Origin of the sequence: Micromonospora sp. NPDC005194 (genome assembly GCF_040608335.1) — a bacterium.
Classification (GTDB): domain Bacteria; phylum Actinomycetota; class Actinomycetes; order Mycobacteriales; family Micromonosporaceae; genus Micromonospora.
The window spans coordinates 1-56,914 of the sequence record NZ_JBEXIA010000022.1; the positions used below are offsets into that span (position 1 = coordinate 1).

Genomic DNA, 56,914 nt, shown 5'->3' on the forward strand with positions numbered 1-56,914 from the left:
ACCCCCTTCGCCCCCCCCTCCCCGTTTTCCTTTGCCCCCCCTACTATCCCCCCCGGGGCGGGGGTGGGGGGGGGGGGCGGCCCCCCCCCCCCCCCCCCCCCCCCACGACAGTTCAGGCGCGGGAGCAGCTGGTGCCGTTGAGCGAGAAGCTGGTCGGGGACGAGTACGACCCGTTCAGCGTGCCCTGGTAGCCGAAGCTGGCCGTGCCGCCGGGGGCGATCGACCCGTTGTGGCTGACGTTCCGGGCGGTCACCGCGGACCCGCTCTGGCTCACCGTGGCGTTCCAGGCGTTGGTGACCGTCTGCCCGCCGGGCAGGTTGTAGGTAAGCGTCCAGCCGTTGATCGCGCTGGACCCGGTGTTGGTGATCTGCACGTCGGCGGTGAAGCCGTTGTTCCACGAGTTCGCCGTGTACTTCACCGCGCAGCCCGAGCTGCCGCCCGGCGGGGGCGTGGTCGGTGGCCGGGTGGTCGGCGGCGGGTTGGTGGGCGGGGTGCCGCCGCCGTTGACGTTGGCCGAGAACGAGGTCACCGCGAGACCGACGCCGCCCTGCCACGGCTCGAAGCCGGCCTGGATGCTGGTCAGGTACCAGGAGTTGGTGATCGCGCCCCGGTTACGGACATCGTTGATGAAGTCCAGCACGCTGAAGTTCAGGCTGGAGATCGCCGACGGCGCGACGTAGGAGATGACGTTGTTGGAGCCGTTGCTGCCCCGCCACACCTCCCAGGTCCGGCCGGCCAGGTTGGTCGTGCCGACCACCGAGCCGATGGGCTGGATCGGGCCCTGACGGTTGAGCCAGATCATGATCTCCATCTGGTTCACCCCGTCCCGCTTGGGCGACGGGTCCAGCCAGATGTCGTACGCCGCGTCGTAGGTGGCGCCGCTGACGTACCGGTAGGAGATGCTGCTGGTGGCGCTGCTGATCTGGCTCACCTGGATCGGCAGGTTCGTGCCGGGGGAGCAGTTGGTGTAGTGACAACCCAAGAAGATCGACGGGTACGCCGTGGGCGCCCCGTTGGTGGGGCTGCTGCCGTTCTGCGTGGTGATCTCGAAGCCGTTGCTGGTGACGTTGATGCACTGCTGGGCGGAGGTGCCCCAGCGGTTGTTCTGCACGACGTAGCGACCCTGGATCACGGTCGAGCCGTACTGTTCGCAGATCTGCGTGTCGGCGGAGGCGCTGCCGCTGAGGGCCACGGCGACGAGCGAGCTGGCGACCAGCAGCCCGGCGGCGGCCAGGACCCGAAGTTGACGTTTCATGACGCTCCTTGACTCGGCGCGTGCCGGGCGCCGGCTGTGGTGGGGTGGTGCGGGAGCGCTCCCACGCTCAACGACACATTTACATGCTTGAAACCGAGGCGCAACCGCCCGCGTCAAACTGGTGAATTGTGAGGATCGCCATCCTGCCGCCGAACGGGCGTCCAAGGGCGGCCAGCTAAGCGGCGCGGACGGCCGAGGAGCCGCTCGGGCGGGCCGATCGGGCTCTGGTGTGCGCCGATCGCTCCGAGTAGCGTGTTGCCTCCGACGCGTGCCGTTCCCCCTCCGGAGGCGTACACCACCATGCGTAGCTCCCCCCTGCGCATTCTCATCGTCGGCGCGGGCATCGCCGGCCTGGCCGTGGCTCGGGCCCTGCGCCTGGCGGGTTTCCGGCCGGACGTCACCGACAAGCTGCCGCCGGGGGAGTCGACCGAGACCGGCCTGTACCTGCCCGGCAACGCCGCCCGCGCGCTGCACCGGCTGGACCTGCACGACCCGGTCCGACCGCTCGGGCAGGTGATCCACCGGCAGCGCTTCTTCGACGCCGCTGGGCTGCCCCTCTGCGAGGTGGACCTCGACGCCCTCTGGGCCGGCGTCGGCGAGTGCCGGGCGCTGCCCCGGGCGGACCTGCACCGGGTGCTGCTCAGCGGCGCCGGCGGCGCCGTCCGACACGGCGCCGAGGTCCGCACCCTCGATCTGCTTCCGCGCGCCGTCGGGGTCACCTTCACCGACGGCACCAGCACCGAGTACGACCTGGTCATCGGCGCCGACGGGCCGCGTTCCTCGGTCCGGGCCCTGGCCGCGCTCGGCGGGCCGCCCCGCCCGGCCGGGCACGTCGTCTACCGGGCCGTCCTGCGTGACGGCCCGCCCGTCACCGACTGGACCGCCCTGCTCGGGCAGCGCTCCGGCCTGCTGCTGGTGCCGATCGGGGAGGGGCGGCTGCACTGCTACGCCGACGAGGCGGGCACCGAGCCGCCCGCCGACCCGCTGGCCCGGCTGCGCGAACTCTTCGCCGACTACCGGGGCCCGGTGCCCGAGGTGCTGGCGATGCTCGACCGGGTGCACGCCGGGATCACCGACGAGGTCGAGCTGGGCCGCTGGTACCGGGGCCGGGTGCTGCTGGTCGGCGACGCCGCGCACGCCACCGCGCCGACCCTGTCCCAGGGTGCCGCGATGGCCCTGGAGGACGCCGTGGTGCTGGCCGAGTCGCTGCGCGCCGCCGGCAGCGTGGAGGCGGCGCTGGTGGCGTACGAGAGTCGTCGTCGCCCGCGTACCCGCTGGGTGGCCGACCGGACCCGGGACCGCAACCGGACCAGGGACGTGCCGCCGGCGCTGCGCGACCCGCTGTTGCGCGGACGTGGCGGACGGATCTTCGGGGAGCATTACCGGTTGCTGGTCGGCCCGCTGTAGGCCCGTAGTAGATCGTGTCACGCCACCCCACGCGGCGCTGCGACCTGCCGGGGACTATCCTCCTTGCGGATGACGGCCCGCCGATAAACAGCGTGTGCCGAGCGGGACAACCGAGAACCGGAGGCCACTCGTGACCACCGTCGCACCCAAGCCGGTCGTGACCCGGCCCTGGCCGGTCCGGGAGCCGGTCAAGGGGTCGGCCATCGCGCGGCTGCTGCGTACCACGGACGCGAAGCAGATCGGGATCATGTACATGGTCACCGCGTTCGTGTTCTTCATGGTCGGCGGCCTGATGGCCCTGATCATGCGGGCTGAGCTGGCCCGACCCGGGCTGCAGTTCCTGTCGCCCGAGCAGTACAACCAGCTCTTCACGATGCACGGCACGATCATGCTGCTGTTCTTCGCGACGCCGATCGTGTTCGCCTTCGCGAACTACATCGTGCCGATCCAGATCGGCGCGCCCGACGTTTCCTTCCCCCGCCTGAACAGCTTCGCCTACTGGCTGTACCTGTTCGGCGGCACGATGGCGACCGCCGGTTTCATCACCCCGGGCGGCGCCGCCGACTTCGGCTGGTTCGCGTACGCGCCGCTGAGCAGCGTCGAGCACTCGCCCGGCGTCGGCGCCAACATGTGGATCATGGGTCTGGCCATCTCCGGCCTGGGCACCATCCTCGGCGCGGTGAACATGATCACCACGGTGCTCACCCTGCGTGCGCCCGGCATGACCATGTTCCGGATGCCGATCTTCACCTGGAACATCCTGGTCACCAGCCTCCTGGTGATCCTGGTCTTCCCGCTGCTGGCCGCCGCGCTGTTCGCGCTCGCCGCGGACCGCATCCTCGGCGCCCACGTGTACGACCCGGCGACCGGTGGGCCGATGCTCTGGCAGCACCTGTTCTGGTTCTTCGGGCACCCCGAGGTCTACATCGTGGCGCTGCCGTTCTTCGGCATCATCAGCGAGATCATCCCGGTCTTCTCCCGTAAGCCGATCTTCGGCTACAAGGGCCTGGTCGCCGCGACCGTCGCGATCGCGGCGCTCTCGATGAGCGTCTGGGCGCACCACATGTTCGCCACCGGCCAGGTGCTGCTGCCGTTCTTCAGCTTCCTGAGCTACCTGATCGCGGTGCCGACCGGCATGAAGTTCTTCAACTGGATCGGCACCATGTGGCGGGGCCAGATCAGCTTCGAGACGCCGATGCTGTGGGCGGTCGGCTTCCTGGTCACCTTCCTCTTCGGCGGTCTCACCGGTGTGCTGCTGGCCAGCCCGCCGCTCGACTTCCACGTGTCGGACTCGTACTTCGTGGTGGCGCACTTCCACTACGTGCTCTTCGGCACCATCGTGTTCGCCGTCTTCGCCGGCATCTACTTCTGGTTCCCGAAGATGTTCGGCCGGATGCTCGACGAGCGCCTGGGCAAGGTGCACTTCTGGCTCACCATGATCGGCTTCCACACCACCTTCCTGGTGCAGCACTGGCTCGGCGCCGAGGGCATGCCCCGCCGGTACGCCGACTACCTGCCCGGCGACGGTTTCACCACGCTGAACACGATCTCCACGGTCGGCGCGTTCATCACCGGTATCTCCACGCTGCCGTTCATCTACAACTGCTGGAAGTCGTACAAGACCGGTCCAGTGGTCGAGGTGAACGACCCCTGGGGTCACGGCAACTCGCTGGAGTGGGCGACCAGCAGCCCGCCGCCGCTGCGCAACTTCGACCGGATGCCCCGGATCCGCTCCGAGCGGCCGGCGTTCGACGCGAAGTTCCCGGAGCTGGCCGCCGGTCAGAGCCTGGCCGGCCCGCCGGAGGGTGGCTCCAAGCCGCTCACCAGCGAGTCGGATGGCGGCGCTCGCTACAGCGAGGACATCGCCAGCGACATCGACCGGCACTGACGCTCAACCCGCTCGACCGTACGAAGGGCGCCGCCCCCGGGGGACCACCGGGAGCGGCGCCCTTCGCCATGTCCCGCCCTGGCTGGCCCAGCCCCGGTCCGACCCGGCTCCGACGGTCCGCCCTACCGTGCTGCGCGCTCGGCGCTGATGGCCCCGCTCGGCGATGGCCTGCTCTGGCCGGGCTCAACCCCCGCCGTTCTACTCCCCGCCCTCCTTTGCGCGGCCGGCGTCGCACCGCTCGGCCGGCTTCCGGAGGCGACCGTACTGACGAGCGATATACCTGTGAGACATATTTATGCCTCACAGGTATATCCGTGTGTGTATGCATGCCGTCAACCGACGTCCGAGGGGTCCTGCCACCGGCACCATCGCCCGCCGCGACTGGCCGTCGCCCGAGGTAGCCAGCGGCAGTCAGCGGGCGGCGGGGGCGAGATCGGCCTCGACCGGCGGCGGGGTGGCCGCGTCGGCGTGGCGACGGCGGCGCAGCTCGCCGGGGAGCACGATCAGGGTGACCAGCGCGCCGAGCGCTCCGGTCACCACGAAGCCCCAGAGCGGCGCGCTGCCGTCGATCACCGCGCCGGCGAGCGGTGCGCCGACCGCGATGCCGACGGTGACCGCCGAACCGTGCAGGCCCATCGCCTCGCCGCGTACCTCGGCCGGGGCCAGACGGCTGACGGCGTCGGAGGAGGCCGCGATGGTCGGCGCGCACAGCGCGCCGGCCGGGATCAGCGCCAGGCAGAGCAGCCACCAGTGCGCGCCGCCCAACCCGACCGGGATGGTGCAGAGCGCGAGTGCGGCGGTGAGGGCCAGCGGGGAGAGCGAGCGGTGTACCGCCCCGTAGGCGAAGCCGCCGGCCAGGGAGGCGATCGCCCAGCCAGCCAGCACGACGCCGGTCCAGCCGACCTCGCCGCTGGCCCGCAGGACGGCGACCACCGCGACGTCGGTGCCGCCGAGCACCAGGGTGGCGGCGGCGCTGAGCGCCAGCACGGCGAGCAGTCGGGGCGTCAGCCACTCCCGCCGAGGCACCTGGCGCCGTGGGCCGGCGGGTTCGGCGGCGCCGCGGATCGGCGGGTTCACCAGCCACAGAGCGATCCCGGCGGCGACGATGCCGCCGCCGACGAGGTACATGGTGGTCTGCGCCGAGATCGCGGTGACCAGGGCCACCGCCAGCGCCGGGCCGATCATGAAGGACAGCTCGACGGACATGGAGTCCAACGCGTACGCCGGCCGTCGTTGATCTTCCGGGACCAGCGCGGCGATCGACTGGCGGACCACCGAGAAGATGGGCAGGGCCAAGGAGCCGGCCACGAAGGCGGCCGGCAGCAGCACGGGGTACGGCAGCGTGGGCGCGGTGGACCAGAAGATCGCCTCGGCGATGGCGGTGAGCACCAGAACCGGACGCAGTCCACGCCGGTCGACCAGTCGGCCGAGCAGCGGCCCACCGATCGCAGCGCCCACGGTGATGGCGGCGCCCACCAGGCCGGCCGCGCCGTAGCCCCGGTCGAGGTCGAGCACGACGTGGAAGGTCAGCGTGACCCCGGTCGCGGTGAGCGGGATGCGGGCGAGGACGGCGACCAGCAGCAGCGACCGCAGGCCGGGCAGTGCGAGGGCTGCGCGGTAAGGCTTCATGTTCACGTTGGTCCGTACCTCCGGCGACATCCTCGACGGAGGGTGGACCATTGGCCAATAAATTACCGCCTCATGCGGCCCTGATCACAGGCTCGCCGTGCAGGATCACGCCGGCGCCGTCCATCGCCCGCAGCGCCACGTCGGTCGTCTCCGGAGCGACCGCGGCGGTCAACTCCAGCAGGACGGTGGTGGCGAAGCCCTCCCGGGCGGCGTCGAGCGCGGTGGCGCGGACGCAGTGGTCGGTGGCGATGCCGACCACGTCGACCCGGTCCACGTCGTGCCGACGCAGCCAGTCGGCCAGGCACTCGCCGTCGTCGGCGTGCCCCTCGAATCCGGAGTACGCCGCCGCGTGCTCGCCCTTGTGAAAGATCGCCTCGACCCGACCGGTCTCCAGCTCGGGGTGGAACTCGGAGCCGCTGGTGCCGACCACGCAGTGCCGGGGCCACGACTCGACGAAGTCCGGCGGATCGCCGAAGTGCGCGCCCGGGTCGATGTGATAGTCCTTCGTCGCGACCACGTGCCGCCACCGGCCCGGCTCGGCGGCGAGCAGCCGGGAGATCCCGGCGGCCACCCCGGCGCCACCCGGGACGGCCAGCGAGCCGCCCTCACAGAAGTCGTTCTGCACGTCCACGATGATCAGCGCGTCGGCCATCGGGGTCCCTTCGAGGTCGGATCAGCGGGCTCAGGCGGCGGGTACGACGGTGACCGGCACGGCCGGGTCGCCGGCCGAGAGCTTCAGCCCCTCCCACGGGATGGAGATGAGGCACTCGCGCAGGTGCTCCCGGGACTCGTCGAGGGTGGGCAGACCCACGGGTTCGCCGTCGATCACGTACGAGCGCTGGAGCATCCGGTCGTTGGCCTGCCGGTCGGGCACACCCTGGGGGACGATGATCTCCTCCGTGGCGGTGCCGGTCGGCTTGTGCCGGCGGACCGCGACCTTGCGCCCACCGATGGTTGCCTTGTGCTCGGAGCGCTTCACCACCGGGCGGCCCTCGACCTCGACGAGCTTGTAGACCAGCCCCGCCGTGGGCGCCCCGGAGCCGGTGACCACTGCCGTCCCCGCGCCGTACATGTCGACCGGCTCGGCGGCCAGCGCCGCGATCGAGTACTCGTCCAGGTCGCCCGAGACGATGATCTTCGTCTCGGTGGCGCCCAGTGAGTCCAGCAGTTCCCGGGACTGCTGCGCGATCACCGCGAGGTCACCCGAGTCGATCCGGATCGCCCGCAGCTCCGGCCCGGCCACCGCGATCGCGTTGCGGATGCCCTGGCTGATGTCGTACGTGTCGACCAGCAGCGTGGTGTCCTTGCCCAGCGTGGCCACCTGCGAGGCGAACGCGGCCCGCTCGTCGTCGTGCAGCAGGGTGAACGCGTGTGCCGCCGTGCCCGCCGTCGGGATGCCGTAGCGCTCGCCGGCGGCGAGGTTGGAGGTGAACCGGAAACCGGCCAGGTACGCGGCCCGCGCCGCCGCCACCGCCGCCTCCTCGTGTGCCCGGCGCGATCCCATCTCGATCAGCGCCCGGCCCCGGGCGGCGGTGACCATCCGCGCCGCGGCGGCGGCCACCGCGCAGTCGTGGTTGAGCACGGAGAGCGCCAGCGTCTCCAGCACCACGCACTCGGCGAAGCCGCCGGAGACGGTCAGGATCGGCGAACCGGGGAAGAACAGCTCACCCTCGGCGTACCCGTCGATGTCGCCGGTGAAGCGGTAGTCGGTGAGCCAGGCCGCCGCCGCCTCGTCGACTACTCCGGTGCGGCGCAGGAAATCGACCTCCGCCGGGTCGAACCGGAAGTCGCGGATCAGCTCGATCAGCCGCGCGGTGCCGGCGACGACGCCGTAGCGCCGGCCGCTGGGCAGCCGACGGCTGAACACCTCGAAGACACAGCGGCGGTCGGCGGTGCCGTCCTTGAGTGCCGCACTGACCATGGTCAGCTCGTAGTGGTCGGTCAGCAGCGCGGGGCGGAGGGTGCTCACCGCCCCAGCCTAAGGTTCAGCCCGCGCCGCCGCCCTCGTGGCCCGGGATCGACCGCAGCGCGGCCCACAGCTCGGACCGGCCGGTCACTCCGAGCTTGGCGTAGATCCGCTGCAGGTGGTTCTCCACGGTGCGGGCGGAGAGGTAGAGCCGCTCGGCGATGGCCTTGCTGGTCGCACCGTGCGCGGCGAGGCGGGCCACCTGCCACTCGCGTTCGGTCAGCACCGGCGCCCCGGCCCGCAGCGCCGGCGTGCGGATCAGGTCGCAGCGGCTGAGCAGCCCCGCCAGACGCTCGCGGGCCTCGCCGGCCGCCACCGAGTGCTGCTGGCGCAGCCGGTGCAGAGCCTGTGCGGTGGCCTCGGCGGCGTACACCGTCAGCTCCAGCGCGGCGTAGTCGTCGGCGACCGCGAGCAGATCCGCGGCGGAGTCGGTCACCGCGGCCCGGGCGTGCCGGGCCAGCAGCGGTGGGAGCACGCCGTCCACCTGCTCGGACAGCTCGGCGAGGCGCTGCGCCACGGTGCGCCGCCCACCGTCGGAGCAGGTGGGCCCGACGGGCGCGCCGGCCTGCTCCAACCGGACCAGGTCGTGCAGAACGTGCACCTCGTGCCCGGCGAAACCGTCCGCGCGCAGCCGGTCGGCCAGGTCGTTGAGCTGCTTCACGGCGCCCGGCAGGTCACCCGACGCGGCGAGCACCGCACCCCGGGCCTGCTCCAGCCACGGGTAGAGCACCGCCATGCCCGGCGCGTGGGTGCGGTCGGCCTCGGCCATCGCCTCGGCGGCCTGCGCCGCGTCTCCGCGCAGCGCCGCCGCCTGGGCCCGCTCGGCCTGGGCCAGACCGGCGTAGACCCGGCTGGTCGCCAGCACCGCGCAGGCGCCCAACGACGTCCGCATCGCCGAGTCGCTCTGCCCGCGCAGCCGCGCGGCGTACGCCTGGAGAATGGCCAGGTATCCGGTGCCGAGCCGGAAGTCACCGGCACCGGCCAGGTCGGCGAACTCGTCGGCCACGATCGCGTCGATCCCGACGAGGTCGCCGGTGAGCATGAGCCGGGTGCCGCGGGCCAGCTCCAGGGCCAGTTGCAGGTACGGCATGTCGGTGCGCCAACTGGCCGCGGCGGAGTGCACCTGCGCGATGGCCGCGCCGCTGCGCGACAGCTGACCCTGGGCGGCCTGGACGTACGCGATGGTGCTGCGGGCCAGTTCACGGGCGGCGATGCCGGCGGCGGGCCGATCGAGCACGGTCTGGCTGAGCCGTACGGCGGTGACCGTGTCGAGCCGGTGCAGCCGCATGATTGCCTCGAAGGCGTGCACCCGGGCGCGGTCGGCCGAGTCGCCGAGCTCCTCGACCCGGCTCGCGATCTCCTCCACCGTGGACTCTTGACTGAGCCCCCAGTAGCTGACCATGCCGCGGACGGTCAGCCACCGGCAGAGCCGCCGCTCGTCCCCGGCCTCCGGGGTCACCGCGTCGAGAACGGTGATCGCCTCGTCCGGTCGGTCGGCGAACATCAGAATCGTGGCCAGCAGCTCCGCCGCGTCCGAGCCGCCGTCGGCGTTCAGCGCGGCCCGGGCCAGCCGGGTCGCCAGCGGTACGTCGTAGCGGGTGAACGCCTGCATCGCGGCGTCCACGAGCAGGGCGGCGTCCTGTGCGGTGCCCGAGTCGAGCCGCCAGACCGCCACCCGCAGCAGGTCGTCGCGGCGGCGCTTGCCGACCTGTTCCAGCAGCTCGGCGAGGTGCGCCTGGAGGCGTCGGGTGCGGCTGACCGGGCACCGGCGACGCATCACCTCGCCGTAGAGCGGGTGGGCCAGGCGTACGTTGGTCCGCCGGTCGTGCTGGACGACGGTGATCAGGCCGCGTTCCTCGGCGTACTCCACATCGGACTGCTCGGCGGCCTGGTTGAGCAGGTGAAGGCCGAGTGGCTCGCCGAAGGCGACCAGCTCGACGACCGTGCGAACGCCGTCGGTGAGCTGCCCGACGCGGGTGTCGATCAGCTCGGTGAGGCTGGGTGCCAGCTCCAGCCGCCCGGTCCACTTCCAGATCCCGTAGGTGCGCTTCAACTCCTCGCTGCCGCTGGCGGCGTGCACCAGCTCGCGCAGCAGCAGCGGGTTGCCGGCCGACAGCCGGCCGAGCCGGTCGGCGGAGCCGGCGTCGACCGGGCCGCCCAGGATCGCCGCCAGCAGGCCGGCGGTCTCCGACGGTGGCATGGGGGTCAGCTCGACGTGCTCGACCAGGTCGTCGGTCCAGAGTGCGCGGATCGGCAGCGGGATCTGTTCGCCGTCGCGCAGGGTGCCCACGACTGTGGCGTTGTCGGCGCGGGCGACCAGATGCACCAGCGCCGCGGAGGGTGGGTCGAGCAGGTGCGCGTCGTCGATGGCGAGCACGATCCGGCGGCCGGCGGCCTGCTGTTGCAGAACGCCCAGCGCCCAGCGGAGTATGCCGGCGGGGGAGAGGCCCTGGGGCTGCTCCGCCGGGAGGACCTGCACCAGCCCGCCGAAGGGCAGCGCCGCCGTGGTGGCGCTGGCCGCGATGGACCAGATCGCGTACCGGTCGGTGGGCAGGGTGTTGACGCCCTCGCGTAGCAGCCGGCTCTTGCCGATGCCCGCGCTGCCGCTGAAGAAGAGCCCTCGGCCGGCCTCGCCGGTCACCGCCGCCAGCAGGCGGTTGAGCTCATCGGTTCGGCCGACGAACTTCCATCGACTCATCCGCGCAGCATATCCATCGAATTCCGTCCGCGCCCGCACCGTCACGCACCGAAGTTGAGTAGTCGCACAATTACCGGTGAGTATCCGAACTGTTCCGCCTGGTCGGCCGGCCGAACGTACTCTTCCGGCATCCGGGTAGTGTCACCGGAATTCCACGCGACCGGCGCGCCGGTCGCCTGCCCCGGGAGGCCACCCGATGCAGCAGGGCCCTCTCCCTTCGCTCGACTCGCCCGGCGACATGGCCAGCTCAGCCGACCTGCCGAGCTGCAGCCCGCTGCCCACCGACCTCGGCGTGCCCCGTCCCCGGGCGGACGAGCCGCTCGGCGTGGTCGCCGTCGGCCCGGCCGGCGCCGACCGGCGTGCGGTCCTCGCCAGCCTCGTCGGGCTCGACCCGGTGATGCTCACCGTGCCGGCGGGCAGTTGGCTGCTGGTCCGGCACGCCCAGGTGCCCACGCGGGCGGCCTTCGTCCCCGGCTACCGCCAGCCGCACTCGTACGGCGCGGACCGGGACGCCGCCGGCCCGGCGTTGGCCCGCCCACCCCGGCGGGTCGAGCTGAGCGTGCCCGAGCCCCTGCTGCGCCACTTCACCCTGGTCGACACACCGGACACGGGCGCGCTCGGCGTGGCCGGCGTCCGGGTGCTGCGCGAGGCCGTCGGCCGGGCCGGCGCGCTGCTCTTCGTGATCGCGGCCGACCAGGCGTTCACGGCCCATGAGCTGAATCTGCTCGCCGACGTGGCCGCTGCCCCGGTGGAGGTCGTCTTCGTGGTGACCCCGGGTGCGGCCGGTTGGGCGCCGCCGGCCGACGGCGGGGTGCTGACGGAGGACGCGGGGGCGTCCGTCTCGCCGCCCGACGGCCGGCCGGATGAGGTGGACCCGGTGGCGGTGATCGTCGAGGCGCACCGGGCGGCGCTGCTGGCCGCGGTCCCCTCCCTGGCCGGCGCGCGGTGGTTCCCGGTCGACGGCGCCGATTCCGCCGCCGACCTGCGCCGGGCGCTGGTGGGCTGGTCGGCGAACGAGGGGTTGCAGCGGGCCAGCGCCGATCCGCCGGCGCTGCCGGGGCAGCACGACCGGGTGGCGGTGTCCGCCGACCCGGGGGACTGGTCCGAGCGGCTCGACCGACAGGTCCGCTCCTGCTCCCAGCGGATCCGCCAGCACCTGGCACTGGAGTTGGCGAACGTCCATCTCCGGGCCGTCCAGGAGATCGTCTTCGGGGTCGGCTGCGCCGGCCTGCCGGACCTGCTCGACCGGGAGATGGCGGCGCTGTCGCTGCTGGCCACCGCGCAGTGCGACCACGCGGTGCGGGGCATCGTGGCCGACACCGCCGCCCAGGTGCTCGGCGCGACACCGACCGAGGGCGTCAGCCGCCGGATCGCCACCGCCGTCCAGTACGGCCTGGCCGACCACCGCTCCGGGCGCGACCTGGACCGGGTCCTGCTGATCACGAGTACGGCGGGTGTGGCCGGGCTGACCGGCGCGGAGGCGATCGACGCGCTCGCCGGCTATCCGACGGCGACCCGTGACGAGGTGCTTCCGCCGGTCGCGGTGGCGCTCTCCGGCGGGTGCTGGCAGCAGTGGCGTACCCCGGGCAACGATGACCACAGCGCCGCGCGGGCCTGGTCCCAGCGGGCGTTGCGGGAGGTCGAGTTGGAGCTTTCCCGGGAGATCTCCCGACGGTTCGAGGTGATCCGCCTCTCGCTGGGCGTGGTGCTCTCCGATGCAGTCGACCACGGCATCCTGCTCGCCTGACGGCGTGGCCATCTCCCGGCTCGGGCCCGCCCCGCGCCTCGCGTCCGGCGGGGTGCGGGCCGGCTCCGGGGTGGCCACGGCGGGTGATCCTGGTTTGCCCGGCGTTCCGGTTCCTCGGTTCCGGGAAACCGGTGGCACGATGGGGGGCATGGCGGCTCCACAGGTTGCACCGGTCGAGACGCCGGCCACTGACGAGGTGCCGGCGCCCGACCGGCAATGGGTGACGATCGTGTGGGACGACCCGGTCAACCTGATGACGTACGTGACCTGGGTCTTCCAGAAGCTGTTCGGCTACAGCCGGGAGAGGGCGGAGCAGCTCATGCTGGACGTGCACCACAAGGGCCGCGCCGTGGTCTCCACGGGCGCCCGGGAGCGGATGGAGCACGACGCGTCGCAGTTGCACGCGTACGGGCTGTGGGCGACGGTGGACCGCTCGTGAGCGCGCGGAGTACGCCGGGTCTGCGAGCCCCGCGGTCGCGAACGGGGCGGGCAGCGTGAGCATGTTCCGGCGGCAGGCCGGCCGCTATGTCGCCACCTTCGCCGTGGACGAGGTGCGGGTGCTGCGGAAGGTCGCCTCCGAGGTGGTCGGTCTGCTCACCGACGGTTTCGACCACACGGACCCGGTCGTGGGCCGGCTGTTCCCGGCGGTCTACCCGAAGGATGCGAGCGGCACCGCCGAGTTCCGCCGCTACACCGAGGGTGATCTGAAGACTGCCAAGATCGACCAGGCGGGAGCCATCCTGGCCGCGCTGCCCGACGAGGCCGGCGGCGAGGTGCGGTTGGACGCCGAGGCGGCCGAGGCGTGGCTGCGGGCGCTCAACGACGCGCGGCTGGCGATGGGCGTCCGGCTGGAGATCAAGGACGGCACTGACCTGGGTGAGGAGTTGGACGACGCGGTGACCGAGGATCCCGGCTCCAGCCGGGTGTTCCAACTGTCGGTCTACGCGTACCTCGGGTATCTACAGGAGTCGCTGCTCAACGCCTTGATCGACGAGGCGTGACCGGCACCACTTCAGGGCCTGCCCGGTAGGCGTTAGGCTGGTGCACGTGCTGAGCATCGACCGGTCGATCATCGACGCGATCGTCGCCCACGCGCGCCGGGACCACCCCGACGAGGCGTGCGGCGTCGTCGCCGGTGCCGTCGGCAGCGACACCCCGACCCGGCACATCCCGATGGACAATGCCGCCCGGTCGATGACCTTCTACGAGTTCGACTCGATGGAGCATCTGCGGGTGTGGCGGGAGATGGACGACCGGGACGAGGAGCCCGTGGTCATCTACCACTCGCACACCGCCACCGAGGCGTACCCGTCCCGGACGGATGTCTCCTTCGCCGGCGAGCCAGGCGCGCACTACCTGCTCGTCTCGACCCGTGAGCCCGACTCGGAGGAGATCCGGTCGTTCCGGATCGTCGACGGCGTGGTGACCGAGGAGCCGGTCCAGATCGTGGAGGCCGGGGTCGACCCGCACGCCGTGCAGTCCTACATGTTCGGGCAGAGCCCGGCGACGGTCGACTACGAGTGTTCCGGCCGCTGACCCGTCAGCGTTCGCACCCGTTCCGTCCCGTCACCGTTGGCACACCCGTTTGAGGAGCACGACATCATGGCCATCGAGGTTCGCATCCCCACCATCCTGCGCAGTTACACCGGCGGCGCCAAGGTCGTCGAGGGCGCCGGCGACACCCTGGGCGACCTGCTCACCGACCTGGACTCCCGGCACGCCGGGCTGCGTGGCCGCCTGGTCACCGAGGCCGGCGTGCTGCACCGTTTCGTGAACGTCTACGTCAACGACGAGGACGTCCGCTTCCTCGGTGCGCTCGACGCGAAGCTCTCCGACGGCGACAGCGTCACCATCCTGCCGGCCGTGGCCGGCGGCGCGTTCGGCTTCGCCGCGGCAGCGGCGATCAGCTCGCACAGCGCGGCGACCGCCGTCGCCGCGCGCTGAGGGCGGCCGCCATGGCGCGGTACGACAGCCTGCTCGACGCCTGTGGGGGCACGCCGCTCGTTGGTCTGCCCCGGCTCTCGCCGACGGTGCCCGACGGCGCGCCGCCGGTGCGGCTCTGGGCGAAGCTGGAGGACCGGAACCCGACGGGCAGCATCAAGGACCGCGCGGCGCTGTTCATGGTCCGCGCGGCGGAGGAGGCCGGCCGACTCCGGGCGGGTGACACCATCCTGGAGCCGACCAGCGGCAACACCGGCATCTCGCTGGCGATGGTGGCCAAGCTGCGCGGGTACCGGCTGGTCTGCGTGATGCCCGAGAACGTCTCCACCGAGCGGGTCCAGCTGCTCCGCATGTACGGGGCGGAGATCATCTTCTCGGAGGCGGCGGGCGGGTCCAACCAGGCCGTCGCGACGGCCAAGCAGATCGCCGCCGAGCACCCGGACTGGGTGATGCTCTACCAGTACGGCAACGAGGCCAACGCGCGGGCGCACTACGAGACGACCGGTCCGGAGCTGCTGCACGACCTGCCCACCATCACGCACTTCGTGGCCGGGTTGGGCACCACCGGCACCCTGATGGGCACCGGGCGCTACCTGCGCGAGAAGGTCGAGGGCATCCAGGTCGTGGCGGCCGAGCCGCGCTACGGCGAGCTGGTCTATGGCCTGCGCAACATCGACGAGGGGTACGTGCCGGAGCTGTACGACGCCTCGGTGCTGTCCCGGCGCTTCTCGGTCGGCACCCGGGACGCGGTGCTGCGGACCCGTCAGCTCGTCGAGGTGGAGGGCATCTTCGCCGGGTTCTCCACCGGCGCGATCCTGCACGCCGCGCTGGCGGTGGCGCACGAGGCGGTCCGCGACGGCCGACGGGCCGATGTGGCGTTCGTCGTCTGCGACGGCGGCTGGAAGTATCTGTCCACCGGCGCGTACGGCGGCACCCTCGCGGATGCCGAGGACGCGCTGGAGGGCCAGCTCTGGGCCTGACCGCAGGGGTCTTGCGCGAACGGGCCATCGGCGTACGCGTCGGTGGCCCGTTCGTCGCCCGCGCCTCTGTGAGCAGGTGTCACGTTCGTGACAACTTCCAACGGATGATTCTTGTCCTCGGGCACCCCAGCGTAGGCTGCGCAGCGTGGCGTACGCGTCGGTAGAGATCATGGCCGGGACGACCGCCGGCATGGATACTACTGACAGTGACAGTGAGACGACCCGATGCGACTGACTGTCCTGGGGTGTGCCGGTAGCTTTCCCGGCCCCGAGTCGCCGTGCTCCGCCTATCTCGTCGAGGCGGACGGCTTCCGCCTCCTGGTCGACTTCGGCTCGGGGTCGCTGTCCAGCCTCCAGCGCTACGTAGGGCTGCACGCCCCCGACGCGATCCTGCTGACCCACCTGCACTGTGACCACATCCTCGACGCCGTGTCGTACGTGGTGGTCCGCCGGTACGCCCCGGACGGCCCGTACCCGCCGTTGCCGGTGTACGCGCCCTCGGGCGCACCGGACCGGCTCAGCGCCGCGTACGGCGACGACGGCACGGTGGAGGACGTCTACCAGTTCTACGCCTTGCAGCCGGGCACCTTCCCGATCGGGCCGTTCACCGTCACCGTCGACCGGGTCAACCACCCCGTCGAGACGTACGGCGTGCGGTTGGAGCACGGCGGCCGGTCGCTGTGCTACTCGTCGGACACCGCGCCCTGCGACGCGTTGCTGCGCCTGGCGCAGAACGCCGACGTGTTCCTGTGCGAGGCCAGCTACCTCGACGGCGTGGACAATCCTCCGGACCTGCACCTGACCGGCCGGGAGGCGGGCGAGACGGCGACCAAGGCGGTGGTGGGCCGGCTGCTGCTCACCCACCTGGTCGCGGCGTGGGGCAGCGAGGCGCACACGTTGGAGTCGGCTGCCGCCGCGTACACCGGGCCGCTCGAGGTGGTCCGGGCCGGCGCCAGCTACGACATCTGACCGCCGGAGGCGGCGCGGCGGCGGGCCGCCCGCGCTCGGGCCCAGGAGTTCGGCTGGCCGGCGGCGGTCGCCGGATTCCTGCGGGTGCACGACGCGCACGCTGCTCGGGACACCCCGGGGGAGGCGGATCGCCGCACCGCATAGGGTGCAGGGCATGGCGCGACCTGACGGGCGAGGGCCCTCTCAACTCCGACCGGTGACCCTGACCCGGGGCTGGAGCACCCATCCGGAGGGCTCGGTGCTCGTCGAGTTCGGCGGCACCCGGGTGCTCTGCACGGCGAGCGTCACCGAGGGCGTGCCCCGCTGGCGCAAGGGCTCCGGGCTCGGCTGGGTGACCGCCGAGTACGCGATGCTGCCCCGGGCCACCAACACCCGCTCGGACCGGGAGAGCGTCAAGGGCCGCGTCGGTGGCCGTACCCACGAGATCTCCCGCCTGATCGGGCGCAGCCTGCGCGCGAGCATCGACCTCAAGGCGCTCGGCGAGAACTCGATCGTGCTCGACTGCGACGTGCTCCAGGCCGACGGCGGCACGCGCACGGCTGCGATCACCGGCGCGTACGTGGCGCTGCACGACGCGGTGGGCTGGCTGGCCGCCCGCAAGGCGTTGGCCGGCAAGCCGGAGAAGGTGATGCACCGGTCGGTGGCGGCGGTCAGCGTCGGGATCATCGCCGGCGAGGCGCGACTGGACCTCTGCTACGAGGAGGACGTGGCCGCCGAGGTGGACATGAACGTGGTGTGCACCGGCGCGGGCGACTTCGTCGAGGTGCAGGGCACCGGCGAGGCGGGCGTGTTCGCCCGCGACCAGCTCGACAGCCTGCTCGACCTGGCCGTGGCCGGGTGCGCGGATCTGGCCGAAGCCCAGCGCAAGGCACTCTCGTGAGCGCGAGGAGTGAGCTTGCGAGCCCCGCAGTCGCGAACGAAGGTGGTTCCGCATGAACAGGGTCCTGCTGGCCACCCGTAACCGTAAGAAGCTGGTGGAGCTTCAGCGGATCCTGGACGGCGCGCTCGGCGCGCACCGGATCGCCCTGCTCGGCCTCGACGACGTCGACGAGTACCCGGAGCTGCCGGAGACCGGCCTCACCTTCGGCGAGAACGCGCTGATCAAGGCGCGGGAGGGCTGCCGGCGTACGGGGCTGCCGACGATCGCCGACGACTCCGGGCTCGCCGTGGACGCGCTGAACGGGATGCCGGGCGTGTTCAGCGCCCGCTGGTCCGGTCGGCACGGCGACGACGGGGCCAACCTCCGCCTGGTGCTCGACCAGATCGCCGACGTGCCGGACGAGCACCGGGCCGCGTCCTTCGTCTGCACGGTGGCGCTGGTGCTGCCCGGCGGCAAGGAGCACCTGGTCGACGGCCGGCAGTCCGGTCGGGTGCTGCGCGCGCCGCGCGGCGACGGCGGGTTCGGCTACGACCCGATCTTCCTTGGCGACGGGCAGGACCGGACCAACGCCGAGCTGACCCCGCAGGAGAAGGACGCGGTCAGCCACCGGGGCAAGGCGCTGCGGGAGCTGGCCAAGCTCGTCGCGAAGGTGCTGCCGCCCGCCGCCTGACGGTGGCGGAGGTGCTGCCGCCCGCCGCCTGACCCGCGGCGGACGACAGCGACCCGCGGAGGTCAGCCCAGTGGGCCGACCTCCCGTTCGATGGCGGCGCGCAGCTCCGGCCCGGCCAGCACCGCGCGGGCGGCCTCCAGCACCGGGGCGAGGAACACGTCCGGGCCGGGTTCGCCAGCGGCCGTGGCCAGGGCGGCGACGGCGGCCCGGCCGGCCGGTGACGGCACCAGCGGCGCGCGCAGTTGCAGCCCGCGTACGCCGGCCAGCAACTCCACCGCGAGCAGGCTGGTCAGGTTGTCCAGCACGGTCCGCAGCTTCTTGGCCGCCGCCCAGCCCATCGAGACGTGATCCTCCTGCATGCCGCTGGTGGGCAGCGAGTCCACCGAGGCGGGGGCGGCGAGCCGACGGTTCTCCGCGACGATCCCGGCCGCCGTGTACTGGGCGATCATCAGGCCGGAGTTGACGCCGGCGTCGGGGGAGAGGAACGCGGGCAGTTCCCGGGAGCGGGTGACGTCCAGCAGCCGGTCCACCCGCCGCTCGGCGATCGCGCCCACCTCGGCGGCGGCGATGGCGAGGAAGTCGGCGGCGAAGCCCAGCGGCGCACCGTGGAAGTTTCCGGTGGACTCGACCCGGCCGTCGGGCAGCACCACCGGGTTGTCCACGACCGACACCAGTTCCCGGGCCGCAACCGTGCGGACGAAGTCCAGGGTGTCCCGGGCCGCGCCGGCCACCTGCGGCGCGCAGCGCATCGAGTACGCGTCCTGCACGGCGTGCGCCAGGTCGTCGCGGTGCGAGTCCATGACCCGGGAGTCCTGCAACAGCCGGTGGATGTTCGCCGCCGACGCCGCCTGGCCGGGATGCGGACGGATGGCGTGCAGCTCGGGCAGGAACGGCCGCTCCGAGCCGAGCATCGCCTCGATGGCCAGCGCGGCGGTCACGTCCGCCATGGCGAACAGGTGCGCCGCGTCGTGGATGGCCAGCAGCAGCATGCCGAGCATGCCGTCGGTGCCGTTGATCAGCGCCAGCCCCTCCTTGGCGGCCAGCTCGATCGGCTTGAGCCCGGCGGCGGTCAACGCGTCGGCGGCGTCCTGCCGCTCGCCGGCCGGGCCGAGCACCCAGCCCTCACCGAGCAGCACCAACGCGCAGTGCGCCAACGGCGCGAGGTCGCCGGAGGCGCCCAGCGAACCATGCTCCGGCACCCACGGGGTGATGTCGTGGTTGAGCAGGTCGACGAGCGCCTCGGCGACCTGCGGGCGGACCCCGGAGCGGCCCAGGGCGAGCGAGCGGACCCGCAGCAGCATCATGGCCCGCACCACTTCGCGCGGCATCGGGGCGCCCACCCCGGCGGCGTGCGAGCGAATCAGCGCGTGTTGCAGCTCGGCCCGCCGCTCCGGCGCGACGAACGTGTTGGCGAGCGCGCCGAACCCGGTCGACACGCCGTACACGGGCCGCCCGGCGGCCTCGATGCCGTCCACGATCGCGCGGCTGGTCGCCATCGCGTCGCGGGTGGCCGGGTCGAGGGTCACCGTCGCGGTGCCGCGCGCGACCGCGAGGACGTCGTCGGCGGTGATACCGGTGGGTTGAATGATCACGGTCGTCACTGTGGAACTCCGTTGCGTATTACCTGGTGGATCAGGGGGACACCGGGCCGGTAGGCCAGGTGCAGGTACGACGGCGCGTCCAGGACGACCAGGTCGGCCCGTGCGCCGGGGGTGAGCACGCCGACGTCGTCGCGGCGCAGGGCCCGTGCGCCGCCGGCGGTCGCCGCCCACAGCGCCTCCGCCGGGGTCATCCGCATCTCCCGGACGGCGAGGGCGATGCAGAACGGCATCGACGAGGTGTACGACGAGCCGGGGTTGCAGTCCGTCGCCAGGGCCACGGTGACTCCGGCGTCGAGCAGCCGGCGGGCGTCCGGGTACGGCGAGCGGGTGGAGAATTCGGCACCGGGCAGCAGGGTGGCGACCGTGCGGGTGCCCGACCCGTCGCTGTGGGCCGTGCCGGCGAGCGCGTCGATGTCGGCGTCGGACAGGTGGGTGCAGTGGTCCACGCTTGCCGCGTCCAGCTCCACCCCGAGCTGCACACCCGGGCCGGGGCCGAGCTGGTTGGCGTGCAGCCGTACGCCCAGCCCGGCGGCCTGCCCGCAGGCGAGGATGGCGCGGGCGTGGTCCACGTCGAAGGCACCCCGCTCGCAGAAGACGTCGATCCACTTCGCGTGCGGCGCGGCGGCGGCCAGCATCGGCCCGCAGACCAGTCCGACGTAGTCGTCGGGGCGGTCGGCGTACTCGGCGGGCACCACGTGGGCACCCAGGAAGGTGGCGTCCTCGGTGAACTCGGCGGCGATGCGCAGCGAACGGGCCTCGTCGGCGACGGTCAGCCCGTACCCACTCTTGATCTCGATGGTCGTGGTGCCCTGGCGCAGCGCCTCCCCGCGCAGCCGGCGCACGGTGGCCCGCAGCTCGTCGTCGCTGGCGGCCCGGGTCGCGCCGACAGTGGTCCGGATGCCACCGCCGGTGTAGGGCTCGCCGGCCATCCGGGCGGCGAACTCGGCGGCCCGGTCCCCGGCGAAGACCAGGTGCGCGTGGCTGTCCACGAAGCCGGGCAGTACGGCGGCGCCAGCGGCGTCGATCCGCCGGTCGGCGGCCGGCGCGTACGCGGCCGGCCCGACCCAGGCCACCCGGCCCTCCTCGACCAGCACGGCCGCCTCGCGGCGGATGCCCAGCGGGCCCTCGCCGACGCCGTTGGTGACCAGCTCGCCGATGTTGTCGACCAGCAGAGCGCTCATGAGCGGATCACCGCCTCGATCGACGCCGACAGTTCGGCCGGCACGTCGACGCTCAGGTGCCGGCCCTCGGCCACCACCACGCGGCCGTCCACCACGACCTGGTCGACGTCGGCCGCCCCGGCCGCGAAGAACGTCCCCACCGGCGGCACCCCGGCGGTGCGGGCGCTGTCGAGTCGTACCGTGACCAGGTCGGCGCGGGCGCCCACGGCGATCCGCCCGGCGTCGGCCCAGCCCAACGCGGCGTGCCCGGCGGCGGTCGCCATGGTCAGCAGGCCCGCCGGCGTGAAGTGGCCGCGGCGGCGGGTGCGCAGCCGCTCGTCCAGCTCCACCGCCCGGGCCTCCTCGAACAGGTCGATCACGGCGTGGCTGTCGCTGCCCAGGCTCAGCCGGATCCCCGCGTCGGCCATCCGCCGGGCCGGGCCGATGCCGTCGGCGAGGTCGCGTTCGGTGGTGGGGCAGAGGCACACCCCGGTCCGGCTGTCGGCGAGCAGCGTCAGGTCGCCGCTGGTCGGGTGGGTGGCGTGCACGGCGGTGGTCTCCGGCCCGAGCACGCCGTGCTGGGCGAGCAGCGCGGTGGGCGTACGCCCGTGCACGGCCCGGCACTCGTCGTTCTCGGCAGGCTGCTCGGAGAGGTGTACGTGCAGCGGTGCGCGCCGCTCCCGGGCCCAGTCGGCGACCGCGCGCAACTGCTCCGCCGGGACCGCCCGCACCGAGTGCACGGCCGCGCCCACCCGGGCGTGCGAGTCCGCCGGCTGGAACGCCGACACCCGCTGCGCCCAGCGGACCGCGTCGCCGTCGCCGAAGCGCCGCTGCGGCCCCGCGAGCGGCCGGCCGTCCACCCCGGCGCTCAGGTAGCAGGCGTCCAGCAGGGTGAGCCGGATACCGGCGTGCGCGGCGGCCTCGACAAGCGCCGCGCCCATCGCGTTCGGGTCGTCGTACGCGCCGCCGTCGGGTCGATGGTGCAGGTAGTGGAACTCGCCGACGCAGGTGATCCCCGCGAGGGCCATCTCGGCGTAGACGGCGCGGGCCAGCGCCAGGTAGGTGTCCGGGTCCAGCCGGTCCGCCACCGCGTACATCCGGTCCCGCCAGCTGAAGAAGTCGCCCCGGCCGCCGTGGGTACGCCCGCGCAGAGCCCGGTGGAAGGCGTGCGAGTGCACGTTCGCGAGGCCGGGCAGGGTCAGGCCGGGCAGCGGCACCGCGTCGGCGTACACGTCCACACCGGCGCTCGGCCGACCGGGCGCGGCCAACGCGGTCACACCGGTGATCACCCCTGCGTCCGTCTCGATGAGCACGTCGGGCGTGGGCTGGGCGAGATTGGGCAGCCAGGCGTACTCGGCGAGCCAGCGGGTCGGGGTCAGCGGCATGTCAGCTCCTCCAGCACGCGGGCCAGCGCGCGTACCCCGGCGGCGCAGTCGTCGTCGGTCGCGGCCTCGGCGGGGGAGTGCGACACCCCGGTCGGGTTGCGCACGAAGAGCATCGCGGTGGGCAGGTGCGCGGCGAGCACCCCGGCGTCGTGCCCCGCACCGGTCGGCAGCACCGGCGCGTCGAGCAGCGCGGCCAGGCGTCTGGCCAGCCCGCCGTCGAAGGCGACAAGCGAGGTCACCGACTCCTCGGTGACGGTCACCTCCGTACCGTCGCGGCGGGCCCGCTCGGCGAGCTTGCCCCGGACCGCGTCGACCAGCCCGGCCAGCGTCTCGGGGTCGGCGGCGCGGGCGTCCAGCCAGCCGGTCACCCTCGACGGAATGGCGTTGGTGGCGTTGGGCTCGACGGCGACCCGGCCCACGGTGGCGTGCGCGCCGCGCAGCCGGGCCTCCTTGTTGGCCGCCAGCACCGTGAACGCGTAGGTGAGCATCGGGTCACGGCGGTCGGCCATCCGGGTCGTACCCGCGTGGTTGCCCTCGCCGACCACGTCGAAGCGCCAGCGGCCGTGCGGCCAGATCGCGCTGGCCACACCGACCGGCGCGTCCGTGTCGATCAGCGCGCGGCCCTGCTCGACGTGCAGTTCCACGAAGGCGCCGAACCGGCCCAGCAGCTCCGGTCGGGCGCCCGCCGGCCGGGCGCCGAGCGCGTCGGCGAAGCTCACCCCGGCCGCGTCGCGCAGGCCGGCCGCGCGGTCGGCCGCCAGCGCGCCGGTGAGCAGCCGCGAGCCCAGACAGGGTACGCCGAAACGGGCGCCTTCCTCCTCGACGAACGCGCCCAGCACCAGCGGTCGGACGGGGGTGACGCCGGCGGCGCGTAGCTCGTCCACGGCCAGGAACGCGCTGACGATGCCGAGCGGCCCGTCGTACGCCCCGCCGTGCGGCACCGAGTCGAAGTGGCTGCCGGTCAGCACCGCGTCGGAGCCCTCCGGGTCGCCCCAGTGGGCGAACAGGTTGCCGTTGCCATCCTCGGTGACCGGCAGGCCCCGCCGCTGCGCCTGCGTACGGAACCAGGACCGCAGCTCCTGCTCCGGCTCGGTCAACGCGTAGCGCAGGTAGCCGCCGCTGCCGGCGTCCCGTCCGACCGGCGCGATCTCGTCCCACAACGCCCGGAACCGGCCGGGAAGGTGGTCCGTCACGAGTTGCCACCCTCGGTCATCGGCACCCGGACCCCGGTGCGCTCGGCGACCTCGCGGGCGCTGTCGTAGCCGGCGTCGACGTGTCGGATGACGCCCATCGCCGGGTCGTTGGTGAGCACCCGCTCGATCTTCTGACCGGCGAGTGCGGTGCCGTCGGCCACGCAGACCTGACCGGCGTGGATCGACCGCCCGATGCCGACGCCACCGCCGTGGTGGATCGACACCCAGGACGCGCCGCTGGCCGTGTTGACCAGCGCGTTGAGCAGCGGCCAGTCGGCGATCGCGTCGGAGCCGTCGGCCATCCCCTCGGTCTCCCGGTACGGGCTGGCGACGCTGCCGGTGTCCAGGTGGTCGCGGCCGATCACCACCGGGGCGGAGAGTTCACCGGAGGCGACCATGTCGTTGAACCGCACACCCGCCCGGTCCCGTTCGCCCTGACCGAGCCAGCAGATCCGGGCCGGCAGGCCCTGGAAGGCGACCCGCTCGCCGGCCAGCTTGATCCACCGGGCCAGCGACTCGTTCTCCGGAAACAGGTCCAGAATGGCCCGGTCGGTGGCCGCGATGTCGGCCGGGTCGCCGGAAAGCGCCGCCCACCGGAACGGGCCCCTGCCCTCGCAGAACAGCGGCCGGATGTACGCGGGCACGAAACCGGGGAAGTCGAAGGCCCGCTGGTAGCCGCCGAGCTGCGCCTCGCCCCGGATCGAGTTGCCGTAGTCGAACACCTCGGCGCCGGCGTCGAGGAAGCCCACCATCGCCTCGACGTGCTTCGCCATCGACGCTCGGGCCCGGTCGGTGAACTCGGCCGGCTTCGCGGCGGCGTAGTCGCGGGCGTCGGCCAGCTCGACCCCCACCGGGAGGTACGCCAGCGGGTCGTGCGCGCTGGTCTGGTCGGTCACGATGTCGATCTCGACGCCCCGGCTGAGCAGCTCGGGAAAGACCTCGGCGGCATTGCCGACGACGCCGACGCTCAACGCCCGCCGGTCCCGCTTCGCCGCGAGGACCCGCTCGACGGCGTCGTCCAGCGAGTCGGCGACCTCGTCCAGGTAGCGGTCGTGCACGCGACGGTCGAGCCGGGTGCGGTCCACGTCCACGATCAGGCAGACGCCGTCGTTCATGGTGACCGCGAGGGGCTGCGCGCCACCCATTCCGCCGCAGCCGGCGGTCAGCGTCAGCGTGCCGGCGAGACTTCCGTCGAACCTCTTGGCGGCCACCGCCGCGAACGTCTCGTAGGTGCCCTGGAGAATGCCCTGGGTGCCGATGTAGATCCACGAGCCGGCGGTCATCTGCCCGTACATGGTCAGGCCGAGCTGTTCGAGGCGGCGGAACTCCGGCCAGGTCGCCCAGTCACCGACCAGGTTCGAGTTGGCCAGCAGCACCCGGGGCGCCCACTCGTGGGTGCGCATGACCCCGACCGGGCGCCCCGACTGCACCAGCATCGTCTCGTCCTCGCGCAGGTCGGTCAGCGTACGGACCAACGCGTGGTACGACGGCCAGTCCCGTGCCGCCTTGCCGGTGCCGCCGTAGACGACCAGGTCGTCGGGGCGTTCGGCCACCTCCGGGTCGAGGTTGTTCATCAGCATCCGCAGGGCGGCCTCCTGCTGCCACCCGCGGGTGGTGAGCTGGCTGCCCCGTGCGGCACGGATGGGCTGGGTCATCTGCGGTCTCCTCCGGTCAACCGAGGAACAACTGTCGGCGGGCCGCGGAGGCTTCGAACGCCTCCAGACGGCGTTGGGTGTCGGCCGGCGCGGCGTCGCAGATCGCCTGCAACAGCACCATGGCCAGGGTCATCGGGGCGGTGTGCAGGTCGAAGACGAGCTGGGCGCCGACGGCGGCCGGCAGCAGCACGTCGGAGTGTTCGGCGGCCGGGCTGACCGGCGAGTCGGTGATCGCCACGACGGTCAGCCCGACGGCACGCGCGTCGCGCAGCGCGTCCAGGGTCTCCCGGGGGTAGCGGGGCAGCACGAAGGCGAGCACGGCGGACGCCCCGGCCTCGGCGGCCTGCTCCAGGCGGTCGGTGAGCAGGCTGCCGCCGTCGTCGAGTACCCGTACGTCCGGGTGCACCTTGGCGGCGAAGTAGGCGAAGTACGCGGCCAGCGGCGCGGCGGCGCGCAGGCCGAGCACCGGCAGCGGGCGGCTGGTCGCGAGCAGCCGGCCGGTCTCGGCGATCCGGTCGGTGTCGGCGAGCTGACCGGCCAGCCGGTCCAGGTTGCCCATCTCGGCGCGTACCGCCTGCTGGAGCTCGTTGCCGGCGTCCGTCGGCCCGCCGGGCGTCGTGCTGGTGAGGTCGCGCAGCCGGCGGCGCAACGCCGGATAGCCGTCGTGGCCGAGCGCGACGGCGAACCGGGTGACCGAGGGCTGGCTGACCCCGGCCAGTTCGGCGACCTCCGCCGCGGAGAGGTACGCCACGGCCGGGGCGTGCTGCACGAGACAGTGCGCGATCCGACGCTGGGTCGGGGTGAGCCGTACGCCGTCGAACAGGTTGAACACCTGTTCGGCCGACGCCTGGACCGCTCCGTCATTCACTCCGCGACTGTATGCATGAAAACTTTCACGAAGCAAGTAGTGGCTCGATCACCGGCGGATGCCGGCCGAGGAGGGTCAGGTGTGCGAATGGCCGGTACTATCCGCACGGCGGTACAACGGAGGAGTGCGCATGCAGCCGGAAGGCCCCTACAGGTTCACCCACGCGCTCGGCGGGTCTCCGGTGGGGAAGGCGTGGGCCGCGATCGACGAGCAGGGCCGGTTCGTCACAGTGGCGGTGCTCGACGCCACTGTGGCCGCAGCGCCAGGCTGGCGCGAGTCCTTTGCCGGAGTCGCCGATTCGCTGGCGCAGGCTCCGGGTGGGCCGGCCTACACGTACGCCGACTTCTCGGCCGACGCCCCCTGGGTGGCGTACCCGGCCGAGGCGGGTGCCGGGGCCGAAAAGCTGTTCCGGGCCCTCGGCGTCGAATACACCCCCGCTCCGACGGCTGCGCCGCCCACGTCCGCCCCGCCGTCGGTGTCCGCCCCGCCCGTGTCGAGCCCGCCGCAGCCGGTCTCCGCTGTGCCGCAGGCCCCGTGGGCAGTGCAGACAGGTCCCGTCCCCGGCAAGTTGGTGTCCGCGATCCCGCACCCGATCTCCGGCGTACCCATTTCGCCGGCCGAGGTGACGTCGGCGCCACCCGCCCCGGTGATGTCGGCACCTCCCGCGCCGGTGAACTCGGCACCACCCGACACCTACAGCCACGGTCCGACGAACGCCGACCTGTTCGCCTCGCCAGTGCGTCGCATCACCCCCTCCGCACCGCCCAAACGGCGGACCGGCCTCTGGGTCGGAGCCGCAGCGCTGGTACTGGTGGTGCTGGCGGGCGGGGGCGGCCTCGTCGCCTGGGCCGGCCGGGCTGACGACGACAACCCGGCCGACCTGAACGCCGCTGCCACCGCCGCTGCCACCGCCGAATCGCCACCGATGCCTACCGCCCCGCCACAGTCGCCGGGAATCGAGCCGCCGCACGGAGGCAAGTGGCCGGCACAGTGGCCGGGGTTCACCGAACGGGACAACGTGCGGACGCTGACCGGCCTCGAAGGGCTCGGGTTCCCGGTGAAGGTTCCGATGGACTGGTCCTGCACACTTGCCGGTCAGGCCGAGGGGTTCGTCAAGTACAACTGCGGCATGACAGCCTCCGGGGGGTCGCCGATCGGTGGTGAGCTGATCGTTCGGAACTGCCCTGAGCCGTGTGACGAGCAACGCCAGACCACGATGCGGATGAGCGAGGAGGCGTGGGGCGCGCGGTGGATCCGCAGCGGGCAGTACGCCACCTACGCCGAGGCGCTCATCAACGCCGACGGCGAGCAGCGGCACGCCCTAGTCGTCGTCGCCTACTTCCGCAGCGGGGACGGTGTCGTCGACCGGCAGCTCGTGCTCCGCATGACCAGCCCGGTGCCGGAGGCCCAGCAACTGCGCCGGGTCGCCACCTACCTGCGGGACGTCGTGGTCTTCTGAACCTGCCGTGGATACGCGTGCCGACCGGCACGCGTATCCACGTAAATCGCACTCAGCGCCGGGCTTCGGCGATCCAGTCCGTCATACGCGCGGCGAACTGCTGCTCGGAGAACGCGGCGGCATGTGCCCGGATGCGCTCCGGCGACAGTTCCGGCAGGCGGTGGACCAGCGGTACGAAGCTGCGTGGGTCGACGGAGTCGACGAGGAAGCCGGTCTCGCCGTTGTTGACGGTCTCCAATAGACCGCCGCGGCGCAGACCCAGCACCGGGGTACCGCAGGCCTGTGCCTCGACCGGGATTATGCCGAAGTCCTCATGGACCGGGAACAGCAGCGCCCGCGCACCCCAGTAGAGCTGGCGCAGCCGCTCCTTCGAGGGGCGTACCTCGAACGTCACCGCCACCCGGGCTCGCTCGGCGGCGTGGCGGAGCGCGGTCTCCTCGGGACCCGAGCCGGCGATGACCACCGGCAGACCGGCCGCCTCGGCGATCTGAATGATCAGGTCGAAGTTCTTGTACGGGATCCACCGCCCGACCCCGAGCAGGTAGTCGCGGGACTGGCTCTGGTCTGCAGCAGGCGCGGCAGCGAAGTAGTCGACGTCCACCGGAGGGTTGATGACGACCGCGTCGCGCCGCCAGTACCGGGCGATCCGGGCACGCACCTCCTCGGAGTTCGCGGCGTACCCGTGCACGTGGCGGCTGAGCCGCACATCGGCGGTCTGCAGCACACGCCGCGGCAGGGTCAGCAGCGGGTTGGAGCCCCGCCCGTCGAAGTTCGGGCTCCAGATGTATCGGGCGGGGGAGTGCACGTAGCTCAGGTACCGGGTGTGTTCCGTCGAGCCGAGCCGTACGGTGTGGGCGAACGCGTGGCTGGACGAGATGACGAGGTCGAACCGCTCCCGGCTGAGGGTCCGCCAGACCAGCGGCATCAACGGCAGCGCGCCTGCCTTCGTACGGCGCAACGGTGTCTGCGCCAACCAAGATTCCCGCAGGTTGGGCTCGACGGCGTCGTGGTCCTTCCACAACACGAAGCGCTCAGCCTCCGGCAGCAGGTTGCTGATCTGCCGGAAGACGTTCTCGGAGCCGCCGGTCGCCCCGAACCACTCGTGCACGAGCGCCACCCGCCTGCTCGTCAGATGGTCGAGCGGGCGCGTCCCGTCGGCCTCAGGATGGGCGGAAAGATCGTCTACCACTGGTTGCTCCTCATGCCGTGGGGACGCCGGCGTCCGGCCGTACCGGCCAGCCGAGATGGTCGCTGCTCGCCTGTTGCGCTCTGATCTGCGCGTAGCCCTACTGCAACCTCCGGCGCAGCACCCGGGCGGCGACGAAATGCGGCGCGAAGCCCGCCTCCACGAACTGGATGATGGGCCGGACCTGCGAGTACTCCGCGGAAAGAGCAGCGATCATCCACTGTACGTAGATGAGGACGACTCGCTTGTACGTCAACCTGTACCACACGACGACCGCGAAAAGCAGGTAGATCTTCAGTTCGACGGGACAGGGGTCGAGTCGCCGGATTCGTTGGCCGGCTGCGGTGCTTCCCGCTCCGAGGTGTCGTCCATGCCGGTCACCAGGCCGGTGTGCATCGCCATCGGGTCCTCACTTGATCGCCACCAGGCCGTCCTGCTGAGGCTCGTCCGTGCCGTGGCCGAGCTTCTTCAGGACGAACGACAGGAACGTACGCCGAAGCGAGGGCACGGCCGTTACGTAGCCCACCCAGATCAGCAGGATGGCCACGCACGATGCGATGAGGCGTAGCGGCCCGGCGCCGGCCAGCAGATATCCGGCTACTGCGGCGACGGCCGCGCCGGGCAGCGCGAGGGCGAGCAGGCGTGTGCTGTAGCCCAGCACCGACAGCCACCTCGCCGAGATGAGGAACATCAGGACGCCGCCGATCGAGGACGCCGCGCCGATCGTGAAGGCCCCCCACTGCCTGTACAGCAGGAGGTTCACGGCGATCGGAATGCCGAAGGACAGCGCCATCACGATCGCGACCTGGAAGTTGGCCCCTCGGGCGTTCAGCACTTTTACGAAGGTGTAGCCGAGGACGTGTGCCCAGATCCCGAGCGCGAAGCCCATGAGCAGCACCGACGAGACGTCCACGGCCCGCTCGTCGAACTGGCCTCGGGCATAAAGAAGGGTGACGATCCCCCGGCTGTTCAGCGACAGGATCAGGGCGAGGGGCACGGCCACCAGGATCACCGGCGGGATCAGTCGGCCGAGCCCGTCACCCACCTCATCGGCCTTCATGCGGGCGAACGACGCCAGGCCGGCCAGACCCAGCGGGGCGGCGAGCAGGGCCATGCACGAGTCGACCACGAAGCGTGCGTACTCGGTGGCCGCTACCACCTCGACGCCGAGCAGCGAGCCGACGGCCCGCTCGACCGCGATCGAGCCCTGCAGGATCACGGGAATCAGCAGCAGTGGCCGCAGGCGCCGCCAGAACATCCCGAGGGCCACCTTGGCGGCCGCCCGATCCGGGCGGTGCGAACCAGTGTCGTCGCCTCCGTGCAGGTAGCCCTGACGGCGGATCCAGTAGGCGCCCCAACCCCACAGCACGATGTACGGCACCGTGAAGCCCCACGCCAGCACGGAAACGTGCCCGGTCCTCCAGGCGATCACCGTGGCGAGGATCAGCCCGACGCTCTGGCACGAGGGCCGCAGGTTGATCAGGCGGACGTCGTCGTTGGCCAGGCCGACCAGGGTGTTGAGGTTGTACAGGACGTAGAACGGAACCCCTAGCGCGGCGATGCCGAGCATGGTCGCGGCGATGTCCGCCGTGTGCGGATCCAGCCCCGGCCCCAGGAGCCCAACCCACAGGTCCCGCCCGAAGATCAGCGCCACGGCCAGAAGCAGGGAGAAGACGGCCAACAGCAGGTGCACCGCACGGTGCAATGTCCGCGCCATCGCCGGCCGCTCCTGGCGGTACTGCACGTACAGGGGAAGGAATCCCGCAGTCAGCGCGTCGGCGGTGAAGAAGTTGATCGGTACCAACGTCGCAGTCAGCGCGATACGGTTGGCTGCCACCACCCGCCCCGCCCCGAAGAGCGCGGCCAGCAGCACCTCGCGGAGCAGGCCGAGGATCTTGCCGGCGATGCCGCCGAGGACCAGACGGAAGAAGATCTTGCCCATGGTCAGGCTCGGCGCTGTGTGATCAGGTGCGCAAACTCCGCCAGGTAGTCCCGGGCACACTGGTCGAGCAGGAAGGCCGGGGGCAGCAGATTTTCCCGCGGCGCTCGGTCCGCGGTCACCTTCAGCAGCACGTCGGCAAGAGCGTCTGAGTTCGACGTGTCGACCTCGTGCATCACCTGGCTCAGCGCTTCGGATCGGATCGACCCGGCCGTGACGACGCAGGGCAGGCCGCCGGCCAACGCCTCCAGCACCGCCATCGGAAGCCCTTCCAGTCGCGCGGTGGTGAGCAGTGACACGTCCGCGGCCGAGTAGTAGTCGGGCACCGCGTCCGCGTCCACCCGTCCGGTGAAAACGACCATCTTCTCCAACTGGAGCTTGCGGACCAGGCCGCGCAGCCGTCCGTCGTCCGGGCCATCGCCCACCATGAGGAACCGGAACCGGTCGCCGAGGCCACGGTCACGGAGGGCCGCTGCCGCCTGCAGGGCACGGTCGACCCGCTTCTGCACGTGCAGTCGGCCGATATAGCCGACCAGTACCGTCGCCTCGTCGATTCCCAGAGCGCGTCGGATCCGGTCCCGGGCCGCGCGGTCAAAGGCGTGGTCCTCGGCCCGGACGCCGTTCGGAATCAGGCGGATCTTGCCTGGCAGCGTCGACCAGTTCTGTGGCGCCGCGGTCAGCGACTCGACCACGTTTTCGCCGACCGCGATCAGGCGGTCGAAGTCGCGATACCGGGCAAGGTCGCGGACCAGCGAGAGGGCGTTCTTGGGCGTACCGGCCAGGGAACGCGCGGTGGGTGTCCGCAGCTTCGACCCGAGTTCCATGGCGGACGTGCCGTGGGCCTGGAGCACGAACGGCGTGTGCGGGTGCAGGGCCCGCTCCCGGACCACTGAGTAGGAGCCGGCGCTGACCGAGAGAACCACCCCCGGTGGGGTGCCGATCGCCGCCCAGTGGGCCCGGGACTCCTCCCACCAGGCGCGGGAGTAGTGGCCCGGCCGGGTGCCGGCCAGCGGCGTCACCTGGACGCCGTCCTCTGTGAACGCGCCGGTCCGGCCCGGAATCGCCGTGGTGACCATGTGCACCCGCGGTACGTTCCTGGCCCACTCGGCGGCCAGTCGCCAGGCGAGGGTTTCCATCCCGCCGGTGTGATGGTGCGGCGTCGACCGGGAATGGATGAGAATTGACTCGATCACAGCAGATCCCTGTACAACGACTCGAGTTTCTCGGTCTGCCGGCGCAGGTTGAACCGGTCCTCGACGGTCTGCCGCCCGACCTTCCCGAACCGGTCGCAGAGGTGCTTGTCCCGCAGCAGTTCGATCAGCCGGTCCGCGAGCGCGGCGACATCCCGCTCGGGCACCAGGAAGCCGTTCGCCCCGTCGGTCACCGCTTCCGGTATCCCGCCGTGGAGAGTGCCGATCACCGGCTTGCCGGAGGCGGCCGCCTCCAGGAGGACCATGCCCAGCCCCTCCTGGTCACCGTCCTGCGCCGTCACGCTCGGCAGGCAGAGCAACGTCGACTGGCTCAGCCACTGGAGGGTAACGCTGTGCTTCTGGGTGCCCAGGAAGCGCACCGATGCCTCGATGCCGAGTTCCCGGGCGAGCGCGCCGAGCGGGTCGCGGAGCGGACCCTCACCGATGAGCGTCAGCTCCGCACCGGGAATCGCCTTCCGCACGTCAGCGAAGGCCCGCAGCAGGTATTGCGTTCCCTTCTTTTCCACCAGCCGCGCGACGTGCAGGATGCGGGGCACCTCGACAGGACCGGTGGGCTGGATGGCGTCGACGTCCACGCCGATGGGCAGTACGCGGCACCGATCCGCGGGGTATCCCCACTCCACCGCGCGGCGGCGGATGTGCTCGGACACGCAGACGAACACCGCGCCCTCAGTGAAGAGGGAGTTGCGGAAGGTGACGTAGTTCAACCACGACGGCTTCTTCGAGGCGAGCATCTTCGCCCGGGTGACCGTGACGTCGAAGCCATGCAGGGTCGTGACCAACGGTACTCCCAGCGCCTTCGCGGTGGGGACCGCGTACACCCCCTCGACGCCGAAGTGGGCGTGCAGCAAGGCGGTGCCGCGCTCCGCGAGGGCGCCGGCCAGCGCCTCGGAGCGGCGCGTCAGCGTGTACGACAGGACGGCCGGCTTGCCGAACTCCGCGACGCTAAGCGATTCGGTCCCAGGCCGGTCCGGAACCAGATCCCGGCCCACGAACAGCGGTCGGAAGCTGCGCATCGCCAGCGCCTGGCTCGGGATGAACGTCTCCGAGGGCAGGAACTGTTGATGTCGAAGGATTCCAACGGCGGGTAGTCGCATGATCGTTCGACTCCTCGCGGCCGCCCCCGATGAGGAAGGCGACCAGCAGCGAAAGGATAGGTATGAGGTGGATGTCACCGAAAATCTCGGTGTTGTCACCCAGCCCATGAATGAGCGTCCAGGCGATGGCCGCGGTGGTCCAGAGCGCGAACGCTCGGTGTCGAGGCTCGCCGTTCGTGACGACGCGGACGGCGAGCCGCAACGCGAGCGTGAAGAACGCGGCGGTCAACACCAGGCCGACCAGACCTGTCGCGGCCCACGCCGCGAGGAGGACGTTGTGCGGCGGGAAGCTGCGGTAGATGCCGTGCTCTCGCGCGTATGTCCCGAAGCCGGCGTCCCAGCCGCCGTAGCCGAGGCCGAGCAGCGGGTCACGCAGGAACGCCTCCGCGCCGAAGCCCCAAATGGCCGCCCGGTCGCCGAAGGACTTGGCCAGCGCATCGGTGAAGCCGAGGTTGACGGCGAGCAGCACGGCCGCGACCGCGCCGAGCAGACCGGCGCCGCCCAGCCCGAGCAACAGTTGACGGCGCCTGCGGCCGGTCGGCCAGTGGCGGACGCTCCGTCGGGCCGGCCCCGACCCGCGCGTAGGGGCGAGACGTTGGACGGCGAGCACGGTCGCGGGTAGGGCGACCGCGAGGATCGTCGCCGATTTCGAGCCGGTGATCGGCACCGCCGCCAGCGCGACGAAGCCCACCACCCGCGTCCACCGATCCCGGGTGACAGCCGCGACGGCGAACGCGGCAATCGCGTTCACACCGAGGAACAGCCCGGCGACATTCGCGTTCACGAACACCCCGCCGGACTTCGCCTCGTCGAAGACGTTGTTGGGACTGTCCCCAAACAGGGCGGCGACGGTGTTCTGCCCGGCGACGATTCCACCGACGGAACGCAGGAACGCGTCCTCCACGCCAGGTAGGACCCGGAAGGTGAGCACCATCGCCGCCTCCACCATGACCCAGGGCCAGTACCAGCGCGCCAATCGGCGCAGCAGATCGGCGTCCTGACGGACAGCCTGGAGCATCAGCGTCAGCGTGACGATGAACTGGCCGAGCAGCGCGATCAGCGGCAGACCGGCCCGTGGATCCGGCGACCAGACCAGCGCGAGCATCCGTACCACGAGCAGCGCCACCAGGACGCGGAAGAAGCCGAGGCGGAGCAGGTCGACGCCCGAGCCGCGACGGGCCGCAAGGAGGACTCCCGGAGCCAGCAGGATGGTGACCACCGTCGACGCAGCGATGTCGGTGCTGCCCTTGGGTAAGAGGTAGAACTGCGGCAGGGCGAGAAAGAGCACCAGGCAGGCCGCGGCCGCCGGCGTCGATCCGGTCGCGATCGCCCAGGATGCGGCCGAGCGTGCCCTAGCCACGGGTGCCTCCAGTCTCGCCGGCAGGCCGCGCCACGACCTCGGCGGCGCGTCGTGGCATGCGATGTGCGATGTCCCGCAGGAGGCCACCCCGCGAGCGCCAGCCGAAGTCGCCGGCATACCGGACACGGGCCTCGATCACGTCGTCCGTGCTAGGGCGGATCGTCGCCAGCACCTGGCCGACGAAGTCGCCGGTGGAGCTCGCGGCGGTGATGTGCTTGGTGGCCCGCGCCGCCTGTACGACGTCGGGGATGGGGGTGCTGACCACGTTCAAGCCGGATGAGAGGTACTCATAGCACTTGAGCGGGCTGACGCCGACGGTGTAGTCGTTCAGCGCGTACGGGATTAGCCCGACGCTGCAGGTGCCCGCGGCGGCGGCGAGTTCGTCGAGGGTCAGTACTCCCAGGTACCTGGCGCCGAGCCGTTCGAGTTGGGCCAGTTCGCGGTCGAACCCGCCGCCGCCCGCCGCGATCGGGCCGGCGAGAAGAAGCTCGCCGTGCCCCTGAAGTGCGGTGGTCAACGTGCGCAGCAGTTCGAAGTCCAGCTTGTGTGGCGAGAGGTTGCCCGCGAACAGTGCTGCGGGAAGCCGCTGCGCCGCCGGCTGGCTCGCGGCGGAGAAGACATCGATCTCGGCGACGTTCGGCAGCGTGAGGACCTCGGTGAACCCGACGTCGCTCAGGTGGGCGGTGACGGCCCGGCTGGTGCCGATGGTCAGGTCGGCCAGCTCCGCCAGGTGCCGCTCGCCGGCGGACACGGCCGAGGCGTCGATGCCGGGAAAGGCCTGAAGGATGTCGACGCAGTGGTAGAGGGTGAAGTCCGCGTACTGCTCCAGGCCGTACGTGACGGGCGTGAACGTCCAAAGAATCCGAGGGCTCGGGCTTCGTCGCCATTCGGCCACGGCACGTTCCAGGAGGAGTCGGTTCGGCAAGCGGGTTGGCCCCTGATGGATCGGCACGATGAGCGGCGAGATGACCGTGGCCCGCTCGGGGATGGGACGGTAGGCCGCCGTCTTCTGATGGCCGACGACAGAGTGTCGCAGCCGCTTGGCGATGCGGGTGACGTCCTTCGAGTCGAGTCTCACTCGACGTAGACCCAGAGATTCCACGAAGTAGGTGTCCGAGTCACGGGCCAGTTCCCGTACGACGTAGTGCTGGTTCGTGGCGATCTCAGCATTCCACTCGGCGGTGCCCAGGACGAGGATCGTCGGTGCTGCCGACCCGGCTCCGGAGAGGGGGTCCGGCGGCGAAGGTGGTGTCGTCACGTGTCTCTTCCGGATTCGTCCGGCCACATGTTCGCGCTGCGGCCGCAGGTGTGCAGACCGCGCGGCAGCGGTGGTGCGTGCACGACAGGACGCACTCCGCTACAACCCGATCCCCGTTCGGTTGGGTGCGTTTCGCCAGTCGCGACGGTGGCCGGGCGCACCCGCAGACGACGGCAGCGAGGGCCGCCCCGTCAAGCCGGGGTTAATAGACCTCAGTGCCGGCCGTTCTGTCAATGATGGACCGGACTGCCGGACCGTCCGGTGACGATGCCGAGAAGCTACGTCAGAACGCTACTCAATCCTTCTGTAGGCTTTTGGGATCAGATGGGCTACTCGGAGCACGGAGGAAATAGCTCTTTGGTCAGATCCTGTCGGCGTGGGAACGGTCCGGGCCTGTCGCCGGACAACGGTGACACTCCTTACTGTGGACGTATGACCGACGACATCGTCCTTCTGCTTCGGCGGGCCGGTTTCGGCCCCACCGCGGCGGAGGTGGGCGCCGGAAGGCAACTCGGCTACGCGGCGACGCTGACGGGGGTGGTCGCCCCTGCCGGGCCCGATGTCGGCGCGACCAGCGCACCGGTTCCCGACCTGGGCCCCGATCCGTTCACCCGCCTGCCCCGGCCGACGGACGCTCAGCGGGCTGAGGGAGACCGTCGGCGTACGGAGCAGACGGTGTCCCTCGCGCGCTGGTGGCTCGATCGGATGACCGTGGCAGACCACCAGGCGGTCGAGAAGTTGGTGTTCTTCTGGCACGGGCACTGGGCGACCTCGGTGGCGAAGGTCCGCAGCCCGCAGCTCATGCTCGGGCAACTGCACGCGTTCCGGGAGGCACGCGACTTCGCGGAGTTGGCCCACCACATGGTGCTCGACCGGGCGTTGGTCTACTGGCTGGACGGGCAGCACAACAAGAAGACGGCACCGAACGAGAACCTCGCCCGGGAACTGTTCGAGCTGTTCATGCTCGGTGTGGGGCGGTACACCGAGCAGGACGTCAAGGAGGCTGGCCGCGCACTGACCGGCTGGCGGGTCGTCCTTGACCGTGAGTCGTTGGTCTCCGATCCCCAGCACCGCGACACCGGCCGCAAGAAGGTCCTCGGCGTCACCGCGAACTTCGACGCGAACAGTCTCGTCGACCTTCTGCTGGAACAACCGACTTGCCGGCGGTTCATCGCGTCCCGGCTGTGGTTCCGGTACGCCTCGCCAACCCAGCCCATCCCGGAGCGCACCCGTGACGCGATGGCGGAGGCCTTCCCGGCGCCGATGGCGATGCTGCGAGTGCTCTTCGCCGACGAGGCGTTCCAGGCGACTCGCGGGACGATGGTCCTGCAACCCGTCGAGTGGCTGGTCGGCGCGATGCGTCAGCTGGGGGTCCGGCCGGCCGCCATGCCCGCGCAGGTGTTCACGCAGATCTACTGGGCGATGGAAGCGCTGGGTCAGCGTCCGTTCGCGCCGCCGAGCGTCGGCGGGTGGCCGGCAGGTGCTGCCTGGCTGACCTCGGCCGCAGCCCAGGTCCGGTTGAAGATCGCCAGCATGCTTGTCGGCCTGGTGCAGCCCGGCTCCCTGACACCGGAAGCCGTGGCGCAACTGCTCTGCGTCGAACGATGGACCAACCGGACGTACGCCGTGCTGCGCGACGCCCGAGATGACCGAATGAAGCTGACACTCGGGTTGGTCAGTCCCGAGTACCTGGTGACCTGACCAGAGTGGATGTGTGGACATGGATGCGTTGACCCGACGGCGGTTCCTCATCTCGTCCGGGGTTGTCGCCGGTGGCGCGCTGGCGGCCGGCGCGGGAGTGCTGGGCTTTCACGAACTGCTCAAGAGCGGTGAGAAGACCAGGGCCGGTGATGCCCAGGAGGGCCTGCCCACGCTCGTTCTGGTCACCCTTTACGGCGGCAACGACGGTCTCAACACGGTCATCCCGTACGCGGACCCGGCCTACCACAGCGCCCGGCCGGAGTTGGCGTACGCGCCTGGGCAGGTGCTGCACCTCGACGACGCGTTGGGCCTCAACCCGGTGCTGCGCGGAATGAGACGGCTCTGGGACGACCGGAAGATGGCAATCGTGCGTGGCGTCGGCTACCCGAAGCCGGACCGGAGCCACTTCAAGTCGATGGACATCTGGCAGACCGCGTCGCCCGGCACTCCCGCTCCAACCGGCTGGGTGGGGCGCTGGCTCGACGCGACGAACGCCGCCACCGAGACGGCCGTCAGCTTCGAACCGGCCCTACCGCCAATGCTGGTGGGTAAGTCCCGCGTCGGCGCCTGCGTGAGCTACCGAGGGCTCACCCTGCCGCCGGGCGTCCCGCCCGCCGTCGTCTCGGCACTCGGCCGGGCTGAGCCCTGCGAGTCGGAGATGCAGGCGCGGGCAGCGGCCAGCTACGCGGACCTCATCACGATGAACCGTGTGGTGCAGGAAGCCGCGTCCGGAACCGACGAGCATGGCCATACCGGTGGGAGTGCCGTCCAGGCGACCGGCACGGGCGGCGACAACGCACTCGTCGCCCAGTTGGCGCTCGTTGCCCGGTGCGTGGAATTCCAGGTGCCCACCCGGGTCTACTCGGTGAGTCTTGGCGGGTTCGACACGCACGCGGGCGAGCGCGTGTGGCAGGAGACGCTGCTCAAGAACCTCGACGAGGCGTTGAGCGGCTTCGTGGACCGGATGGGCCGCACCGAGGCCGGCCGACGGGTCACCGTCGTGGTCTACAGCGAGTTCGGCCGGCGGGTCCGGGCGAACGCCTCCGACGGAACCGACCACGGCACGGCCGGGCCGATGTTCGTCCTCGGACATGACGTGGCCGGCGGGCTCTATGGTGAGCAACCGAGCCTGACCGACCTGGATGACGGCGATCTTAAGGCGACGACGGACTTCAGGGACGTCTTCGGCACCGTGCTCGCCAGCGTGTTGGCCGGCGACCCGGACCGTTACCTCGGTGGCTACCGGGCCCAGTTGCTGCCGCTGCTCGTGCGCTGATGCCGGCCGTCAGCGGCCACCACCGCGGAACACCTCGGCAACGGTGCGGAGCACGACCTTGAAGTCCAGCCACAGCGACCAATTCTCGATGTAGTAATTGTCGAACCTCGCCCGGTCCGAGATCGGGGTGTCGCCGCGCAGGCCACTGACCTGGGCGAGCCCGGTGAGCCCGACGGGCACCCGGTGGCGCATCGCGTAGGTGGGGTACTCGACCGAGAACTTCTCCACGAAGTGCGGCCGTTCCGGCCGGGGGCCGACCACGCTCATCTCGCCGCGCAGGATGTTCCAGAGCTGGGGCAGCTCGTCGAGCGACGTCCGGCGCATGAACCGGCCGACCAATCCCACCCGCTGGTCGTGCGCGATGGACCAGTTCGTCTGCGACTCGCTCTCGTCGGTGGGCTGCATCGAACGGAACTTGATGACCTTGAATGGCCTGCCGTATCGGCCGATCCGTTCCTGGTAGAAGAAAATGCCCCGCCCACCGTCGAGGAACGTCGCAATCGCGCAGAGCAGCAGCACCGGGCTGAGGACGAGCAACGCCACCGCGGCGAAGACCACATCGGACGCCCGTTTGACAGCCCATCGCGGGCCGGAGAGCTTGGTATCACCGATCTTGACGATCGGTATCGCGCCAATGTGGTCGGGATATCCGCCCAGGGACCGGGATCCCCAGAGACGCGGCACCGCCCAGAGGTCGGAGCGCGAATTGACCGCCCGCAGCAGGATGTCCATCAACGCCGACTCGGAACAATCCGGATCGGCGATGATCAGGACATCGCATTCGAGCATGTCGGTGAGCTTTTCGAGATCGTCCAGGGTGCCGATCAACGGAACCGACCCGACGCCCTCGCCGAGTGCGACGTCGACGCAACCGACGAACCGCAGGCCGTACTGCGGGTAGCGACGCAGCAGCCGGGCGAGCTCCAGACCGACCGGGCCGCTACCGATGATGATGGTGTTGTGCTCCACCCACCGGCGCTTGCGGGCGACGATGGTGAACGCCCTGCTGAAGGCCCGGCCGACGATCACCAGGCTGGCGGAGAGCGCGACGCCGCGCATGAACCCGCCCACGTAGTGCACCGAGTCGTGACGCTCGGCCGCGATGATGGCGACCACGGCGGCGGAGGCCAGCAACCGTCCGCAGATGCTCGGCAGTTCGTCCAGAATGCCGACGTGCCGCCGGGCCCGGTAGAGCCCGCCGGACGCGAAGATGGCCACGGCGAGCGCCGCGTTGGCCAGCGTCCCCCGCCAGTAGTTCTGGCTCAGCAGCAAGGGGACCAGCAGCGCGGCGACGTCGATGGGTGCCGTCAACATCCACGCCCGCAGCCAGCGCGTCCTCTTCGATGCGCGGGATCCCGCGTACGGCAGAACCGCTGTCGTGTCCATACCGGAGCGGACGGACGCTCTCGCCGACACCCTCGGCGGGTCGGCGACAGAGCTGCTGTCCGCATCGTGGTGCGCCTCCGCCTGCGGCGGCGCGTCGCCGAACTCCGTCCGTCTCGCACCCGGATAACTCATGACCGGTTGGCTCGACATGGTGATCCTCCCCCGTGAGCCCTCCGGCGCAAATTCATAGCCAGGGGGCGATCGCAGGTTACGACCGCGTCAGTTGCACCACCAGAGCCGGCACGGCAATCCTGTCTCCTACTTTGCGGCGGACGCGATGTCGGCCACCGAATCGCGGCGAACCGCGTCGAAGACACGTTGCGCCTTGCCCTTGTCGGCGATCACGACGCTTTCACTGCCGATTTGGCCCGTCCCCTTGGTGGGGCAGGTGAAGAACGCGAGGTTGCCGCCCCGGAGATGACGAAGCTCCATCGACAGGTCGACCAGGGACAGGGAACGGTCGACGGCCACCGAGTTGGCCGTGGCCTTCACGAAAGAGTTCAGCTTGGCGGGATTGGCGAGCACACCGCCGGAGGCTGCCTTGTCCAGAATGGCCTTGATGACCTGCTGCTGATGCTTGATCCGGGTGAAGTCGCCGTTGGCGAAGGCGTAACGCTCGCGGGCGTAGTCCAGGGCCGCGGCCCCGTCCATCGTCTGCCGGCCCTTGGTGAACTCGCGCCGACCATCGGGATTGAGCGAGTGGGTCGAGGTGAAGCTCTGCTCCACGTCGATTTCGACGCCGCCCAGCGCGTCGACGATCTCCTTGAAGCCGGAGAAGTCGACCATCGCCACGTGGTCGATGCGGACGTTTGTGAACTCCTCCACCGTCTGGACCATCAGCGGGACACCACCCCACGCGTACGCCGCGTTGATTTTGGCGTCGGTGCCGCCGCGCCCCTCCTTCGACTTGGGCACGTGCACCCAGGTGTCGCGGGGAATGGAGATCAGCTGAGCGCTGGACCGGTCCTTGGGGAGATGAGCCAGGATGATCGTGTCCGATCGGGAGCCCGAGCTGTTCTCCGTGTCGCGGGAGTCGCTGCCGAGAATCATGATGTTCATGGCGCCGGTCGCCACGGGCTGGGGACGTGACTCCTCGGGAACGTCGCCGAATGCGTCCACTCGCTCGATGTCGGAGTTGATGGATCGGAAGTAGAGCCCGCTCGCAACCACGCCACCGCCAGCGAGCAACGCCACGACCACGAGGGTGATCAGGACGATCCGTTTCCACCGCCGCCGGGGCCGCGGCGACGGGGCAACGATCTGCTCGCCACCATCTGGCTGCCCAGGGTCGACCGGCCCCGAGTTCGTCGGGAGGTTGAGTTCTGCGGTCTGGTCTGCACGCGCCATAGGGGCGATGCTACTGATTCACGTTCCGGCCCGCGTACCCTCGTCCGGCCAGGAACGCCCGCCGATGGTGGGAGGACCGTCGACCGGCGATCGGTGACATTCCCAGCCATCGTCCGGTTGGAACTGGTAAGAACCCACCCGTAGACGCGACGAAGCTCCGACGGGCCATCGCCCGCACACATCTCGCGCCGGTCGCCGCCGTTCGCCCGGGTCGCCCGCCACGACGCCAAGGTGCTGCGCATCTCCGCCCGGTGGCTGGCCACCTCCCGTGAGCATCACAACTACACGTACGAGCTGACCATATTCAGCCGCAACCACCTGGTCTGGTTCGTCAGCATGGTCTGTGACCGGCCGGTCAAGGCGGTCCGCGGGTGGCTCGACAAGATCGAGTCCGACCATGAGCTGCGCCAGCAATCGAGCGGGCCGCCGCGGGGGCCACCCGGCGCGAACTGGCCGACAAGCGGGTCCACTATGCCCGCCGCATCGGGATACGCGATCGTCCGCGCCACCCGCCCCTCGCACGTGGTCGAGACGGGTGTCGACAAGGCACTGGGCACCTGCGTCCTGGCCGCCCGCCGGCAGTGCAACGCCAGCCACCGGTGCCCCGGCGACGGCATCGGCATGGCATGGTGGCCGGGTGCGGCTGACCTCGATTCACACGTACCCCGTCAAGGGTTGTCACCGCCTCGACCACGACGGAGCGTTGGTGCAGCCGTGGGGCCTGGCCGGCGACCGACGCTGGATGGTGGTGGACGCCGACGGCGTAGGCGTCACCCAGCGGGAGACCACGCGGCTTGTCAACCTGCGCGCCGTCGTGCGACCGGGCGGCCTGGTGCTGCGCGCGGACGGGCAGCCCGACCTCGACGTGCCGGAGCCGGCCGGCGGCGACCCGGTGGCGGTACGGACCTTCCGCAGCCGGACGATCCGGGTCCGGGCGCTGCCCGCCGGCGCGGCGGCCGACGCCTGGCTCGGCGCGCTGCTCGACCGGCCCGTCCGGCTCGTCTGGCTGGCCAACCCGGCTCGGCACTTGGCTACCGACGCGCGTGAGCACGACACCGGCGACCAGGTGAGTTTCGCCGACACCTACCCGCTGCTGCTGACGAACGCCGCCTCCCTCGACGCCCTCAACGGCTGGCTCGCCGACGCGGGGGAGGAGCCGGTGCCGATGACCCGGTTCCGCCCCAACCTGGTCGTCGACGGTGCGCCGGCCTGGGCCGAGGACGGCTGGGCCGGCCGGTCGCTGCGCGTCGGCGACCTGCGGCTGCGCGCCGCCGGGCCGTGCGATCGCTGCGTGGTCACCACGACCGACCAGGAGACCGGGGTACGCGCGAAGGAACCGCTGCGCACACTCGGCCGCTACCGAAACGTCCGCCAGAAGCTCCTCTTCGGACTGAACCTGGTGCCCGTCGACAGTGGCCCGATGCGGATCGGCGACCCGGTCGTCATCGAACCCTGACCGGCCAGCGTCCCGGCCGTCACCGTCCGTCGATGCTGTCTTAGCTTTGGCTTAGCCGGCTTGTCCGGCCGCACCTGGGTCCGGCAGCATCGCCGACGTGACCGACGGAAGCGCTCCCGGCGGCGTCGACAGCAGGGGCATCGACGGTTCCGCCATCGGCGTCAAGGACGTCGACATCGAACTCGACCTGGACCGTGCTCCGGACGAGCGGCCCGCGTCCCCGTCCGGCCCGGTGCCCTGGCTGGTCGCAGCCGGGGTCACCGTGCTCGCGGCGGTGCTCGGGCTCACCCTGGCCCTGCGATCCGGCTCCGCCCCGGCCTGCGCCGCCGGCCGGACGCTCGCCGCCGCGCCACCCACCGGCACCGCCACCCACAGCGGCAAGGCGACCTTCTACGACTCGAAGGGCGCCGGCGGCAACTGCTCGAACCCGGCGGCCCCAGCCAACCGGCTCTACGTCGCGCTCGGCCCCACCGAGTACGCCGCCGGCGCCGCCTGCGGCGGTTTCCTCGACGTCACCGGCCCGAAGGGCACCGTCCGTGTCCTGATCATGGACCAGTGCCCGGAGTGCGAGCCGGGACACCTCGACCTGTCCCGGGAAGCGTTCGCCCGCATCGCCGACCCGGTGCAGGGCCTCGTCCAGGTCACCTACCGCGCTGTGGTCAACCCGCCCCTGCCCGGCCCGCTGAGCTTCCGGATCAAGGAGGGCGCGTCGCAGTTCTGGTTCGCCGTCCGGATCGGCAACCACGGCAATCCGCTGCGCGCCGTCGAGGTGCGCCAGGGCGACGACGGCCCGTGGCGCGCAACCGCCCGGCAGGACTACAACTACTGGCTGCTGGCCTCCGGCGCGGGCCCCGGCCCGTACAGCGTGCGGGTCAGCGACGTGTACGGACACCGTGTCACCGTGTCAGGCATCCGGATGGCACCCGGTCAGGTGCAGTCCAGTGTGGTGCGGATGTACGAGCGTGGCGTCGTGGCCAGGACGTCGCGCCCGCCTGCGACGGCCCGCCCGCCCGCGGCCCGACCCAGCGGTACGCCGACATCGGCACGCCGGCCGGCCGAGGTGGCGAAGGCGAGCGCCCCGGCCACCCCGGTCGCCGACCGACCCTCCACCCGACCGGCCGGGGCAACCGCCCGCTGGTGCGGCTGACCGGCCTTCTTGTTGCCGGTCTTCTTGGTGCCGGCCGGCGTGGCGCGGCGGGGCCGGCCTTCCTGCTGCGGACTTGCGTGGTGCGGCCGGACGGCTTGGTGTGGCTGTCCGGCCTGGTGCGCTGGCGGCCTGGTGCGGCCGGCCGCTCAGCCGGTTGGTGTCAGGTCGAGCCACATGAGGATCTCGTCGCGGTCGTCGCCCGGCGCCACCCGCAACGCGCCCGGCAGCCGACCAATCTCCCGATACCCGAGACGACGGTAGAAATTGTCCAGCCCCAACCCGTCGCGCACCGTCACGTGCAGCGCCTCGTGGCCCAACTCCCGACCCAGCCGGGCGGCCTCGCGCATCAGCGCCGACCCGTGGCCCGCACCCTGGGTGTCCGGGTGGATCATCACCCGCTTCAGCACACACCAGTGCGCCTTGAGGCCGAACCGGTTGTCGCTGAAGACCAGCACCGCAACAGGCCGGTCGCCGAGGTAGCCGACCAGCAGCCGGTCCGGCCCGTCCGCGATGCCCGCGAACGTCGGGTCGGCGATCGTACGGACATCGGTGGCGGTGACCGGCGGTACGAAACCCACCGCGCCACCGGCGTTGCTGACGTCCACCCAGAGGGCGACGATGTCGGCGCGCAGCCGTGGGGTCAGTTCGGGATCAAGGACGAAGCGCAGACTCACGGCGCCCATCCTGACCCGGCGGCCAGTCTCCCGGCCCATGATCGTGACGCGTTCGACAGCCAGCCCTGATCGAGCGGCGCTAATTCGTCCACCGACGATGTTGTTTTGTGGGGCCGGCGGGATTCGAACCCGCACTGGTACGGACCTAAACCGCATGCCTCCTGCCGTTGGGCTACGGCCCCTTGAAGCTGTACTCCACCAGCGTCCAGGGCCATTCTGGCCGATGAGGCAGCCGCCTGCCTATCCGGAAGCCCGTGGGAGTAACCGCCTCAGGATCGTAGACCACCTCGTCATCGGCGAGGGCAGGCCGTCGCTGTCCGGCATACGTGGAGGTCTGGCTGTGGCAGTTGGGGCACAGCAGCCGGAGATTGCGCGGCCGGTTGTCGAGAAAGTCGCCGTTGATGTGGTCAACGTGCAGTGTCAGCTTGGCGCCTTGCCACGTCGACCCGGTGCCGCACACCTCGCAGCTTTCCGGAAGGCCGATTGTTGCCAGGGCGCGTTTGAGTCGAATGCCTGGGATCCGACGGGAGCCCGCGGGCAGCACCACGAGCAGATCTTCGGGAGACCGCCGGCGCCAACGTACGCCTCGGTTGTGTGCCTGGCCGGTGAAGTGCGAGGTGTCGATGCCGAATCTCTTGAGCTGCCGGCTGATGTGCGCGTGCGAGCCACCGCTGACCCGGACGCCGAGCAGTCGCATCACCTCGGTGATGTTGCGCGCTGCGGCTGCTGCCTGAGCGAGCGCCTCCGGCGCGTATTTGTACCGAACCATTCACGCACGGTAACGAGACCGTGCGACAGGTTCAGTCCAGGCCGAGGTCTCGGCGGAGCTTGGCGACGTGCCCGGTGGCCTTGACGTTGTAGAGCGCCCGTTCGATCTTGCCGTCGGCGTCGATGACGAAGGTCGAGCGGATCACGCCGGTGACGGTCTTGCCGTACAGCTGCTTCTCGCCGTACGCGCCGTAGGCGGTGAGCACCGACCTGTCCACGTCCGACACCAGTCCGAAGGTGATGGCGTCGCGGTCGCGGAACTTCGCCAGCTTCTCCGGCTTGTCGGGGGAGATGCCAACCACCTCGTAGCCGGCCGCCTGGAGCGAGGCGAGCGAGTCGCGGAAGTCGCACGCCTGCTTGGTGCAGCCAGGGGTCATCGCCGCCGGGTAGGCGTACAGGACGACCTTGCGGCCTCGCAGGTCGGCCAGGGAGAGCTGGTCGCCGGTATCGGTGGGGAGGGTGAACTCGGGCGCGGGGTCACCGGGGGAGAGGCGGTCGGGCGCGGTCATGACCCGACCCTACCGCCGGGCATGCCGGTGTCGGCGTCGGCGGCGCGCGCCGGCCCGTTGATCGACTCGCCGTCCGGTGAGCCGGCGGTCCCGAGCCGTGGCACGCCACTCGCCGGCACCGGCAGGACGATTTGTCGGATCCGCGCCATCCTGTGGCAGCGGCATGAGCAGATCTTGGACAGTTTCCGTCAGCCGCTGACGGAAACTGTCCAAGATCTCGGAGCGGACGGCCGGTTGGGCGTGCAGCGCCGATGCGGTCACGTGGACCCCCGACATCAAGCACGGCGAGTCGATCAACGGGTCGGCCCGCGACGTCGGGGCCTGCCGAAGGTGATCAAGACCATGCGTTGTTGCCAGAGTCTGGCAACAACAACTCCTAGGAAATAGGCTGACCCCGCCGGTCCCGGACGGGTCCGCTGACGCGTGGGAGGTCGCGTGGAAACACTGGCGATGCACATCTCGAACGGGATCATCGACGGTCCCGTCGCGGCGGTGTTCGCGGCCCTGGCGCTCGCCGCGCTCACCGGTTGCGTCCTACGCGGCCGGCGGGACCTGGACGATCGGCTCGCCCCGATGGCCGGCCTGGTCGCGGCGTTCATCTTCGCCGTCCAGATGCTCAACTTTCCGATCTTCACGGCCGGGGTGAGCGGTCACCTGCTCGGTGGCGCGCTCGCCGCGATGCTGGTCGGGCCGTGGGTCGGCGCGCTCTGCGTGGCCGTGGTGCTCGTCGTGCAGGCGCTGATCTTCGGCGACGGCGGTGTGGCGATGCTCGGCCTGAACATCACCAACATGGCGCTGCTCGGCACCGCCGCGGCGTACCTGCTGATCGCGGTGTTGTTGCGGGTGCTGCCCCGCACGCGGGCCGGCCTGGCCGTCACCGCGTTCGTCGCGGCGCTGGTCAGCGTGGTGGTCGCGTCCCAGGGCTTCGTCGTCGAGTACTGGCTGGGCGGCACCACCGACCTGGGCGGCAACCTCGCCGGCCTGGCCGGCACGATGGCCGGCGTGCACCTGCTGATCGGCATCGGCGAGGGCCTGATCACCGCGACCACCGTGCTCACCGTCGCGAAGGTGCGCCCCGACCTGGTGTACGCGCTGCGCGCGCTGCCCGCTCCCGCCACCCCCGCCGTCCCGGTCTCCGGAGGTGTCCGATGAAGAACCGTTCCTGGGCGTTCCTGGCCGGCGGTCTGCTGGTCGCCCTGCTGCTCGCCGGTGTCGTGAGCAACTACGCCTCGTCGCACCCGGACGGCCTGGACTCCTCCCTGCTCAAGGGCTGCACCGTCGACGCCGACGACAACATCGTCGGTGGCAGTTGCCCGGCGCAGCAGGCCCGTGAGCACGAGCTGGGGGACAGTCCGCTCGCCGACTACGGCGTGCGGGGCATCCGGAACAGCTTCGTCTCCACCGGCCTCTCCGGGGTGCTCGGGGTGCTGGTGACCTTCGCGATCGGCGGCGGTGGCTTCTGGCTGCTGCGCCGCCGGGGCGGCGTCTCGACCAGGGGCGACGACACGTCCACCGCGTCGACCGCCGGCGACGACACGTCCACCGCGTCGACCGCCGGCGACGACGACGCGACGGGGGACGCGGTCACCGCCGCGCGCCGCGCCGGCGCGGCCGGCTGAGCAGGAGGTACGCGGATGGGTGCCGGTCACGGGCACGTGCTGTACCGCGAGTCGACCTCGCCGGTGCACCGGCTCCCGCCCGAGGTCAAGATCGTCGCGATGGTGGTCTTCACGATCGCCGTGGTGGCCACCCCGCGCGAGGCGTTCTGGGCCTTCGGCGCGTACGCCCTGCTGGTGGCCGCGGTGGCGGCGCTGGCCCGGGTGGGGCCGCGCTGGCTGCTCAGTCGCGCGCTGATCGAGCTGCCGTTCGTGCTGTTCGCGGTGGCGCTGCCGTTTCTGGGCACCGGCGAGCGGGTCGAGGTGCTGGGGCTGCGGCTGTCCGAGGACGGCCTGCACGGGGCGTGGAACATCCTGGCCAAGGGGACCCTCGGTGTCCTCGCCTCGCTGCTGCTCGCGGCGACCACCACCACCCGGGACCTGATCGTCGGGTTGGACCGGCTGCGCTGCCCGCAGGTGCTCACCCAGATCGCCACGTTCATGCTGCGCTACCTCGACGTGCTGGTCGGCGAGGCGCGACGGATGCGGGTGGCGCGGATCTCGCGGGGTGACGACCCGCGCTTCCTGTGGCAGCTGCGCGGCTTCGCCGCCGGCATCGGAGCGCTGTTCCTGCGTGCCTTCGAGCGCGGTGAGCGGGTCTACCTGGCGATGCTGTCGCGGGGCTACACGGGGCGGATGCCCGCGGTGTGGCAGGGCGACGGCGCGGCGACCGCCGGGCAGTGGCTGGTCGCGGCGACCGTGCCGGTGGTGGCGGCCTCCATCGCCGCGACCGCCGTCGTGCTGACATGATCGGTGTCGTGCAGACCGCCCTCTCGCTGGACGTTCGTGGCGTCCGGTACGCGTACCCGGACGGGCACGTGGCCCTGCACGGGGTGGACCTGACGGTGCCGCGCGGCGACCGGGTGGCGCTGCTCGGGCCCAACGGCGCCGGTAAGACGACGCTGGTGCTGCACCTCAACGGCATCCTCACCCCGACCGAGGGCAGCGTGAGTGTCGGCGGGCTGACGGTCACGCCGGATCGGGCGACCCTGGCCGAGGTGCGACGCCGGGTGGGCATCGTCTTCCAGGACCCGGACGACCAGCTCTTCCTGCCCACGGTGGCGGAGGACGTGGCGTTCGGGCCGGCCAACCTGGGCCTGCGCGGCGCGGAGCTGGCCGCCCGGGTGGACGAGGCGCTGGCCGCCGTCGGGATGAGCGAGCATCGGGCCCGGGCGCCGCAGCACCTCTCGTTCGGGCAGCGCCGACGGGTGGCGGTGGCGACCGTGTTGGCCATGCACCCGGAGATCCTGGTGCTGGATGAGCCTTCGTCGAACCTGGACCCGGCGGCCCGGCGCGAGTTGGCCGAGATCCTGCGCGGCCTGCCGGTGACCCTGCTGATGGTCACGCACGACCTGCCGTACGCGGCGGAGCTGTGTGAACGCTCGGTGATCCTGGACGGCGGCCGGATCGTCGCCGACGCCCCCACCGTCGACCTGCTGAGCAACGAGCCCCTGCTGGCCCGCCACCGCCTGGAACTCCCCTACGGCTTCACCCCGCGGGCGTAGCCCCGCGCTGGGCGTCCGCCGCCTCGGCTGATCGTGTCGCGGCGCGGGAGGCGGCGTGCAGGCGGAGGACTCCGGCTGCTGTCGCGCCGACGCCGGTGATCAGGACTGCGGCCACCATGGCGCGGGCGACCTCGGGTGACCACGGCACCGGGGCGACCGACCGGGTGAACACCGCGGCGTTCGCCACGCCCGCGAAGAGGGCCAGGCAGGCGCCGGCCAGCGCCACCGCGAAGTCGGCCGCCGGGCGGCGGGCCAGCGCGTAACCACCGGCGGCGAGCGCGCCCAGGCCGGTGAGCAGTGCCCAGACCTGACCGCCCAGCAGCCCGGCGAGCACTCCGCCGACGCCCTGGGCGCCAGCGTCCAGCTCCCGCCCCACCGGGTAGAGCACGGCGACCGCGCCGCCGACGACCAGCAGCACGCCCACCGCGGACAGCGCCCGGGCGCCGGCCGTGGAGGCGGCGGCGAGCAGGCCGAGCGCGCCCACCGCGAGCAGACCGACGATGGTCACCGCCCACCAGGTGTACGCGTCCGGCGGTGGCACCCAGTCCAGCGTGCCGGCTATCTGTGCGGGGTCGGCGCCGTCGCGCAGCGGGATCGTCCAGTCCCGGACCCGGTGCTCACGCTCCGGCGCGACGCGTGCCGCGTCGGGTGGTGCCGACTCCTGCCACCGGGCCCGCTGGTCGTGCCAGCGCACGGTGGCCCCGTCGTCGACGCGCCGCCAGGACGGCGGGGCGGCCGGGTCCGCGTCGGCCGGCAGCGCGGTGTCCCCGGCGAGGGTGCGGTTGAGGTACGTGGCGGGGGACCGGCTGTTCTCGTACACGCCGTCCGGACCGATCCGCAGGTACGGCTCGCCGGAGTAGCCGATCACCTCGATCGCCCGGCCGGTGCGGTTGGTCAGCTCCAGTCGAGCGCCCGCCTCGATCACCCGTACCGTCAGGCCGGGCCGGGCCGGCGTGACGCCGGTGACGCGGGTGCGGTAGTCGGAGCCGTCCGGGGCGTCCGCGCCGTGCGCGGCGGCGGGCGCCGCGGTGAGCAGGGTCGTCGCGCAGGCGGTGGCGGCGATCACTGTGGCGCGCGCCAGCAGGGTACGGATCACCTGCCGGCCGCCGCCACGGCCGCGGTGAGGCCCTGCGGGCTGCGGTCGGCGAGTGGCTGGCCGTTGACCAGGACGGTGGGCGTGCCGGTGACGTCGCTGCGGCTGGCCTCCTCGGTGACGTGCTCGGTCCACGTCTTGTACGTGCCATCGGAGACGCAGCCCCCGAACGAGCCCCGGTCCAGCCCCACGCCGACGCCGGTGTCGATCAGCTCGTCGTCGCTGAGCCCGGCGCTGCCCTCGGGTGGCTGCTTGGCGAAGAGCGCCTTGGCGTACTCGCGGAACTTTCCGCCGGCCGCCGCGCAGCCGGAGGCGGCCGACGAGCGCGTGGAGTACTCGGTCGTGGAGAAGCGGTTGAGGTACGCGACCGGGTGGTAGACCACCTTCGCCTTGTTCTCGGCCACCAGCTGCTCCAGCGTCGCGCCGCTGCTCTGCTCGAACTGCTTGCAGACCGGGCAGAGGAAGTCCTCGTAGACGTCGACGGTGACCGGCCCGCCGCCGGTGACGATGCCGGTGCCGGCCTCGTTGGTGCCGGGCGGGGTGGTGAAGGTGTCCGAACGCTGGCTGGACCAGACGCTCCAGCCGATCAGGCCGGCGATGACCAGCACGGCGACGGCGGCGGCGGAGACCCAGAGCGTACGGCGGCGGCGTCGTTCGCGGGCCAGTTGCTCGCGGACCACCCGGGCCGCGTCCCGCTGCCCCTTGCGACTACTCATCCTCGTCCTCCACAGCCGGTTCGGCGGACAGCCACCCGTCCACCGAGAGGGGCGTACGCGGCCAGATCGCCAGAAATCCGGCCAGCACCAAGAATCCCAGGTCCCGGAGGATCTCCGGGAGGTAACTCGGGGCCTGTCCCTCGGCGAGCTGCCCGCCGCTGCCGAAGCAGCCGCAGTCGATGGCCAGGCCACGCGCCCAGGCCGAGGAGATCCCCGCGATGAAGACCAGCAGCAGCGCGACGGAGATGGCCGCGCTGAGCCGGGTGGCCAGACCGAGCAGCAGCAGCACGCCCAGGGCCAGCTCGACGAACGGCAGCGCGGCGCCGATCACGGTCGCCACGTCGTACGGCAGCACCTGGTAGGCGTTCACGGCCCGGCCGGAGGCGGCCAGGTCACCGACCTTCGACGCCCCGGCGACCAACCAGACGGCGGCGAGGCCGAGGCGGGCCGCCGTGCTGAGCCAGGGGCGCACGGCCGCCCAACGGCCGGCCCGGATGGGGGGTGCGGTCACGGTCATTTGTCGTCCCGTCTGCTCCGGAAGTTCCGGGCTCAACCGGTGAGGGCGTCGCCGACGGCCTCGACCAGCTCGTCGCGGGCCCGGGCGACGCGGGAGCGGATGGTGCCTACCGGCACCCCCTCGACGTCGGCGGCCTCGGCGTACGACAGGCCGAGCAGTTGGGTGAGCACGAACGCCGCCCGTCGCTCGGGGCTCAGCCGGCGCACGAGGTCGGCGGCGCCGAGCTGCCCGGCCGGGTCGGGATGCGGACGGTCGGTGTACGCGTTCGCGGCCAGCCGCTCGTCGAGACGGCGACGCCGGATCACCGTCCGCAGGTGGTCGGCGCAGGCCCGCCGGGCGATGCCGAGCAACCAGGTGCGGACACTGGACCGGCCCTCGAACGCCGGCAGGGCCCGAAACGCCCGCAGGTACGTCTCCTGGGTGAGGTCGTCGGCGCTGTCCGGGCCCACCAGGGCGGCCGCGAAGCGCCACACCTCGGCCTGGGTCAGCCGGACGAACACGGCCTGGGCTGCGGCGTCACCGGCGCGCGCGCTCAGGGCCGACTCGGTCGCCGGGTCCCGGGCGACGTCACCTGTCGCACCGGCGGCACCGGAGTCACGCGGGACGGGGATCACGACACACCAGGGTACGCGCCGCCGGGTGTGACGTCAGGGTCCTTCGGCCCTTGGATGGTCTGCGCCACGTCGGGAACTTTTCCCCGCCGCCGGCCGACTACCTGCTCATGACACGCGACCTCTCCTGCGCGGCGCTGGCGGCTGGCCGCAGGTGAGCCGATCCTCCGCCTCGGGTCGCCGACATCCAGGTCCGTCGGCGACCATGGCCGGCATGACTGTCGCACCCCGCCGCTGGATCGCCCGGCTGGCCGCCGCCGCCGGCCTCCTGGTCACCGTCGTCGCCCTGTTGATCGCGCCAGCCACCCCGGCCAGCGCCCACGCGGTGCTGTCGAGCAGCAGCCCGGCCGCCTCGTCGGTGGTGCCGAGCGGGCCGGCCGAGGTGGTGCTCACCTTCAGCGAGTCGGTCCGCAAGGTCCCCGACAAGATCCGGGTCATCGCGCCGGACGGCGCCCGGGCCGACCGGGGCGAGCCGTCCTTCGAGGGCGCCGTGGTCACCATTCCGGTCGACCCGGCCGGTCAGCGCGGCACCTACCTGGTGACCTTCCGGGTGATCTCCGCCGACAGCCACCCGGTCTCCGGCGCGTTCACCTACTCGGTGGGCGCGCCGTCGGCGCCGCCGGTCGATTCCGGCAACGACAGCCGCGCCGACCCGGTGGTGGAGAACGCCGTGAAGGTGGCCCGTTTCCTCGGCTACGCCGGCCTGGTGCTGCTGGTCGGGCCGGCGCTGGTGCTCGCCGCGCTGTGGCCGCGCCGGCTCTCCCGGCGGGGTCCCACCCGGCTGGCCTGGGTGGGTCTCTCTCTGGTGGCCGTGGCCACCCTCGCCGACCTGTGGTTGCAGGTGCCCTACACCGCCGGTGGTGGCCTCTTCGAGGTGACCGGCGAGGGGTTCGGCAGCGTGTTCGGCAGTGCCTTCGGTGCCGCCCACCTGGTCCGGCTCGGCCTGTTGGCGGCCTCGGCGTTCCTGCTGCGCCCGCTGCTGGCCCGCCCGGCCGGCCGGGCCGACGCGATCATCCTGGCCGTGCTCGGCGGGGCGGCCCTGTTGACCTGGCCGCTGGCCGGGCACCCGGCGGCCTCCCCGGCGCCGGCGGTCTCCGTGGTGGTCGACGCGGTGCACCTGGGCAGCATGGCGGTCTGGCTGGGCGGCCTGCTGATGCTCGCCGTCTTCCTGCTGCGCCAGGCCGACGAGCGGGAGTTGGGCGCGATCCTGCCGATCTGGTCACGCTGGGCGGCGCTCGCCGTGTCGGCCCTGCTGCTGGCCGGCACCGTCCAGGCGCTGATCGAGGTGGCCACCCCGGACGCCCTGTTCAACACCACGTACGGGCGGCTGCTGCTCGCCAAGATCGGGCTGTTCGCGATCGTGATCGCCGTGGCCGCGTACTCCCGGCAGTTGGTCCGTCGACGCACGGCGGCCCAGCGACCGGCGCCGGTGCGCCGGGCGGTCCTGGTCGAGTTGGCCGTCACAGTGGTGGTGCTGGGGCTGTCGGCGACGCTGGTGCAGACCACGCCCGCCCGCACCGCCGTGGCCGGGCCGTCCGGCACCCAGGCCGGGCTCTTCTCCACCACCCTGACCAGCTCGCTGTTCACCCTCCAGGTCGAGTTGGACCCGGCCGAGCGGGGCAACAACTCGGTGCACCTGTACGCGTACACCAAGGACAACCAGCCGCAGCCGGTGGCGGAGTGGCGGGCGACCGCCGCGCTGCCCTCGGCCGGGATCGAGCCGATCGAGCTGCCGCTGCTGCCGTTGACCGACAACCACTCCTACGGCGACATCAGCCTGCCGGCCGCCGGCGACTGGCAGTTGAAGATCACCGTTCGCACGTCCGACATCGACCAGGCCACGGTGACCGCCACCGTGCCCATCCGTTAGAGAGGTTCCCCAAGCCCATGACCCGTTTCCGGCGTACCGCAACCGCCGCTGCCGCCCTGGCGTTCACCGCCGTCGCCACCGCCGTGCTCGGCTTCGCCGGGCCGGCGTCCGCCCACGTGACGGTGAACCCGAAGGAGGCGACCCAGGGCGGCTACGCCCGGGTGGCGTTCCGGGTGCCCAACGAGAGCGACACCGCGTCGACCACCAAGCTGGAGGTCGTGCTGCCGGAGAACGCGCCGATCGGCTCGGTGTCGACCATCCCGGTGCCCGGCTGGACGGTGGCGACGGAGAAGCGCAAGGTGGACCCGCCGATCGACGTGCACGGCAGTCAGCTCACCGAGGCGGTCTCCAAGATCACCTGGACGGCGACCGGTGACGCGGCGGTCAAGCCGGGCCAGTTCCAGGAGTTCGGCGTCTCCATGGGCCCGCTGCCGAAGGTCGAGTCCATGGTCTTCAAGACCCTGCAGACGTACTCGGACGGCAACATCGTGCGCTGGATCGACGAGCCGCAGCCGGGCGGCGAGGAGCCGGAGAAGCCCGCTCCGGTGCTCACCCTCACCGCCGCGGGGCCGTCGGCGTCGGCCGCCCCGGCCGCTACGGCCGTCGCCGCGGCAGACGATGACGACGACGAGAGCGAGGGCACCGCGATCGGCCTCGGCATCGCCGGCCTGGTCGCCGGCCTGGCCGGTCTGGTGCTCGGCGGGCTCGCGTTCGCCCGGACCCGCCGGGGCCCGGTCGTCAAGCCCTGACCCCGTCGCTCACCCGCTGGCCCGCCGGACAATCCGGCGGGCCAGCGTGCTTCCCGGGACCGAAGTCGGCCGTGCCGTGGATATCCCCTGATCAGCCGGTGTACGTCGGTAAGGTCGGCCGGGTATCTGGCTACGGAGGGGGACGCTGCGAATGCGGTTCGTGCGGGTGATCACCGGATTGCTGCTGTTGGTCATCGGGATTCCGGCGCTGTTCGCCGGCGGCGGGCTGTGGCTCGTCACCCGGCACGCCGACCCCGGTGGGACCTTCGCCGCCCGGTTCGAGACGGTCCGCACACCCGGCCACGCGGTAGTGGTCACCGATCTCGACCGGCTGCTGCGGCGGGAGGCGCCCTTCGCGCGTGGCGCGCAGACCCGCCTGCGGCTCGACGCCCGTACGCCCGACGGCCCGGCCTTCGTGGGGCTGGCGCCCACCGCCGAGGTGCGCCGGTGGCTGGAGTCCGTGCCGTACGCCTCGGTCCGCCGGGTGGCGTTGGCCCGAGGTCCGCTGCCGGTCCGCACGGACCCGGCGGTCCCGGCGGCGGCCCCGACCGCCGGTGCGGCCCCCACCCCGCTCGGTCGCCCGTTCTGGGTACGCGAGGGTGTCGGCACCCTCGAGTGGAGCGCCGACGAGCTGAGCGGCGAGTCGATGAGCCTGGTGGTGATGCGCCCGGACGGTCGCGCCGACCTGAGCCTGGATCTGCGCGCCGAGTTGCGTGCGGGTTGGGTCGGCCCGGTCACCTGGGGCCTGCTGGCGGCGGGGGTGCTGCTGGTGGCGTGCGCGGTGCTGCTCCTGCTGCGCCCGCCGCGTCCCCGCGAGGTGGTCTTCGTGGTCGAACCGGACCAGGTGCCGGTGCTCGCCGGCCGGCTCGGGGTCACGTCGCTCAGTGGCCTGGGCGCCCGGGATCCCGGGTCGTCCCCGCCGCTGCCGGCGGTGCGACAGCTCGCCCCGGTCGGCTCCGGCGCGGCCGAGTGGCCCCGCTCGGCGATCGGTGCGGAACCGGCCCGGCCGGTCACCCTCGCCGACCTGGACGCTCCGGCGCGGCTGCCCCGGCCGCCGGAGGTGGCGTTGAGCCTGGCGTGGCCGCCCACCGGCACCGAGCCCACGGCACGGCCGGTGCGGACGGACTGAAGCGGCGAGTGGCCCTCCGCGCTGCCGACGCGGAGGGCCACTCTCACCGGGGGATCGGTGCTACCCGAGCGACGCTTGAGGTAGGTGAGTCCAGATTAGCGCCGATGGTGGCTACTGGGGACTTGTGTCCATTTGGTGCGACTTTTCCTCAGTCCGGATCGGGCGGGCCACCCGGACCGGCAGGACCACCAGCAGCAGCAGGCTGAGCAGCACGTAGCCGTTGCGCAGCACGAAGTCCACCGGGTCGTCGGTGCGGACCGGTGCCACCCCCCAGTCGTGGAACGACACCACGCCGTAGATGATCACTGCGGCGGTGCCCACGGCGAGCCCGGCGAGCCACCGCCGTCGGCGGAACTCCTCCGGCCGGTTCGCGCTCAACGCCGCATCGGCGAGCAGCACCACCGCCGGCACGAACCAGTAGATGTGGTGGGTCCAGGTGATCGGGCTGACCAGAGCGCCGACCAGACCGGTCAGGGTCAGGCCGGTCAGCGCGTCACCGGCACGCGCGGCGCGGACCGCCCGCCACAGGCCGTAACCGGCCACCACCACGACCACCAGCAGCCACAGCAGCCGGTCCGGCTTCTCCGGCGCGGTGAACCGGCTGAGCAGCCCGAAGAGCGACTGGTTGCCGGTGTAGTCGGTGCGACCCACCCGGTCGTTGTCCCACAGCTCCTGCGTCCAGAACCGCCACGAGTCCCCGGGCGCGACCGCCGCCGCGAGCAGGGTCGCCGCCGCCGCCGTCGCGCTCGCCACCGCGGCGGCCCGCCACCGTCGGGTGGCCAGCAGGTACACGATGAAGATGCCCGGGAAGAGCTTGAGCGCCGTCGCCAGCCCCACGCCGACCCCGGCCCAGCGCCGCGCCCGCGGTACGGCGAACAGCAGGTCGGCCAGGATCAGCACGACCAGCAGCATGTTGATCTGCCCGAACGTGATCGTCTCTCGGGTGCTCTCCACCGCCAGCACCAGCAGCACGGCCACGGTCAGGGTGAACGTTCGCGGCAGGTGGTGCCGGGCGATCACCGGCGTCACCAGCCACCGGGTGGTCACCACCACGGCCACCACCGTGAGCACCGTGAAGATCACCACGGTGGCGCCGAGCCGGATCAGCCCGAACGGCCACAGCAGCAGCGCGCTGAAGGGTGGATACGTGAAGTACAGCTCACCCTGCACCCGGTCCGGCTGGACGTAGTCGTAGAGCGGGTGGCCCGCCGTCCACCAGTCCATCGCCGACATGTAGATCTTCAGGTCGAAGAAGTTGTGCACCAGACCGGGCAGGTAGAGCGCCGGCAGCACGGCGATCAGCGCCACGATCGCGACGAGCCGACGGACCGTACGGCCACCGGGATCGTCGTCGGTGACGGCGGGTGGTGCGACGGGTTCGGCTGGCACTTGAGAAACCCTAG

The 56,914-nt window shown here is 71.8% G+C and carries 50 protein-coding genes, 1 tRNA gene and 1 pseudogene; 23 read left to right on the forward strand and 29 right to left on the reverse strand.

Annotated elements, in window-relative coordinates:
* Positions 1–112: 112 nt before the first annotated feature.
* On the reverse strand, positions 113–1,255 hold the full coding sequence (locus ABZU53_RS19365) for a cellulose binding domain-containing protein (RefSeq protein WP_355066915.1): 1,143 nt from the start codon (positions 1,253–1,255) through the stop codon (positions 113–115).
* Between the two features lie 300 nt (positions 1,256–1,555).
* On the opposite strand from ABZU53_RS19365, the gene ABZU53_RS19370 reads away from it, so the two are divergent.
* Positions 1,556–2,662: an FAD-dependent monooxygenase gene (locus ABZU53_RS19370; RefSeq protein ID WP_354855123.1), complete on the forward strand. Its 1,107-nt coding sequence runs from the start codon at positions 1,556–1,558 to the stop codon at positions 2,660–2,662.
* A gap of 130 nt (positions 2,663–2,792) precedes the next feature.
* Complete coding sequence (gene ctaD / locus ABZU53_RS19375; RefSeq protein ID WP_354855124.1) at positions 2,793–4,550, forward strand: cytochrome c oxidase subunit I; 1,758 nt, start codon at positions 2,793–2,795, stop codon at positions 4,548–4,550.
* 411 nt (positions 4,551–4,961) lie between these two features.
* Here ctaD and ABZU53_RS19380 read toward each other — a convergent pair whose 3' ends face one another.
* From ABZU53_RS19380 to ABZU53_RS19395, 4 genes are read right to left on the reverse strand one after another with little or no spacing between them, the layout of a single operon-like run.
* Positions 4,962–6,209, reverse strand: a complete 1,248-nt coding sequence (locus ABZU53_RS19380) for an MFS transporter (RefSeq protein WP_354855125.1) — start codon at positions 6,207–6,209, stop codon at positions 4,962–4,964.
* 40 nt (positions 6,210–6,249) lie between these two features.
* A complete protein-coding gene (locus ABZU53_RS19385) occupies positions 6,250–6,831 on the reverse strand; it encodes a nicotinamidase (protein ID WP_355066916.1) in 582 nt (193 codons plus the stop codon).
* A 30-nt stretch (positions 6,832–6,861) separates the two neighbouring features.
* Positions 6,862–8,148, reverse strand: coding sequence for a nicotinate phosphoribosyltransferase (locus ABZU53_RS19390; protein ID WP_354855127.1), 1,287 nt, complete (start codon positions 8,146–8,148; stop codon positions 6,862–6,864).
* Positions 8,149–8,164: 16 nt separating this feature from the next.
* Positions 8,165–10,843 (reverse strand): LuxR C-terminal-related transcriptional regulator, encoded by a 2,679-nt coding sequence (locus ABZU53_RS19395; RefSeq protein ID WP_355066917.1) that lies wholly within the window; start codon positions 10,841–10,843, stop codon positions 8,165–8,167.
* A 238-nt stretch (positions 10,844–11,081) separates the two neighbouring features.
* On the opposite strand from ABZU53_RS19395, the gene ABZU53_RS19400 reads away from it, so the two are divergent.
* From ABZU53_RS19400 to rdgB, 9 genes are all read left to right on the forward strand, one after another.
* On the forward strand, positions 11,082–12,590 hold the full coding sequence (locus tag ABZU53_RS19400; RefSeq protein ID WP_355066918.1) for a hypothetical protein: 1,509 nt from the start codon (positions 11,082–11,084) through the stop codon (positions 12,588–12,590).
* Between the two features lie 148 nt (positions 12,591–12,738).
* Positions 12,739–13,029 (forward strand): ATP-dependent Clp protease adapter ClpS, encoded by a 291-nt coding sequence (gene clpS / locus ABZU53_RS19405; RefSeq protein ID WP_234581506.1) that lies wholly within the window; start codon positions 12,739–12,741, stop codon positions 13,027–13,029.
* A gap of 61 nt (positions 13,030–13,090) precedes the next feature.
* Entirely contained in the window at positions 13,091–13,591 is a 501-nt protein-coding gene (locus tag ABZU53_RS19410; protein WP_354855215.1) for a DUF2017 domain-containing protein, read from the forward strand.
* A gap of 46 nt (positions 13,592–13,637) precedes the next feature.
* A complete protein-coding gene (locus ABZU53_RS19415) occupies positions 13,638–14,126 on the forward strand; it encodes a M67 family metallopeptidase (protein ID WP_354855130.1) in 489 nt (162 codons plus the stop codon).
* A 66-nt stretch (positions 14,127–14,192) separates the two neighbouring features.
* Complete coding sequence (locus ABZU53_RS19420) at positions 14,193–14,534, forward strand: MoaD/ThiS family protein (RefSeq protein ID WP_355066919.1); 342 nt, start codon at positions 14,193–14,195, stop codon at positions 14,532–14,534.
* Between the two features lie 11 nt (positions 14,535–14,545).
* On the forward strand, positions 14,546–15,511 hold the full coding sequence (locus ABZU53_RS19425; RefSeq protein WP_354855132.1) for a cysteine synthase: 966 nt from the start codon (positions 14,546–14,548) through the stop codon (positions 15,509–15,511).
* 225 nt (positions 15,512–15,736) lie between these two features.
* Positions 15,737–16,480 (forward strand): MBL fold metallo-hydrolase, encoded by a 744-nt coding sequence (locus ABZU53_RS19430; RefSeq protein ID WP_354855133.1) that lies wholly within the window; start codon positions 15,737–15,739, stop codon positions 16,478–16,480.
* 154 nt (positions 16,481–16,634) lie between these two features.
* Positions 16,635–17,360: a ribonuclease PH gene (gene rph, locus ABZU53_RS19435; protein WP_355066920.1), complete on the forward strand. Its 726-nt coding sequence runs from the start codon at positions 16,635–16,637 to the stop codon at positions 17,358–17,360.
* A 52-nt stretch (positions 17,361–17,412) separates the two neighbouring features.
* Complete coding sequence (gene rdgB / locus ABZU53_RS19440; RefSeq protein WP_355066921.1) at positions 17,413–18,030, forward strand: RdgB/HAM1 family non-canonical purine NTP pyrophosphatase; 618 nt, start codon at positions 17,413–17,415, stop codon at positions 18,028–18,030.
* 62 nt (positions 18,031–18,092) lie between these two features.
* On the opposite strand, the gene hutH is transcribed toward rdgB, so the two are convergent.
* From hutH to ABZU53_RS19470, 6 genes are read right to left on the reverse strand one after another with little or no spacing between them, the layout of a single operon-like run.
* Positions 18,093–19,631 (reverse strand): histidine ammonia-lyase, encoded by a 1,539-nt coding sequence (gene hutH / locus ABZU53_RS19445; protein ID WP_355066922.1) that lies wholly within the window; start codon positions 19,629–19,631, stop codon positions 18,093–18,095.
* The gene (hutI, locus tag ABZU53_RS19450; protein WP_355066923.1) at positions 19,628–20,812 is read right to left on the reverse strand and encodes an imidazolonepropionase; all 1,185 of its coding nucleotides are present in this window, start codon (positions 20,810–20,812) and stop codon (positions 19,628–19,630) included. Before hutI ends, hutH begins: the two co-directional genes overlap by 4 nt.
* On the reverse strand, positions 20,809–22,176 hold the full coding sequence (locus ABZU53_RS19455; protein ID WP_355066924.1) for a formimidoylglutamate deiminase: 1,368 nt from the start codon (positions 22,174–22,176) through the stop codon (positions 20,809–20,811). Before ABZU53_RS19455 ends, hutI begins: the two co-directional genes overlap by 4 nt.
* Positions 22,167–23,369 (reverse strand): allantoate amidohydrolase, encoded by a 1,203-nt coding sequence (locus tag ABZU53_RS19460; RefSeq protein WP_355066925.1) that lies wholly within the window; start codon positions 23,367–23,369, stop codon positions 22,167–22,169. Before ABZU53_RS19460 ends, ABZU53_RS19455 begins: the two co-directional genes overlap by 10 nt.
* Positions 23,366–25,024 carry a urocanate hydratase gene (gene hutU, locus ABZU53_RS19465; RefSeq protein ID WP_355066926.1) on the reverse strand — a complete coding sequence of 553 codons (1,659 nt, stop codon included), beginning with the start codon at positions 25,022–25,024 and terminating at the stop codon, positions 23,366–23,368. The genes ABZU53_RS19460 and hutU overlap by 4 nt, the downstream gene beginning before the upstream one ends.
* A 16-nt stretch (positions 25,025–25,040) precedes the next feature.
* Positions 25,041–25,892 carry a MurR/RpiR family transcriptional regulator gene (locus ABZU53_RS19470; protein ID WP_354855140.1) on the reverse strand — a complete coding sequence of 284 codons (852 nt, stop codon included), beginning with the start codon at positions 25,890–25,892 and terminating at the stop codon, positions 25,041–25,043.
* Positions 25,893–26,022: 130 nt separating this feature from the next.
* Between ABZU53_RS19470 and ABZU53_RS19475 the strand changes: the two genes are divergently transcribed.
* Positions 26,023–27,351 carry a hypothetical protein gene (locus tag ABZU53_RS19475; RefSeq protein WP_355066927.1) on the forward strand — a complete coding sequence of 443 codons (1,329 nt, stop codon included), beginning with the start codon at positions 26,023–26,025 and terminating at the stop codon, positions 27,349–27,351.
* Positions 27,352–27,403: 52 nt separating this feature from the next.
* Here ABZU53_RS19475 and ABZU53_RS19480 read toward each other — a convergent pair whose 3' ends face one another.
* The 7 genes from ABZU53_RS19480 to ABZU53_RS19510 all read right to left on the reverse strand — a co-directional run bounded on the left by ABZU53_RS19480 (position 27,404) and on the right by ABZU53_RS19510 (position 35,402).
* Positions 27,404–28,468, reverse strand: coding sequence for a glycosyltransferase (locus tag ABZU53_RS19480; protein ID WP_354855142.1), 1,065 nt, complete (start codon positions 28,466–28,468; stop codon positions 27,404–27,406).
* A gap of 169 nt (positions 28,469–28,637) precedes the next feature.
* Positions 28,638–28,793, reverse strand: coding sequence for a hypothetical protein (locus ABZU53_RS19485; protein ID WP_354855143.1), 156 nt, complete (start codon positions 28,791–28,793; stop codon positions 28,638–28,640).
* 153 nt (positions 28,794–28,946) lie between these two features.
* On the reverse strand, positions 28,947–30,410 hold the full coding sequence (locus tag ABZU53_RS19490; protein ID WP_355066928.1) for a lipid II flippase MurJ: 1,464 nt from the start codon (positions 30,408–30,410) through the stop codon (positions 28,947–28,949).
* A gap of 71 nt (positions 30,411–30,481) precedes the next feature.
* Positions 30,482–31,669: a glycosyltransferase family 4 protein gene (locus tag ABZU53_RS19495; protein WP_354855145.1), complete on the reverse strand. Its 1,188-nt coding sequence runs from the start codon at positions 31,667–31,669 to the stop codon at positions 30,482–30,484.
* Positions 31,666–32,703 carry a glycosyltransferase gene (locus ABZU53_RS19500; protein ID WP_354855146.1) on the reverse strand — a complete coding sequence of 346 codons (1,038 nt, stop codon included), beginning with the start codon at positions 32,701–32,703 and terminating at the stop codon, positions 31,666–31,668. Before ABZU53_RS19500 ends, ABZU53_RS19495 begins: the two co-directional genes overlap by 4 nt.
* Positions 32,633–34,144, reverse strand: a complete 1,512-nt coding sequence (locus ABZU53_RS19505; RefSeq protein WP_355066929.1) for an O-antigen ligase family protein — start codon at positions 34,142–34,144, stop codon at positions 32,633–32,635. The genes ABZU53_RS19500 and ABZU53_RS19505 overlap by 71 nt, the downstream gene beginning before the upstream one ends.
* Positions 34,137–35,402: a glycosyl transferase family 1 gene (locus ABZU53_RS19510; protein ID WP_355066930.1), complete on the reverse strand. Its 1,266-nt coding sequence runs from the start codon at positions 35,400–35,402 to the stop codon at positions 34,137–34,139. Before ABZU53_RS19510 ends, ABZU53_RS19505 begins: the two co-directional genes overlap by 8 nt.
* A gap of 432 nt (positions 35,403–35,834) precedes the next feature.
* Between ABZU53_RS19510 and ABZU53_RS19515 the strand changes: the two genes are divergently transcribed.
* A complete protein-coding gene (locus ABZU53_RS19515; RefSeq protein WP_354855149.1) occupies positions 35,835–37,103 on the forward strand; it encodes a DUF1800 family protein in 1,269 nt (422 codons plus the stop codon).
* Between the two features lie 19 nt (positions 37,104–37,122).
* The gene (locus tag ABZU53_RS19520) at positions 37,123–38,379 is read left to right on the forward strand and encodes a DUF1501 domain-containing protein (RefSeq protein ID WP_354855150.1); all 1,257 of its coding nucleotides are present in this window, start codon (positions 37,123–37,125) and stop codon (positions 38,377–38,379) included.
* A gap of 9 nt (positions 38,380–38,388) precedes the next feature.
* Here the strand turns inward: ABZU53_RS19520 and ABZU53_RS19525 are convergent, their stop codons facing one another.
* Positions 38,389–39,693 (reverse strand): sugar transferase, encoded by a 1,305-nt coding sequence (locus ABZU53_RS19525; protein WP_354855151.1) that lies wholly within the window; start codon positions 39,691–39,693, stop codon positions 38,389–38,391.
* A 330-nt stretch (positions 39,694–40,023) separates the two neighbouring features.
* On the reverse strand, positions 40,024–41,112 hold the full coding sequence (locus ABZU53_RS19530; protein ID WP_354855152.1) for an LCP family protein: 1,089 nt from the start codon (positions 41,110–41,112) through the stop codon (positions 40,024–40,026).
* Positions 41,113–41,749: 637 nt separating this feature from the next.
* Between ABZU53_RS19530 and ABZU53_RS19535 the strand changes: the two genes are divergently transcribed.
* Together ABZU53_RS19535 and ABZU53_RS19540 are read left to right on the forward strand one after the other, a co-directional pair.
* On the forward strand, positions 41,750–42,568 hold the full coding sequence (locus ABZU53_RS19535; RefSeq protein WP_355066931.1) for an MOSC N-terminal beta barrel domain-containing protein: 819 nt from the start codon (positions 41,750–41,752) through the stop codon (positions 42,566–42,568).
* Between the two features lie 97 nt (positions 42,569–42,665).
* Positions 42,666–43,715 carry an expansin EXLX1 family cellulose-binding protein gene (locus ABZU53_RS19540; RefSeq protein WP_354855154.1) on the forward strand — a complete coding sequence of 350 codons (1,050 nt, stop codon included), beginning with the start codon at positions 42,666–42,668 and terminating at the stop codon, positions 43,713–43,715.
* Positions 43,716–43,861: 146 nt separating this feature from the next.
* Here ABZU53_RS19540 and ABZU53_RS19545 read toward each other — a convergent pair whose 3' ends face one another.
* From ABZU53_RS19545 to bcp, 4 genes are all read right to left on the reverse strand, one after another.
* A complete protein-coding gene (locus ABZU53_RS19545; protein WP_355066932.1) occupies positions 43,862–44,389 on the reverse strand; it encodes a GNAT family N-acetyltransferase in 528 nt (175 codons plus the stop codon).
* Between the two features lie 108 nt (positions 44,390–44,497).
* Positions 44,498–44,571: transfer RNA gene (locus ABZU53_RS19550), tRNA-Leu, on the reverse strand.
* Entirely contained in the window at positions 44,562–45,158 is a 597-nt protein-coding gene (locus ABZU53_RS19555) for an HNH endonuclease (protein WP_354855156.1), read from the reverse strand. The genes ABZU53_RS19550 and ABZU53_RS19555 overlap by 10 nt, the downstream gene beginning before the upstream one ends.
* A 31-nt stretch (positions 45,159–45,189) precedes the next feature.
* Positions 45,190–45,666, reverse strand: a complete 477-nt coding sequence (gene bcp / locus ABZU53_RS19560) for a thioredoxin-dependent thiol peroxidase (protein ID WP_354855157.1) — start codon at positions 45,664–45,666, stop codon at positions 45,190–45,192.
* Between the two features lie 435 nt (positions 45,667–46,101).
* Between bcp and ABZU53_RS19565 the strand changes: the two genes are divergently transcribed.
* Genes ABZU53_RS19565 through ABZU53_RS19580 form a run of 4 tightly spaced genes read left to right on the forward strand, consistent with a single transcriptional unit; the run spans position 46,102 to position 48,826 of the window.
* The gene (locus ABZU53_RS19565; protein WP_355066933.1) at positions 46,102–46,818 is read left to right on the forward strand and encodes an energy-coupling factor ABC transporter permease; all 717 of its coding nucleotides are present in this window, start codon (positions 46,102–46,104) and stop codon (positions 46,816–46,818) included.
* Entirely contained in the window at positions 46,815–47,285 is a 471-nt protein-coding gene (locus ABZU53_RS19570) for a PDGLE domain-containing protein (protein WP_355066934.1), read from the forward strand. Before ABZU53_RS19565 ends, ABZU53_RS19570 begins: the two co-directional genes overlap by 4 nt.
* Positions 47,286–47,300: 15 nt before the next feature.
* A complete protein-coding gene (cbiQ, locus tag ABZU53_RS19575) occupies positions 47,301–48,071 on the forward strand; it encodes a cobalt ECF transporter T component CbiQ (protein WP_354855160.1) in 771 nt (256 codons plus the stop codon).
* The gene (locus tag ABZU53_RS19580) at positions 48,068–48,826 is read left to right on the forward strand and encodes an ABC transporter ATP-binding protein (protein ID WP_355066935.1); all 759 of its coding nucleotides are present in this window, start codon (positions 48,068–48,070) and stop codon (positions 48,824–48,826) included. The genes cbiQ and ABZU53_RS19580 overlap by 4 nt, the downstream gene beginning before the upstream one ends.
* Here ABZU53_RS19580 and ABZU53_RS19585 read toward each other — a convergent pair.
* Genes ABZU53_RS19585 through ABZU53_RS19600 form a run of 4 tightly spaced genes read right to left on the reverse strand, consistent with a single transcriptional unit; the run spans position 48,810 to position 51,766 of the window.
* On the reverse strand, positions 48,810–49,922 hold the full coding sequence (locus ABZU53_RS19585) for a hypothetical protein (protein WP_355066936.1): 1,113 nt from the start codon (positions 49,920–49,922) through the stop codon (positions 48,810–48,812). The genes ABZU53_RS19580 and ABZU53_RS19585 overlap by 17 nt on opposite strands.
* Entirely contained in the window at positions 49,919–50,635 is a 717-nt protein-coding gene (locus tag ABZU53_RS19590; RefSeq protein ID WP_355066937.1) for a thioredoxin domain-containing protein, read from the reverse strand. Before ABZU53_RS19590 ends, ABZU53_RS19585 begins: the two co-directional genes overlap by 4 nt.
* Positions 50,628–51,152 (reverse strand): MauE/DoxX family redox-associated membrane protein, encoded by a 525-nt coding sequence (locus ABZU53_RS19595; protein WP_355066938.1) that lies wholly within the window; start codon positions 51,150–51,152, stop codon positions 50,628–50,630. The genes ABZU53_RS19590 and ABZU53_RS19595 overlap by 8 nt, the downstream gene beginning before the upstream one ends.
* A 32-nt stretch (positions 51,153–51,184) precedes the next feature.
* Entirely contained in the window at positions 51,185–51,766 is a 582-nt protein-coding gene (locus ABZU53_RS19600) for a sigma-70 family RNA polymerase sigma factor (protein WP_355066939.1), read from the reverse strand.
* 202 nt (positions 51,767–51,968) lie between these two features.
* Between ABZU53_RS19600 and ABZU53_RS19605 the strand changes: the two genes are divergently transcribed.
* The 3 genes and pseudogenes from ABZU53_RS19605 to ABZU53_RS19615 all read left to right on the forward strand — a co-directional run.
* Entirely contained in the window at positions 51,969–53,633 is a 1,665-nt protein-coding gene (locus tag ABZU53_RS19605) for a copper resistance protein CopC (protein ID WP_355066940.1), read from the forward strand.
* Between the two features lie 17 nt (positions 53,634–53,650).
* Positions 53,651–54,382 (forward strand): YcnI family protein, encoded by a 732-nt coding sequence (locus ABZU53_RS19610; protein WP_354855167.1) that lies wholly within the window; start codon positions 53,651–53,653, stop codon positions 54,380–54,382.
* A gap of 679 nt (positions 54,383–55,061) precedes the next feature.
* A pseudogene (locus ABZU53_RS19615) lies at positions 55,062–55,340 on the forward strand (hypothetical protein); the annotation flags it as partial.
* 282 nt (positions 55,341–55,622) lie between these two features.
* Here ABZU53_RS19615 and ABZU53_RS19620 read toward each other — a convergent pair.
* Positions 55,623–56,900: a glycosyltransferase 87 family protein gene (locus ABZU53_RS19620; protein ID WP_355066941.1), complete on the reverse strand. Its 1,278-nt coding sequence runs from the start codon at positions 56,898–56,900 to the stop codon at positions 55,623–55,625.
* Between the last annotated feature and the right edge of the window lie 14 nt (positions 56,901–56,914).

What these genes read in the sequence shown, in the direction of transcription:
- ABZU53_RS19590 (WP_355066937.1), bottom strand. Translation starts at nt 50,635, where the DNA reads ATGAGTAGTCGCAAGGGGCAGCGGGACGCGGCCCGGGTGGTCCGCGAG.
- ABZU53_RS19555 (WP_354855156.1), bottom strand. Translation starts at nt 45,158, where the DNA reads ATGGTTCGGTACAAATACGCGCCGGAGGCGCTCGCTCAGGCAGCAGCC.
- ABZU53_RS19365 (WP_355066915.1), bottom strand. Translation starts at nt 1,255, where the DNA reads ATGAAACGTCAACTTCGGGTCCTGGCCGCCGCCGGGCTGCTGGTCGCC.
- ABZU53_RS19500 (WP_354855146.1), bottom strand. Translation starts at nt 32,703, where the DNA reads ATGCGCAGCTTCCGACCGCTGTTCGTGGGCCGGGATCTGGTTCCGGAC.
- ABZU53_RS19605 (WP_355066940.1), top strand. Translation starts at nt 51,969, where the DNA reads ATGGCCGGCATGACTGTCGCACCCCGCCGCTGGATCGCCCGGCTGGCC.
- clpS (WP_234581506.1), top strand. Translation starts at nt 12,739, where the DNA reads ATGGCGGCTCCACAGGTTGCACCGGTCGAGACGCCGGCCACTGACGAG.
- hutU (WP_355066926.1), bottom strand. Translation starts at nt 25,024, where the DNA reads ATGACCCAGCCCATCCGTGCCGCACGGGGCAGCCAGCTCACCACCCGC.
- ABZU53_RS19530 (WP_354855152.1), bottom strand. Translation starts at nt 41,112, where the DNA reads ATGGCGCGTGCAGACCAGACCGCAGAACTCAACCTCCCGACGAACTCG.
- hutI (WP_355066923.1), bottom strand. Translation starts at nt 20,812, where the DNA reads ATGAGCGCTCTGCTGGTCGACAACATCGGCGAGCTGGTCACCAACGGC.
- ABZU53_RS19455 (WP_355066924.1), bottom strand. Translation starts at nt 22,176, where the DNA reads ATGCCGCTGACCCCGACCCGCTGGCTCGCCGAGTACGCCTGGCTGCCC.
- ABZU53_RS19410 (WP_354855215.1), top strand. Translation starts at nt 13,091, where the DNA reads ATGTTCCGGCGGCAGGCCGGCCGCTATGTCGCCACCTTCGCCGTGGAC.
- ABZU53_RS19385 (WP_355066916.1), bottom strand. Translation starts at nt 6,831, where the DNA reads ATGGCCGACGCGCTGATCATCGTGGACGTGCAGAACGACTTCTGTGAG.
- ABZU53_RS19595 (WP_355066938.1), bottom strand. Translation starts at nt 51,152, where the DNA reads ATGACCGTGACCGCACCCCCCATCCGGGCCGGCCGTTGGGCGGCCGTG.
- ABZU53_RS19515 (WP_354855149.1), top strand. Translation starts at nt 35,835, where the DNA reads ATGACCGACGACATCGTCCTTCTGCTTCGGCGGGCCGGTTTCGGCCCC.
- ABZU53_RS19610 (WP_354855167.1), top strand. Translation starts at nt 53,651, where the DNA reads ATGACCCGTTTCCGGCGTACCGCAACCGCCGCTGCCGCCCTGGCGTTC.
- ABZU53_RS19400 (WP_355066918.1), top strand. Translation starts at nt 11,082, where the DNA reads ATGGCCAGCTCAGCCGACCTGCCGAGCTGCAGCCCGCTGCCCACCGAC.
- ABZU53_RS19420 (WP_355066919.1), top strand. Translation starts at nt 14,193, where the DNA reads ATGGCCATCGAGGTTCGCATCCCCACCATCCTGCGCAGTTACACCGGC.
- ABZU53_RS19520 (WP_354855150.1), top strand. Translation starts at nt 37,123, where the DNA reads ATGGATGCGTTGACCCGACGGCGGTTCCTCATCTCGTCCGGGGTTGTC.
- ABZU53_RS19525 (WP_354855151.1), bottom strand. Translation starts at nt 39,693, where the DNA reads ATGTTGACGGCACCCATCGACGTCGCCGCGCTGCTGGTCCCCTTGCTG.
- ABZU53_RS19475 (WP_355066927.1), top strand. Translation starts at nt 26,023, where the DNA reads ATGCAGCCGGAAGGCCCCTACAGGTTCACCCACGCGCTCGGCGGGTCT.
- rdgB (WP_355066921.1), top strand. Translation starts at nt 17,413, where the DNA reads ATGAACAGGGTCCTGCTGGCCACCCGTAACCGTAAGAAGCTGGTGGAG.
- ABZU53_RS19430 (WP_354855133.1), top strand. Translation starts at nt 15,737, where the DNA reads ATGCGACTGACTGTCCTGGGGTGTGCCGGTAGCTTTCCCGGCCCCGAG.
- ABZU53_RS19425 (WP_354855132.1), top strand. Translation starts at nt 14,546, where the DNA reads ATGGCGCGGTACGACAGCCTGCTCGACGCCTGTGGGGGCACGCCGCTC.
- bcp (WP_354855157.1), bottom strand. Translation starts at nt 45,666, where the DNA reads ATGACCGCGCCCGACCGCCTCTCCCCCGGTGACCCCGCGCCCGAGTTC.
- ABZU53_RS19380 (WP_354855125.1), bottom strand. Translation starts at nt 6,209, where the DNA reads ATGTCGCCGGAGGTACGGACCAACGTGAACATGAAGCCTTACCGCGCA.
- ABZU53_RS19370 (WP_354855123.1), top strand. Translation starts at nt 1,556, where the DNA reads ATGCGTAGCTCCCCCCTGCGCATTCTCATCGTCGGCGCGGGCATCGCC.
- ABZU53_RS19570 (WP_355066934.1), top strand. Translation starts at nt 46,815, where the DNA reads ATGAAGAACCGTTCCTGGGCGTTCCTGGCCGGCGGTCTGCTGGTCGCC.
- rph (WP_355066920.1), top strand. Translation starts at nt 16,635, where the DNA reads ATGGCGCGACCTGACGGGCGAGGGCCCTCTCAACTCCGACCGGTGACC.
- cbiQ (WP_354855160.1), top strand. Translation starts at nt 47,301, where the DNA reads ATGGGTGCCGGTCACGGGCACGTGCTGTACCGCGAGTCGACCTCGCCG.
- ABZU53_RS19395 (WP_355066917.1), bottom strand. Translation starts at nt 10,843, where the DNA reads ATGAGTCGATGGAAGTTCGTCGGCCGAACCGATGAGCTCAACCGCCTG.
- ABZU53_RS19580 (WP_355066935.1), top strand. Translation starts at nt 48,068, where the DNA reads ATGATCGGTGTCGTGCAGACCGCCCTCTCGCTGGACGTTCGTGGCGTC.